Here is a 57,671-nt window from a genome sequence, read left to right on the forward strand (position 1 = left end):
GCGCCCTGTTCCGTGCCTACGGTGCGAACGTCGTGTTGACGCCCGCCGCGGAGGGCATGCGAGGAGCGATCGAGCGGGCGATCGAACTCGAGGAACGCAACGGCTGGTTCCGGTTGCGCCAGTTCGAGAATCCCGCCAATCCCGAGATCCACCGCCGCACGACCGCGCAGGAGATCCTGCAGGCTACCGGCGGGCAGGTCGACGTGTTCGTGTCCGGCGTCGGCACCGGCGGGACGGTCACCGGGACGGGCCAGATCCTCAAGGAGAAGAACCCCGAGGTCACCGTCGTCGCCGTGGAGCCGACGGACTCCCCGGTCCTGTCCGGCGGCTCACCCGGTCCGCACGGCATCCAGGGCATCGGCGCGGGCTTCGTCCCGGAGGTGCTCGACACCCAGGTCTACGACCACGTCCAGCAGGTCTCCCTCGACGACGCCCGTGCCGCCGCCCGGCGGCTGGCCCGCACCGAGGGAATCCTCGTCGGCGTGTCCGCGGGCGCCGCACTCCACGCCGCCGCCACCGTGGCACACCGACCGGAACACAAGGACGCGATTATCGTCGTGCTCCTCCCGGACACCGGCGAGCGGTACCTCAGCACCCCGCTGTTCGAGGACCAGTGACCGCGCTGCCAATCATGAGTTGCACGGTGGGCGCGATCCAGATGGGCCCGTCGGTGGGCGAGCCGCAGCAGAGCAGGCCCGCCAGGGCCTGGTGTGACCGCGCCGTCACGGTTAGCATCCATGACATGCGCACGGCGTGGGTCGTCAAGGACCTCGCCCCGAGCACCCTCGGGGCGTCTCGCCGCTGTCGTGCGCGTCGAGTGCCCGGTCGGGGCACCTCACCCGCGCAGGGCTGGACACCTGTGGATGACGCGGTCCGGTAACCGGACCCGTCCATTCAGTCGCACCGACATCCACGCTCGCCATCACGGGCGGCCTTCGGCGCGACCACCACACAGGGAGAACCCACGTGCTAGACAGTGCGGCAATCGACGTTCGCGCCGTCCAACGGCGCACCATCCGGGTGCTGCTGGGCACTCAGATCATCTTCGCGGTCGTGATGGCCATGGCCTCGCCGGTCACGGCCCTGCTCGTCCAGGACTTCACCCACTCCCCCACGCTCGCGGGACTGGCCCAGGCCGCCACCATCGCAGGCGGCGTCCTGGCCGCCGTGCCACTGGCCGAACTGACCGTCCGCCGCGGCAGGCGCGTCGGCGTCACCTCCGGCTACCTGGTCGCGGGCATCGGCGCCGCCACCGTGGTCATCGGCGGCGTGGTGGAGACCTTCCTCCTGGTCCTCCTCGGGACGACCCTGGTCGGCGCGGCCGTGGCCGCCGGGCTCCAGGCCCGGTTCGCCGCCACCGACCTCGCCGAGCCCGACCAGCGCGGTCGGGCCATCGGCATCGTCGTGTGGGCGTCGACCTTCGGCGGCGTCGCCGGGCCGCTGCTCGCCGGGCCGTCGGACAGCTTGGCCCGAGCGATCGGGCTGCCGGAGTTCACCGGCCCGTTCCTCGTGATCGGCCTCGGACTCGCCCTCTCCGCCACGGCCGCGCACCTTTGGCTCCGTCCCGACCCGCTCCTGCTCTCCCGCTCACTCGCCGACAGCGCCAACCACCCCATCAAGACCAGCAAACTCCGCCCCACCCTCCGCATCCTCGCCCGAACCCCTGAGGCCCGCCGCGCCGTAATCGCCGTCGCCGTCGTCCACGCCGTGATGGTGTCGGGGATGAACATGGCCTCGCTGCACCTGCACCACGGCGGCGAGTCCCTGGAAGTCGTCGGCGCCGCCATCAGCGTTCACCTCGCGGGCATGTTCCTCCTCTCACCGCTGTTCGGCTGGCTCGTCGACCGCTTCGGCGCCCGCGGCATCCTCGGTCTGGGACTGGCACTCCTCATGCTCGCCTGCGGGATCCTGCAGACCACGCACGGCAACTCGGTCACCGGCATCATGGTCGGCCTCGTCGTCCTCGGGCTCGGCTGGTCCGCAGGCTTCGTCGCAGGCTCCGCACTGCTCACCGGCTCCGTCGAGGAATCCGCCCGACCCCATGCCCAGGGCGTCTCCGACCTGCTGATGCAACTGGCCGCAGCAGCCGCCGCGTTCCCCGCGGGCGCCGTCCTCGACGCTTGGGGCTATCCCTGGCTCGCGCGGCTGATAGCGATACCGGTACTACTCGTCGCAATCCACCTCGCCGTCTCCGCACGCCGGATCCGACCCGCGAACAACCAGAACTGATTAGTTAGGAACCACGAGCGCAGAAGGCCCAGGACCGATCCCTCCGGTCTGGTTTGGACCGCATCCCGCTCCAGCCAGGCCCGGAGGGGCCGCTCACAGATATCAGCCAGGCCGCCGTAGCTGATAGAGCGCCCACGGGCGTGAAGCCAGAGGCACCCAACAGTAGTGCCTTCTAGAGGTTGGGCCCGGACCGTGCGCGGGTTCAACACGCGCTCCTACGCGCCAGCCCCGAAGCAAACCTGCTGGTAGAGCGGTGGGGCGTAAGATCATGTCGGGCGGACACTCCATTATCCCACGGGTTCAGTCGAGTCCGTGGGATGTTCCTTGTACGGGCGCTCGCTGTCGGTGCCCCAACCTGCCGCTTTCGTGCTCGATGGTCTCGGTTCGGTCGGCATGGCACTTGGTTGGGCATTCATTCCCAGTTCGTCACCAGGATCGCCCCACGCAAGTGGTAGGCAGGTTTGCTCGACCGGATGGGACCTCGGTCTCGTGCCCACCTGGTCCGGTGTGAGGGCAAGCAAGCAGGACGAGGACTCCGCATCCCCGCGACTTAGCGGGGTGAGCCACGCCAACGGCGCCCATCGGGAGGCCACCGCGCTGCGCGGCGCCAGCCCAGACTGGCTGGCCGCACTCGACGAGCACGGGCCTCCGTTGGAACAGGCAATCGACACCTCGACACGATTCTGCGCATATCCCGTGGCCATGGACCTTCACAACAACGAGGTCGGCCGCGAGATCGCCGCAACAACCCCCGACGCCAGCCCACAGGAGCTCGCGGCCCTGGTCGAGCAGGCGGTTAAGGACGGCAGAATGGTGGTCATCGACCAGAACGACACCCTGGTGCCGTCCAACGAGGTGAACCCCGGCGAGACCCACGACACCCCCAACAAGCAGTGGCCGACGGACAACCCCGATCGCGGCGACGACCACGACCCCGGCGAACCGTCGGCGACTCCGGAGCAGTACTGAGATGCGCTCGATAGTGCCCCTACTCGCATTGCTAGCCCTGGTGACGGGATGCGGCGGCAACAACTCGGGAGTGGAAGTGGAGTTCGACGTCGAGCTGGAGAACGCGATCAGCGAGCTGGCCCGAGCCCGTGCCTCCCGACCGCTTAAAGAGCTGGTACCCGGTGACTGGACCTCGGTGCACGTCATCCTCGGGCCAGACACCGGCGCGTCCATCCAAGAACAGCTGGGCCAACCCGTCGAGATCACCGGCGACGGCACCTACGGCGGCGACTACATCCAGGACGGCGATCTCCTCGTCTTCAAACGCGACGGCGAGATCGTTCGGCGTTGAGTGACGGTGCCAGCGCATGGTCCAGGGTTCTGCTCCAGGCAGACGTTGCATGGCCACGGCTCATCGACTCGGCCCGCCCGCCCACCGGAATTGTTTCCAATCCCGCGGCTGGATGCGACCGATTCTGCCTGGTCAGCTCTCCAGCGTCGGCACCCATACGTGGCATGCACTCGGAATCCGCCCCAACTGTCATGCCTGATTGCTACCTTACGCACACGTCTGGTCACATCAGGCGGGGAGAGCTGAGGAGGTAGGTTGCCGGACTTCATCACGAAGAATGGGCGAGTCATCCCGATCGGCGGCAAGAGGGGCAAGGGCGGCAAGAGCGCCGTCATCGGCGGTGTGTTGGCGCTGGGGGTGTTCGCCTCCGGCGGCGGACTCAGTTCGTTGGGAGCCAGCGGCGGTGCCGTCGGAGGCCAAGTGGCGGCTCAGGGCGCGGTCGGGTCGGTACGGCTGGGTGGGTCACAGCTGGGAGCGCGCAAAAGCGCCGGGCAGAAGGCCGCGCCCCACGGCGCCGCACGGGCGTGGCAGCGGATGGGACTACGCCAGGTTAAACGCACAGCGAAGCAGCAAGCCTCCTGCGTAGCAGTCTCGTTCGGGCAGGTGCAACAGTTTTTCACCAGGCATCGGTGCACGCATCTGGATCGTGTGCTGTTCACCGTCGCCGACAACGCGGGCAACACCGCAGTGGTCTCCGTCGCGTGGGTCGGGCTGGCCAACCGGGGAAGCGCACGGCAGTTCCGGGACCTCATGGAGGTGCACGGCAGCGGCGACATCAGCCCGCTGGGCGGGCCACTGCTCGACCTCGGCGAGATCACCTTCACCGGGCACCGATACGGCAGCGTCCTCAACCGCGCAGCCGTCACCATCGCCGAAGCCGAAAACATCCCGGGAAGCCAGTTCGACCACGACTCACTCGACGCGATCGCCGAGGTCGCCGCCTACCTGCCACGGCCATGCGCCGTCGCCCTCCCGTATCAGCGCACCTTACGAAACACCCCGGGTATCTGGCGTCCTGGGTCGATTGCTGCCGAGCCCGTGCTGGCAGCGGTATCAACGACTAGGCCGCGTTGTCTTGATCCGCTGCAACGCCACAACCGTCCGCTCGTTCGCCAGCGGCTGACGCGCGGCCGCCCTGAAGATCACTCATTCGTCGCTGTTGAACGTCGGTCTGCGGCCGGGTACCGGCAGTGCGGGCCAAGGCGGTTGTACGACACAACCCAGAAGTGCAGGGCTAACGGCAACCTGATAGCAGTGCATCTCAATGACTGATACTGGAATTGAGCGGGCAGGGGTTCTCGAACCATCCACAACGGCAATAGAGCGGTCAGGTCAGCGGCAAAGCCCCTGTTCTCAAAGCCTCGGCAGCGGCGGTTATCGCGCCGGGCACGTCGAGCATCCGCGCGGCGTACTGGTGTGTCAGCAGGCCGTCGCTGATCCAGTCGTCGTACTTGCCCAGACAGTTGTCGAGAGCCTTCTCCGCCAACGTGGTCGCCTCTGGCGTGGGGCCGGAGACGATTTCGGCCAGGCAGTCGCGGACGTGTGGCGGGGTGGTACCCGCGACCACCAGGACGATGCCGTCCGCCATGGCGTCGAGGCGGTGGTCGCGCAGGAGCGCGGCGAGGGTGTCTGCCTGTTTGTCCCCGCACCAGTGGAAGACGAAAGTGTCGGGCCCATCACCGATGATGCTCCCGGTGTCGAGGCCGGAGTCGCGGTAGACGGCGCGGGCCGCAGTGAGCAGGTCTTGGGCGCGGGTATCCAGGTAACGGAGCATGGTTGCGGTTGACAGGAGTTGTCTCATACGGGTGCGTACCCGCGTGTGCACGCGGTGTGAAGCTGTGCCGGGAAGGTAGGCCCTCCCTGCCGGGGCGGGAGCGAGCTCCACGACCTTCTGCTCGGGGTCTACCGACGGCACACGCCATCGACGACCGGCGAAGACCATCGGCATGCCTTCGAACAGCGGGACTTCGATGGGCATCGCGCCGAGGGTGCGGCCTGCGGCGACCAGGCGGTACTCGTCGGCGCTGTGGAATGCCGCGTAGAAGCTGTGGTGGTTGACAGTCTGTTCGCCGCGGACGCCGAGCACGAGGGTGCCGTCGTTCATCTGGGTCAACACGTCGTGGTCGCCCAGATCGCGCAGCAGAGTGGCGAAGTCGGCCTGCGGCATCCCGTGGAACGGCCCGCCTGGCCCGCACAGCACGGAGAACGCCTGTCGCGCGGAGGCGCCGCCGTGCTGGGCGATGGTGGACAGCAGTTGCTGCACGAGGGTGCTCAGGTGGGTCGCCGCGGGCTCTGGAGGCTCGAACCACGACTCCAACAGCAGGTCGATCACCGCGACGGTCTGCACCAGCCGCGGGTGGAGCCGGTCCGGCAGCGTCGTGCGCGGGTCGGGCTCGAACTCCTCGACGTAGGCGCGCAGCACCGCGGGCTTGCCCGGCCTGCGGCCCGAGCGGCCCAGGCGCTGGCGCAGCGAGGAGACCGCCGACGGCGGCCCGATCTGGGCGACCTGGGCGATGTCCCCGATGTCGATGCCCATCTCCAGGGTCGTGGTGCACACCGCCGTGGCCGGGCGCGTGGTGTCGCGCAGCATGTCCTCGACCTCTTCGCGCAGTTCCTTGGCGAGGTAGCCGTGGTGCGGGTGGAACTCGTTGGCTCGTCCTGCCTCCTCGCTGAGCCTGGCAAGCTCGACGGCATATTCCTCGACGGCGGCGCGAGAGTTGGCGAAGGCGAGGTTGGTCGTGCCCCGCAGCTTGGCGTGCAGGTGCTCGGCGATGCGCCGGGAGGCGGGCGGCACGGCCGGGCCCGACGGGTCCGGTCGAGGATCGGTGTAGGCGCGGACCTGCACCAGGATCTCCTGACCGCCGTCGCCCGGCGATTCGATCAGGGACAGCGGGTACACCCGGCCGGGTCGCAGTTGCTCGGCGGCCAGCGACATCTCGCCGAAGGTCGCCGATAGGCCGATCCTGGGCACCCTGCGGCGCAGCGCTGTCTCCAGGCGGTGCAGCAGGGACACCAACTGCACGCCTCGCTCGACACCGAGGAAGGCGTGGAGCTCGTCAACGACCACGTACCGCAGTCCGGCGAACAGCGACGGCACGCGGCTGCCGCGCAGGACGTACATCGCCTCCAACGACTCCGGTGTCGTCAGCAGGATGCCCGAGGGGGCTTTGAGGACCTTGGCCTTGCTCGACGCGGCGACGTCCCCGTGCCAGCGGTGGGTGGCGATGTGCAGGTCCTCGCACAGTTCCTGCACTCGCCGGAACTGGTCGTTGATCAGCGCCTTGAGCGGGCTGACGTACAGCACCTGGACGCCTGCCCCGCCCGGCTCCCCGGCGAGTGCCGAACAGATCGGCAGGAACGCGGCCTCGGTCTTGCCGGAGGCCGTGGAGGCGCCGATGAGCACATCGGCGTCACCGCGGAGCACCACGGGGATGGCGGCGTCCTGCACCGGGTGCAGGTCGCGCCAGCCCTTGCGGTAGACCCAGCGCTGCACGTCGGGGTGCAGCAGGGGGAAATTGGACTCGCCCACCGCTACATCCGGAACGAGGCCAGCTCGTCGTCGCTGTCCGCTTCGGCCGCCGCCTCGGCTTCCGGGGCGAGCGGCTCCAGGTCGGGGTTCTCCTCGACGCGCACGTCGACCGAGCCGATCAGGTCCCGCCAGTCGGCCCCGGGGTTCTGCTCCAGGACCGAGAGCAGGTTGACGAACTCCTTGATGGTGTTGCGCGGCGTGCGGAAGTAGGCGTCCCCGATGCGCTGTGAGCAGTGCTCCATGAACGCGACCAGCGCCTCGTCGGGCACCAGGTACGCCTGCGGGTCACCGGCGGCGAAGACTGTGCGCAGCCGCTCCAGCAGCACGTACATGTCCTCCGGTGTGAGCCCCGCCAGCCGCAGCACGGGACCGGAGAAGTCGACGAGTCCGCCGACGGCGAAGGAGTTCTCGGCAAGCCTGCTGCGCAGCGCCTCGTAGCTGTAGAGGCCGCGGCGGGTGTCCATCAGCAGTTCGGGCGTCCCGCCGAAGCACACGCCGAGACCGGCCACCGAACCCTGGAGGCAGTCGTTGACGATGCGCAGGACCTGCTCGTAGTTGGAGTTGCGAGCGCCGGTGTGGGCGAGCTTGTAGAGGTTGACCATCTCGTCCAGGCACACCAGCAGCCCGGTGTACCCCGCGAGCCGCACGAACCCGGCCATCAGCTTGAGCTGGTCGTAGAAGTTGGCGTCATCAACGATTGTGCGTACGCCGAGTGCGGCGCGGGCGTCGGTGCGCGTGGCGTACTCGCCGCGCAGCCAGCGCACGGCGGCGTTCTTGAGCACGTCGTCACCGGTGTCGTGACCGCGCCAGTAGGCGGTGACGACCTGGGCGAAGTCGTAGCCGCCGACGCCTTCGGAGAGGACGTCGAGCTTTCCGGAGATCACCGCGGCTGGGGTGCTGCCCGTAGCCGCGGCCTCTTTGACCGCCGAGGTGATGAAGCGTTCGACTATGCCCGCCAGCGCGCCGCCCTCCGGGCTCGACCGGGTCGACATATTGCGCATCAGCTCGGCGTAAAGCGAGCGGGCCTGTCCGCCGCTGGCGTGCAGGCGCCGGTCCGGGGTGAGGTCGGCGGAGGTGGTGACCAGCTTGCGCTCCGCGGCGATGGAGCGGACGAGGTTCAGGAAGAACGTCTTGCCCGCGCCGTACTCACCGATCACGAAGCGGACGGACGAGCCGCCGTCGGCGATCCGGTCGACGTCCGCGCTCATGGCGGTGATCTCCGCGGCCCGACCCACCTGGATGTGCTGGAAGCCCGCGCGCGGCACCACACCGGTGCGCAGGGCGGAGAGGATGGCGTCCCGGTCGCGGGGCCGCAGTCGGGTGGTCGAGCCGGTCATGGGCGCATGTCCTCCGCCACGTCGTGGTTGATCAGGATCGGGTCCGAGCCCTCCCAGAAGGGGGCGTCGACGCTGTCGAAAGCGGCTTCGTTGATGGTGTCCAGGGCGCCGTCGAGCAGCAGGCCCAGCTCGTCCGCGCGGGCCTCCAGCTCGGCCCTGTCCCACTCGTCCCGGGTGTCGAGCAGGGCCAGGAAAGCCGAATGGGCTGCGTCCAGTCCGGCTACCGCCGTCGCGGCAGGCGGCGGTGGCGGGGCCTGCTCCTCCTCCGCGAAGATCTCCGCGAGGTGGGCGGCGACCCGCTGCGACTCGGCCCGCTTGCGGGCCAGCACCGCCAAGTCCAGACCGACACCCGTCGGTGCTTGCGCCCGGGAGACCGCCTTCGGGATGGGAACGCGCGCCACCGGTTCGCCAGCCACCCGCACCGCGACGGGTTCCGAGGCCGCGGTCGCTTTGCCGTGGACACGGGAGTAGACCTCGCCGGGGTCGGCGCCCAGGGCCGTGTAGAGGCGTTCGAGGGTGCGGATCTCGTGCACGCTCACCTCCCCGTCGGAGGCGGCGATGTCGGCGAGCAGGTCGGCGATGGCGCCGCGGTCCTCGGCAGGCACGGCGGCCAGCTTCCGCTTGAGAGCGGCGGGCGTCGGCGGGTTGGCCATGATCAGCGACGCGTGGGCGTCAAGCCTCAGCACCTCGTCGTGGGACAGGTCGAAGGCCGAGGTGACGTGGTCGCGCAGGCGCCTGCGCTCGGGCGCCGACACCGTGCCGTCGGCCAGCGCGACGGCGGCCCCGAGGGTGATGACGGCCTGGGCGGGCAGGTACTCCGCACTGGGCGCCGCGGCGGCATCGTCACCGCGGCGGAAGAGCACCACCTGTCCGCCCGCAGCCGGAGTGGAGCCGCCGAAGCGGACGTCGGGCTCGATGCCGAAGCCCCGCTTGTCGAGCAACCGTGCGATGAGCGCGACGTCGGCTTTGCCGAGCTTCCCGCTCGCCGTGGGCCAGCGGGCCACGAGGTCGGCGGTGGAAACAACGGCGTTGGGGGCCTCGGCCAGCCGGGCTTGCGCCCAGGCCCACAGCGCCTCGGCGTCGGCGCTCGTCGGGCCCACGCCGTCGGGCAGCAGCGCCAGCGCCGCGGCCGTCCCTCGCGCAGCGGGATTGCGGCCGAGGTACCTGCTGTAGGCGTCGAGGGCGTCGGTCGCTTCTTCGACCAGGGCTTCCAGTCTGGTCAGCGGGGCTTTGAGCCCGCTGACGTCGGGAAGGTCACCCACGCCCACGACGACCTCACCGATCCCGGCGCTGGCGGGCCGGTAGGTGGTCGTGATGGTGCGCTTGGGTCTCTTGAGGACCATGCCCTCACCGTGATCGCGCCGATACAGGCGGGCGAACAGCGCGGTGAACTCCTCCGGGCACCTGGTAGCCGGAGTCCGCAGGCGCCGCGTGTCCGGGTGCGCGATGCACCAGGCCAGCGCCCACTCTGCGGGCAAGGGCACATTCGCTGCGATGTGCTGGCCCAGCCCGACGCGCAGGTCCATCGGGATCTCGAAGGACCACTCGGTGACCGGCTCCGGAGGCGGACGGCCGATCCAGTCCCCGCCCGGTTCGACCACGGCAGCGAGCAGTCTGCCGGTGTACCCCGCGAAGGAACGGTTTCCCGCGTACACCCTGTTTAGGCGCTGGACTTCGGCCAGGAGGGCAGCGCGTTCCTCCCGCCCGCAGTGCTCGGTGTCCACGAAGAGTCTGCGCTCGATGCCGTAGAGGAACAGGAACGGGTAGCCGATGTAGGCGTGCGGGTCGCGGCGACCGCTCGCCAGCCAGTGCAGGTAGGCGCCCCTGGCCCGTGGGCTGATCTCGGTGTACGAGGGCCAGTACCCCATCGTCTCGCCCGCGTGGTCGGGACGGCGGTGGTCGATCTTCAGCGTGGGGTCCACAAGCGCGGGATCGGTCCCACCGCGCGGGGCGGGCAGCGAGCGGCCAATGTAGAGCATGCCGTCGGGAAGCGCCTTGCCACCGATGTTCACCGGCTCGCCCGGCGGAAACCAGCGCGCCGCCTCCGTCGTCACCGCGGCCTGCGCGTATCGGGGTTCCGGTTCACGAGGTGGCTCCGGGACCGGGCGCAGCAACGTGTCGGTCGTTTCGGCGGTGGAAACCGACCGCATGGGCGCGGCGACGCCACCGACAGGCGCGGGCGCACCTCGGTGGACGTACCCGGGAGTGGGCGGCTGGAGGACGTGCCGGGCCCGGGCCGGTTTCCGGATCAGCCTGATCAGGGCGCGGCCGAGTGCAAATAGAGCCCACGCGGCCAACGCCAGGATCACCAAGCCGAGTACAGCGTCCACGCGGTGCGCGCCCTTTCCGTCCCAAGCGGTCATGATCAGCGACCGTCACGCCTACATCGCGGGGAGCGGGCGATCGGTTACATGCGGAAGCGGACATTCCCGTAAGCGGCTGCTACCGGTGGGCGGCGTCGTAGGCCTCCTTGACTTCGCTGGGGAGCTTGCCCCGGTCGGCGACGTCGTAGCCGTTCTGGCGCGCCCAGGCGCGGATGTCGCCGCTGTTCGCCATCCGGGGGGACGCCGGTGCCGGTGCGGCTGCGGTCGTGCGGGCGTGGGCGCGCACCTCCTCGGCCGAGGACATCGAGCGCATCGGCTGGGCGGGCTCCAGCCCGACCACGGTGATCGCCGGGTTCCCCAGCGCCGTGGCGACCCGCCCGAGATCCTCCTGGTGACTGAGAACGATGACCTGGCACTGCTCGGACAGCTCGGCCATGACCTCCAGCGCGGCGCCGACCCGGGTGTTGTCGAAGGTCATGAGCACGTCGTCGAGCACCACAGGGAGAGTGGGCAGGCCCTGTGCCCGGCGTCCGACCTGCAGGGATCGGATCCCTGCGAGGCGCAACGCCAGGTAGACCTGGTCCGCGGTTCCCTCCGACAGCGTCTCGGGACCGCGCGACGACCCTTCGGCGTCCACGATCCGCAGGTAGCGGTCGCTGCCGGCGACGTGGGTCTGCAGGGCCACATACCGGCCGGAGGTCAGCCGTTCCAGGAGCCTGCCCGCCTCTTCCAGCAGCGGTGAGACGTGCTTGGCCTCGTAGCGGCGCAGTTCCCGGGCCAGGACATCTCGCTGGACGACCGTGGTCAGGTACTCCTCAACCTGTTCGGCCAGCACGGCCGCGTGCTGCTCCGCTTGGAGCTGGAGTTCGGCGACCTCGGGGCGGTCGAGGAGCTCCCGGTGCTCCTGCTGGGCCTGGCCCAGTCGCCGCTGGGCGTCGCTCCGGGCGCCGTCGACCTCGGCGACGGCATCCTCGGCTTGCGCCACTTCAAGGTCCAGCGTGTCATCGTCAAGTGCGGCCAGTTCGGCGACCAGGGCCTCGACGTCCGCGCCCGGGATCGCCGAGCGGACGCGGTCCTCGGCGGTGCGCAGTTCCTTCTCCAGCTCGATGACCTGGGCACCGCGCTGCGCCGCGGCGTGCAGGTCGTCAACCGCGAGCCTGCTCACCAGGGCGTCCAGCGCCTCGCGGAGGGTGCCGAGCTCGCGGTCGGCACTGTCGCGCTTGCGCTGTAGGTCGGCGATCAACCGATCGAGCGTGCTCGCGGCGGCCGCTGCGGTCTCAGCCTCGTCCAGCCGCCGTTGGAGTTCGTCGCACCGCTGCCGAACATCGGTTAGGTCCACGCGGTGCCGAGCGGCGAGGGTGTCGACCTCGCGGCTGAACTCGACGAAGCGCTGCTGCGCCTGCTCCGCCTCGGCAAAGTGCGCGGTCGCCCGAGAGTGCGCGGCACGAGCCTGGTCGACGAGCTCGAGTCTGCGGGCCCATCCAACCGGAGTGAGCTCGCCCGCGGGCACCAGCTTCTGCCAGCGCGTCTTCAGCCGGTCGCGCTGCATCTCGGCTTCGTCGCGCTGGGCCCGGAGCTTGCGCAGCCGCTCCGACTGCTGCGCTTGCACAGCACGCGCTTCGCGGGCCGCATCGTCGTGCTCTACCAGCTCCTCGGCGGCACGCAGGAGGCTGGACAGGTCCGCGCCTTGCCGGTTCCGACCAGCCTCAGCCAGGCACGCGGTGAGGTGGTCGAGCTGCCGGTCGACCTCATGACGCACCTGCGCCAGGCGCTCCTGCTCGGTGAGGATGCGACTGTCGAGGACCAGGACGCCGGCCAGGACTGCTCTGTACTGCGCCGCCGCGTCCGGAGGCGGGGCGGGCACGCCTGTCCCGCTCCACAGGCCGTCCCATCGGCACTGAGCTTCGTCTTTGTCCCTCCGCACCTCAGCGAGGACGTCTCGGGCCTGATCAGCGGCGACAATCGCCCGCTCGAGGTGCTCTCGGAACCGCTGGTGCTCTGTGGCCTCGGCTTGGTCGTCCGCCAGCCGATCGGCGAGTTCGTCGGCACGGGCGACGGCGCGCTCCACCTCCACCGGAAGGTGCGGTGCCGAGGTTATCGAGTGCCCGCCCAGCCAGGACCGCATCGCCTCGGCGACCAACTCGTCACGAACCTGTCGCGCGCTCTCCAGTGCCGCCGGGTCCGCCAGGTCTCGGGGACCGAGGTTTCTCAACGCGGTTTCCGCGTCGAGCATGGCATTGTCCGCCTCGGTGACCGCCTGCTCGGCTCTGTCGAGTTCACCCGTCAGGTTTCCGAGCAACTGCCGGGCCTGGTGCAGCTCGATCTCGTTCGGCAGCGGGCCGAGGCGGGTGGACGCGGGGAGGTCGAGGGAACGGAGCTCGGTCGCCCTCTCCTCCATGAGCGACACGATCTTGTCGCGGGCTGCGGAACTGATCGAGCAGGCGGACGAACTGTCGCGAACGGCATGCAGCGCCTCGCGGACGGCAGCCACCGCGCTCTGCGGAGCCGTGTCGGGCGCGGCGAAGCTGGCCGCCTCTCCCTCGGCCTCGGCGACCAGGTTGCTGCGCTGGGCCAGATCGTCGTTCGCGGTAGCCAGCTGGGCGGCGAGATTGTTGAGTTCGGCGACCCGGTCCTCCCCCAGCCACACCTGGCCCAGCAGTTCCGCCGTGGAACAGCCGTCGGGAACGGCGATGATGCCCGCGAGCGCCTGCCTGGCCTCGTCGTCGGCGGCGGCGGCCGAACGCCGCAGTTCCTCGGCGGTGTGGCGCTCACGCAGCACCTGGCCCGCGTCGCGGGTTAGCCGGGCGATCACCTCGCGGTCCGCGCGGATGGCGTCGTCGACCACGACGGCGGTACGTTCGAGTCTCTTCGCCGCGAGGTCCTCGGCCTTCTCCTTGACCTCCGCCTCACCGCTGTGGAGCTGATGGTTGAGCGTGTGCCACTGGTCGAGATCGACGGCGGACAAGCAGGGCCCCGCGCCGCGCACCTCGGCCAGGACTTCCTGATGCACTGCGATGGCGCGGATCGACTCGGCCACGCTCCGCTTCGACTGCCACCGTCTCAGGTCGGCCTGCCGTTCCTGCAAAGCCGCCTTGTGCTCCTTGATCGCTTCGGTCAGCTCGGCGATGGCCTTCTGGACGCGGTCCACCTCGTCGGCTGCCGCTACCCGGGCGTTGACCGCCCGCGTGGCGTCCTCATAGGTCCGGAGCGTTGTCCGGATCTTGCTCTTCTTGGCGTTCCCGTGCGCCTTGAACAGCTCGTCGGCCTGCCTGGTGAGCGTGTCGAGCACCTGTCCGACCTCGTAGCCGCTGCGGGCGCGGAAGACGAGTTCGGCGAGGTCACCCGCGCCTTCGATGAGGGCCTTCCCGCCGGATCGCAGCTCGGCGTGGGACAGCCCGAAGGACCGCACCCACTTCTCGCGGCTGTCCCCGTCGCCGCGCCAGAACTCCGCGACGGACTCCCCGGTCTCGCTGTCGACGAGGTGCGCCGCCTTGCGGACCACTCGCAGCTCGTCGCCGTCGGGCAGCTCCAGCACCGCCCGCAGCGCCAACGCCTGCCTGACGTGCCGGAACGCCCTAGACGACCGGTTCGGGATCGCCCACAGCACATCGGCGAACGCGTCGAGAGTGGTGGACTTTCCGGCTTCGTTGTCCCCGAGCACGAGGGTCAGGCCGGAGCCGAAGTCGACCGACCGGTCCTCGAACGCGCCGTAGCGCTCCAAGCAGAGGTTCCGTACGCGCATCAGGCACCGCCCGACAGGTGTGCGACCAGCGCCCGGATCGCGTTGTCCCTCACCTGGGAGTGATGGTCTGGTGAGGCGAGATCCACTCCACGCCTGCGCAGGACGGCGCGAACCTCGCTGGCGAGCACCTTGATGTCCGCGCTGAGGTCGTCGAGGCCAGCGGCAGGCTCCTCCCTCGCCCGGTGGATGGCCGTGAGGAGTTCTGGGTCGATCCGGTCGCCCGCGCTCGCCGCGGACACCTGCGACCTGACCTTCTCGATCGTCACCCACGCAGGCGCTTCGGCGTCAACGGCGTCCCGCAGGCGCTCGGCGTCGGTCAGCTCGCTCGCGGCGGGTGTGGCACCGACGAGCGTCACACGAGCGACCAGCCGCTTCCCGCCAGCCGCCTCGTTCGCCGCGTCCAGGTCCACGCGCACGCACTCCATCGCGTCATCGAAGGTCCGCGCACCGGTCACGTCGACCTTCAGCGCGGCCCAGCGGGCGACGTCCAGCTCGACAAACTCCGGTTGGGCACCGCCTTCCGGCAGGACATCGACGACAAGGGCACCTTTGGGGCCGGTCTCGCGTGCGTGCCTTCCCTGCAGATTGCCGGAGAACGCCGCCACCCACTGCCCACTGTTGACGATCCGACGGGAGTGGACGTGGCCGAGCGCGAAGTAGTCGTAGCGAACCGCGCTCAGGTCACGCGGCGAACAGGGCGCGTAGTTGGCGTGTCCCGTCGCGTCATCGGCGGCGGTATGCAGAACCCCGACGTTGGCGTAGCCGTTGACCCTGTCCGGATAGGCTCGGACGAGGTTGTGGGTCACCGCACGCGTCGCGAAGCTCTGACCGTGCACGGCCAGCCCCAAATGGTCGTCGATCACCGTTTGCGGCTCGTCGGCGTTGAAGATCGTGACGTTGTCGGGCAGCTTCACGGCCCGGGTCACGACGCTCTCGGCGTCGTGGTTGCCCGCCGTCATGAAGACCCGGATGCCCGCGTCGTGCAGGTGGCTCATCTGCTGCTGGAAGAACCTGCCGGTCTTGTAGTCCCGCCAGTCCCCGTCGTAGATGTCACCCGCCAGCACCACCGCATCGGCCTCATGCTCGATGGCGCAGGTAACCAGGTTCGCCAAGGCCCCGCGGGACGCTGCCCACAGCGCCCCGACGGTCTCGGCATCGGCGAAGCGAGCGAGCCCCACGAGCGGGCTGTCGAGGTGGATATCAGCCGCATGGACAACACGGACGCCGCTCACTTCACCCCGCCCGCGAGTGGACGATCATGAACATCATGACGTCCTAGTCGCCGCACAGACGCCGAGTGATACATCCCTGCCCTGTCACAATCGGATAACCAGGGTGGGACGGCCTTCCGGACGTGAACACACGGTCAGGAATGAGCGACCCTCATCTCGGACAACTGATCTCATCGACGTCGGACCTCCCGCAATCGGCATCGCATTGCCGAACCCAAGCCGCGGCTCGACACGAAGCACTCGTGAAGATCCAATGGAAGGTTACTCACACTCCGCGCGATCAAACGGGAATGATGTGAACCTAGCCAAACCTCACCTCCAATACCGCCAGATGGAGCCTTTTGCAGGTTGGACCCGCACGACGTGCGGGTCCAACAAACGCTCTTAAGCGCCAGCCTTGAAGCAAACCTCCTGGTAGAGGGGCTGGGCGGAAAGTTCAACTCGGGCTCGGACACATAATTACCCCACGGCATTGGTTCTCCGTGCCGTGGGGTCTGTGATCTCCATGGGCAGTGTCAGCTGCCTTGATGGGCCAAGGGGCACGTTGAGCGCGTGAGTGTCAGCCACGACAGTCAGCTGCGAGTGATCGCAGCTGATCGCCAGGTCGTGGAGTCTGAGGAACGCGGTCAAGGCTTCTGGTTGCGGCGGAGGTGACTCCGGCGGATCGCTGATCATGTGCTGGACCGAGGCGATTACCTCGGGTAAGCGTTCCAGCAGTCTGTCTTCTCGCAGGTACAGATTCTTGGGGTGCCGTGCGGGTCTGGATCGGGTGCTGCTGTGTCCGTGGCGGCAGCGGTACCCGGCCCGTTCGTGCACCCAGTGGCAGTCCATCCGGCGCCCGCAGACCCGACACCGAAGCAGGCCAGCCAGCAAGTATGTGCGGGTCTCGCCATCGCGTGTGGGCCGCATGGCCCTGATCCGCTGCACCGCCACAAACGTCCGTTCGTCCACCAGCGGCGGATGCACGATCGCCTTGGATATCACCCAGTCGTCGCGGTCGTTCCACCGCTGCACCCGTCGTCTCACACCGGCCTGGCCGGTGGGATCCCGATCCGTGCGCTGGCGGTTCCACACCTGCCTGCCCGTGTACCGCGGGTTCCCCAGGATCGCCGCCACCGTCAGCAACGCCCAGCCCTGCCCGCTCCGATGCCGGTTCCGCTGCGGATCGACACCCGACGGACACGGCACACCCTGCTCGTTCAGCGCCCGCGCAATGCTCGCCAGACTGTGTCCGGACAACCGCCGGGCGAACATCCACTCCACCCACGGCGCCGTCGCCGGATCCCGGTCCAACCTCCGTATGCGCCGCCCCCACCGCGCGTGCACCCGATTCGGATGTGCACCCCCATCCACCACCTGATACCCATACGGCGGCCGACCGCCCTGGAACCGCCCCTGCTCACGCACCTGCGCCTCCATCGCGGCCAACACCCGAACCCGCGTCCGCAACACCTCCCGCCGCGACTGCGCACCCAACAACCGCATCAACGCCTGGACCACCGGATCGCCCGGATCCACCGGCCCGCCCAACTCCGGCAGCCACAACCGCACTCCACACTCGAACAACTCCGCCATCACCTGATCGAACTGGTCCCCGAAGAACGCCCGCTCATACTCCCCCACCACCACCGCGTCAAACCGCCGCCCCACAGTGCGCGCCTCCACCAACAACTCCGCAGCCTCAGGCCGCTGCTCCCACGACAACCTGCGCGAGAACCCGACATCCACGAACTCCGCCACGATCACGCCATGACCTGCCACCACATCCTCAGCCACATCCCGCTGCCACCGCACCGACATCACCGGATCCTGGAACCCCACCGTCGACGTCCGTCCGTAGAACGCGAACCTCACTCCCCCGCTCAGAACATCCAGAACACCTCCCCGCCGCCTGCGCCCAGCCGTGCGCACATCCACCGGTCCTATCCCTTCACCCGCTTCAACTCGACTCGCCGTCCAACGAGCACACGTGATCGCGGGTACTGGTGGTCTGTCCATCCCTAAAAGGTTCAACCGATTGAGTGATGTAGCCAGGGAACGTGCACGACCTAATCACTCGCCAAGGCAAGCGCCACGAGGCTTCGTTCCAGCAGTACGAGGCCACGCGCTGCTGCAAGGGGCCCGGTTGTTGTCCCGGGGCGAAGCCTGCTCTGGTCGTGGTTTCCGAGATGAGGTGCGGGTCCGACTACGCCTGATCATCGGGACGAGCCAATGTTGGCCGCCTTCTCGACGGCTGCTCGCCCGGGTCCGCCAGCACAGCCGCGGCACGGTTTGGGCCTCCCCCCGAGAGCGTCCTTCATCGAAGAACTCCACTGTGATCCGACCGAACCCGTCGATCAGCTCATCAGCCACCGCAGGCTGCCACCCGCGCGAAATGTGCGGGTCCTGAAAACCCGAACGTCGACATCCGATCGTAGAACGCGAAACGCGACCCCTCCACCGACTCTGCATGACCGTCGCGGACTGCGCCGCTCGATCAACGCCGCCACGAAGTCAGGGCCAGCCATCCTGCCTGCCTCCTCCGAGCGGGGCCCTCGGCGCACGAGACGGTTAGATCGTCAGGCCCATGACGGCGCACCTGGCGAGACCACCCGAATAGACCAACACCGGCAGCGGAATCGACTGGGCGTGCCCGCGTCCGTCGGTGGCAACGTAGTCCGGCAGGGCCGCAGCGATGACTGATTGCCCCGGACAACGGCCAGCGGCGAGCCGCTCCCCTAGTCGAGTGGGCTCAGTGGCGTGCCACGGCGGTTCCGAGGATGTAGAACGACGTCGGCGTGCGGGCGTCGGGGAAGCGGAATCGGTCGAGGTGCTCGATGGCGAAGCCGGACCGCTCGATCGGAGCGATGCCACCGGGTCCGCTCTGCTGGACCGGGCCATCGCCGGTGTATTCCGGCCTGGCCTGCTCTACCAACTCCGCTACCACCATTTCGCCCGGGAACCAGACCCCGCGTGGGAACGCCGGGGGCCCAAGCGCTCCTCGCCACGTCCCCGGCGGCCAGCAGACGCGGTCGCGCGGCGTCGGGCGAGGCCTTGGCCGAGCAGGTCCGCACCAGCAGGCAACTGCTCGACCAGGCAGTTCCCAGCACCTGGGCCCACCAGGTAGCGGCCCGTTTGGAGGAAAACGCCGTGCCCGCGTTCACCGGGCAGAAGCGCCGCTCAGCGAGGCCAAGGCCAACGCCATCCGGCTCGCGGCCCTGTGCCTGGCCGGTGAACCTGCGGCCCGACGCACCACAGGTCTTCGCAACGCGCTGTGCAACGTCGGCGGAGTCACCGCGCGCCGGTTTACGCGGGCCGGATCCGGCTCGCGGTCAGATCTGAGCCGGATCCGGCCGCTGCAGATGCAGGGCGCGGTGCTCGCGACGGTGTGGACCACGTCCACCGGCTACGCCCCATCGCCTGATTGCGAGGCCCCCACCGAGGTGTTCTTGTCGACCGGGCCCACCGACGGTCAAACCATAAGCTGCGCACGCGCACGACGATCGTCCACAATGCGCCACAAATCCTGTCCCAACTGTTCGGACTGCTCTCGAATCAAGTCGACCCATCCCGGAGGCCACACTGTTTTCGAGGACCACAGCAGGCCGACCAAAGGCGCATCGCCCAGATCAGCGTCGGACAAATCCACCCCGATCATATCGTTCAACACCTCCACCAGCTTCCCCAGATGATCGCCGTAGCGAGTCGGAGGCGTTGACACCAAAGCCGTACTGAATGATTTGTCGCGCGAGGTCTCGGCGATCATATCCCTCATCTCTCTGACGCAGATATTCACAGCCTCTGTCAGTGCGCGAACCGAATCTGCAAACCCGTACTTCTGCTTTGCGATCCGGTCAATAGTGTTGGCGAATTCACGTGCGTCGGGTTGACGGTCTGCGCGGAGCAGCATCCGTGCCGACAGGTTGACAAGCGCTACCTGGAGGGCTTCCGAAGGTTGCGGATAGCGCACAGGAGGAATGGGGAGCGTCTTAGGCTTCAAGAGAGAATCCAAGACAGCATTGGCTAGGTCTGACGTGAGGATCAGAAACTCGAGGACGTCGCGCCCTCGGAGTTCACGCAGTGACAGGGCCGTTGGATCGATGATATCGGTCACCGCCGAACTGTAGGTCGCTGCTCGCCGCAGGAAATCTATCAACTCCAGATCCACCGAGAGATCAACGTCCGCGTTGGTCGACTCGTCAAAATCGATGCTCTCCGGTCCGATCAAGGCGGCCAATTTGCTTAAAACTTCAAGGCTTCGCATCGGTATTTGGTTACGCGCGGAAAACCGCTCAACCGGTCGCCGCCCAGACAGGCGGGAAACGTACAAAGCTAATGGACTGCCGGAAGCCACCGACTGTTCGGGTAGCGAGTGATTTCCCAGTTTTTCGCGCGACTTCCGATATTCCTGCCTGGGATCATTCTCCGCCTGGCCGCGCTTAGGGCCCCGTCGAACATCCCGGCTTGCAGGAACGTTAACAGGGCTCCTGAACGATGTATGAGTCGGCTTCTCGGAGGAAGTCAGAGCGCTAAAGCGTCCGGCAAAAGTTTGAGGTTCTCCCATTATTGGGGCGAAGGCCGGTGTGCGGCGAGACACGACGGCGATCACTTGAGCCAGCAGGGAACGCCGGTGCTTCTTCACGTGGCACCTCCCTCGGCCCGGTGTTCATGAGACGAGGCGCGCATCGGCCACGATGAGACTGGGTCGGATGTCGCTGGTGGCTGGAGAGCGGGACCTTGGGCCGCGGCGGACGCCGGGGCTGGGGGCGAGGTCGATGGCAAGACCGAGTCGGCGGCCGAAGGAAGGCTGGGGGTGGTAGCGGGCAGCGGAACGTACGCGACCAAGTGGCCAGCGATCACTGGCGCCACCGCTCCGACGGCCAGGGCGGGTAACGGGCCATTTACCTGGTCAGCCAGCGCAGCTCCGAGCGCACCTCCCACAGCCAGCCGCACCGCCTCGCCCACGAAGTAGCCAAGTGGGCCAGCGGCGAGGCTGTCCGGGTCGGTCACGGTCTCGGCACCGACTTGCCAGGGCCATTTGCGATGCCTGCGGATCAAGGCGGTGAACTCCAGCCCTTCCACGACAAAGCCGCCCAGCAGCGCCCAGAGCGTCGCTTCCCACCATGCCATCGGAGGACCTTAACCGAGGTAGCACGCGGCGCGCATGGTTCCGTGCAAGTAGTCACCTGGCCTGACCAGTTCTGTGACTCTTCTCGCCAAGCGAAGGTCGTAACTGGCCGGGCACGGCTGGCCACAACGGGCCCAGGGACGACGCCGATGTAGCCTTCGCACTCCTGGCAGACGTCACCGGTGCCGTCGGCGCGGCGGAGGGCCTGTTGAGGTCACCCTGCTCAGCGCCGCGGGCGCTCCCGCCCTAGGCAGGTCGCTACAGCGGCTAGCCGTTACCAAAGGTGATGCCGGGGGCGTTGATCACGGGCTTCCAGCGCATCGCCGGTCGGGCGCACCTGGCCCCGGTCGGGTCGTAAGATGCAGAACACTCATCGCGGCCTGCTCAGTCGAGAATTGCCCCTTGCGCGGTAGAATATCCGGCGAATCTCGAAATCGTAATGTCACGCTATTGAGTGAGCCGCATGCGAATGCTCTCTGCTGTGGCTGTGTCATCCAGGTCTTCGCAGATGGTGAGCGCCTGACGCCAGTAACCTTCAGCCGCTTCGGTCGAGCCTGTGGCGTGGAGGGCGGCACCGAGCCCGATCATGCTTCGCGCCGCGCTCCACCGGTCGCCGATCTCGTCGTGGACGACCAATGCCTGATGGAACAGCTCCGTCGCAGCCTCGAACCGCTTCTCGCTGAGGTGGATGTGGCCGAGGTTGCCCAATGCGAAGCCTTCGCCTTGGCGGTGCCCGATGGCCTGGAACAGGTTCAGTGCTTCACGCAGTGCCGGTGTCGCCTCGTTCGACCGGCGGAGGTCCAAGTAGGTCTCGCCGAGGCTGTGCAGCGTCCATGCCTGTCCCCACCGGTCATCGGTCTGCCGCCAGAGGCCCAGAGCGTCGACCAGGTGGGTGAGCGCCTCGTCTGGGCGCCCTCGCAGTCGATGGGCGTACCCCACGTTGCTCAGCGCTTCGCGGACGCCCCACTGGTCATCGATTTCGCGGAAGATCTCGAGTGCGCGCTCCACGTATTCGGCGCCCTTCCCTACCCGGTGCATGCTGAACTGGGCCTCTCGGAGCGAGTGCAGCGTCCATGCTTCGCCGCGGCGGTCGCCTATCGACCTCGCCGCCTCCAACCCGATGGTCAGCACTCGAGTCCAGTCCTGCCATGGCTTGCTTAGAAAGAAGTACCCCCACAACGCGACGGGAAGGCGCCAGGCGATCGAATGCTCGCCCCATTCTACGGCTTGTTGGACCGAGGCCAGCAAGTTGGCACGTTCGAGTTCGCACCACCGCGCGGCCGCCCGTTGATCAACGAAGATAGCCTGTGGAGGGTTGGTCGAGGTGTGACCGAGCGTCACACAGTACGAGCGACGGGTGAGAAGGTGATCCGCAGCATCGGCGGTCTCCAGGTAACAATCCAGCAGGCGACGCACGGCGGTCTGTCGCGCGGATGCGTCTTCCTCGGCGTTCACCCGCTCTACCGCGTACAGGCGCACTAGGTCGTGGAACCTGTAGCGTTCGCGCGCGACCTCGATGAGCAGGTTGGCGTCCACGAGGACTTCCAGTGCCTGTAGCGCATCGCGTGGTGTCATGTCGGCCGCCGCCGCGGCTGCGCGGACACCGAACTCAGGGCCCGCGTGCACGCCCAGCCAGCGGAACATGCTGGACGCTGCGGTCGGCAGTTTCCGGTAGGACCAGGAGAACGCGAGCCGGACAGGGCTGGCTCCCTCACGACTGGCAAGAAGGTCGAGGCGGTGCTGTTCGGCAGTGAACTGCTCGACCAAGTCGGCGATCGTCCAGTAAGGGCTACCCGAGACCCGCTCGCCCGCGATTCGCAGGGCCAAAGGCAGGCACGCGCACAACCTCGCGAGTTCGCCGGTGGCCTCGGGTTCCGCCGCCAACCGCTCAGATCCCGCAGCCGCCCCCAACAGTTCCACCGCGTCGGCCGGAGACAACGCGCTGAGCGTGATCCGCCGCGCTCCCACACCTGCGGCCAGTTCGCCTAGCAGCCTGCGGCTTGTGACCAGAACCCCGCACGCGGACGTACCCGGCAGCAGCGGGCTGATCTGATCGATGTCGCCAGCGTTGTCCAGCACAACCAGGACGCGGCGGTCAGCCAGCAGAGTGCGGTACAGGGACGCCAGCTCATCCGTCCGCTCAGGCACCCGGTCGGGCGCCACTCCGAGTGCTCGGACGAAACCGTCCAGCGCTTGGCGTGCGGACACTGGCGCGGTCATGTCAAACCCGCGCAGATTCATGTACAGCTGCCCGTCCGGAAAGCGCAGGCTTTCGCGATGAGCCCAGCGCACCACCAGTGCAGTCTTCCCCGCACCCGGTGGTCCCGACACCAGCGCGGTCCTGCCCGCAGCCACAATCTCACCGAGTTGCCGCAGTTCATCGTCCCGCCCGATGAAGTCAGGGGTGTCGAAGGGAAGCTGGCGGGGAATCGACGACCGAGGTTCACCCATTTGACGGATATGCACGCTGCCGTACATGTTCTTGGCCTGAACTACCGCGTGGGCCGAACCAACGACGGAGTTCCGAGTCAGGTCGCCATCGCTCACCCGGCAATCCTCGGGGTTGGCGTCGCCGCAGGGAAGGGTGACATCGCCAAGATCCCGCCATGGCACCGGGCTCGGTGACCGTGCCAGGCGTTCGGTCATGCGCATCGGTCGAAGTCCCGGGCGGACGACCGTTTCGCTGTCGGTGGCGCTGAGCCGCGCCACCTTGGCCTGCCGGGGGCGGTGGCCCTAGGCGGGCATGACCTCGGGCTGCTTGGTCAGAAACCGCAGCAGCTTTCTCGGCCCGGCGACTAAGTACACCGACGACGTCGACGGCGCGAGAAGTTCCAAGCCTCCTCGTCCCGGCCGGTCCGGCTTTCGACGGGATTTCCTCCACAGAACTCGTCCTACCGCTGCTGCGCGGCGAGTCCGTCACCCCACGGATGGATACACCTTCATCCGCAGCACCCCAGACGAGAGGGGATCTCAGGAAGGAGCGGGGCTGACGGCACGACGACTGGTTCATTACAAGGCTCTCACCCTGCGCGGCATCACGGAGCTGACCACCGCGGGCGCAACCGCCAGCATGGACTTCACCTTCGCCGAAGCGGGCCAGGTCAGCGCCGACGAGATGGTCGCCGTCGCCCCCGGCCTACGACCTCCGAGTACGCCTACGGCGTCCAACCGGCCGCTACTCAAAGTATTCGGCCAGTCAGCCGCACACACCCGCGCCCGTCCAGCGGACGACGACGGATGCCGCGACTTCCAGGATGGACGCAGGACGACCGCGTAGCGGACCCGGACAGCGAGTCAGGTCGCGGCGCGGCCGCGGATCGCTGGTCAGCCCTACGGGGGTGGCACCGCCGCTGGAGGTTGGACCGTGCCAGACCGGCCAGTACCGCTGGTACAGCTCGGTCGACGTCTTCCGGCTCGCCAGGATGGGTGGGCTCATCCAGGCCCGCAGATGCCGCGGCCGTCCTCTCGAACGCCAGTACTCGCTGCCTCCCTCGCCGCTGACAGGCATCCCACCCACGTGCTCGGCGCACCGATCCCCACCATCGGCCGCGTGCACACCCTCGCCCTTCTGCCCAGCACTGCGACACCGCGCAAGCGAGTCCATCCGGCCCCTGACCCAACTGGAGCGGGATGCCGACAGAACGGCACGCCCGGGGGCCCTTGCGCACGTAAGCGGACAACCCTAGGTTCGCGCAGTGACTCTGACGATCATGCTCAACCTCGCCGCGTTGGCGATCTCTCTCACAGCACTCGTCATCTCTCTGCTTCTCACCCTCCGTCAGATCCGATTGGCCAGTGGCAAGATCCACCTTCCGGTAATCCTGGAATCGTTCAAGGAAACACGTGATGCACGGTGGTTCGAGGCGCAGGAGTACGTACTGACCGAGTTGACCAAGGAGCATGAGCCCACCTGCGGTCATCGCGGTCTACCGGAGCAGGCACGCGCTCACGTTGACACGATCGGCCTCTTCTTCGACGATCTCGGAAAGCTCATCGCGCATGGCATGATCGATCAGAGCTTGGTCATCGGCGGGTACGGTCTGAACATCGTTCGTCTGTGGGACGCCATATCTCCGTACGTGTACACGGAGCGGCGCGCGCACGGCCTGCACTTCTGGGTCTACTTCGAGGATCTTGCCGCACGAACGGCAGCCACACACCCCGAAGTGGTGTACACCAAACTGGGTATGCGCTCACGCCCGCCACGCCGGAAACCGGACGCGGCCGAGCCTGCCGTCTAGAACTTGGCTTCAACGGCGTTCGGCTGGGTCTGGGGGTTCGTTCTCCCGCAGAGATCGGGCCACGTCCGCGGTCAACTCCTCGCGTTAGCCTTCGTTGAGCGGACCATCGTCCTGCGCTCGTGGGAGAACAGGCGGATCGTCGCGACGCACCTGCCGATCATCGCCAGGCTGCAGGGTGTCGCGATCGCGATCGTGACACCCTGCAGGGTGCTCAGCCCCCACCAGCACCAAGCCGACGGCGACCGCGCCTTCGGCTGACGACCAGAAGATCCGGCTCCACACCCAACGAGGTCTCGTCACCGCCGGAGGCTGGCATGTCCACGACGAGCGACCCGGAGTCCCAGGAGGTGACGAAGAACAGCACCACGAGCACGCCCGCCACCCCGACAACCGCCGAACAGCTGGCGGACAGGCCAGCCCCGAAGACGGAGAACCACAGAAACCTCACCACCGTCGGCATCAGCAGCACCGTCGCGACGAACTCGGGCACTCTGCGCCCGTTGAAGATCCGGGAGATGAACACGCCGACGAACGGCACCACGAGATCCACCAACCCCAGTAGAACGCCGTCCAACAGCCCTGCTACGCCTCGCTCTCGGCGCTCTGGAACGCCGTCGTGCTGAAGCTCATCCGCAGGAAGCCCTGCAGGTACAGCACCTCGGGCTGGATGGGCACGAGCCTGCTCGGGTGCACCTCGGTTATATGCGATGGGTGAACAACGATGATCTGTGGTTCGCTGGAATTCGCTGGCACCAGATCCAGACGTCAACCCTCGCTATCGCGCGAGGCGACGTCGAACATGTGATCGCCGTCGCCGCCGCCGGCAAGATGAGGTACTGCCGCCGCAACGCCGACGGCAGTACCTGCTGGCACCTGGTCTGACCGAACCGGCGCGGGGACAAGCACGCCTTGTCTCCCCGCCGGAACGTCACGAGCGAACCTGCTGGTAGAGGGACTGGACGTAACGATCGCGCCGGGGTCGGACGTGGTGGGCGCCAGTCTGGAGGAGATCCCTGGGTTTGAGACTGAGGTGATGGCGGGGTTCACGCCTGGCGGACGGCGCGATCAGTTCCGACGTTGGTCAGCTGGAACAGGTGTGGACGTGGGATGACGCCGTCGTCGTGCCCCCAGCTCGGACCGTCTGCGGGTGGCCGGGCTCAGGCCGGGGCGAGGAGCAGGGGGCGCAACGCCTTGTCGAGTGCGTCCCCGGTGAGGCTGCGGGCGACGACGGTGCCTGGGTCGTCGGTGGCGAAACCGGGGCAGCTCTCCTCCGGGGACTCCGTCCCGCGCAGGGTGACGACCTTGACCTCCCGGCCGGTCCGGGCCTCGCGGACCGTGACCCGGTACGTCGCCTCGTACAGTGGCCATGTGCGGCTCTTGGCCACCCCCCGGTCGAACCGGCAGGTGACCTTGCCGGAGCGTTTGCCCAGCACCGGGACGACACACGCGAACAGCTGTATCAGGTTGTGGTCGAAGTCGAGCGTGCTCCCGGGAGGCAGCAGCTTGGTCTCGCCCGCCACGATCGGCGAGTGCTGCATCCGCCGGTTGGTCAGGGACACCTCGTACACGTCGATGTAGTGCGGGCCCGGTCCGGCATATGGGGCGCTCGTGGGGTTGTAGACCCGGGACTTCGGCTGTTCACAAGCCGCCCTCCTGGCCTCGTGCGCTTCCTCGGACGACAACTTCTTCGGCGGAGCAGTGGGAGTTGTGGTCCTCGCGGTGGTGGTCGTCGTTGTGACGGCCGATGTGGTGGTTGTGCTCGTCCGGGCCACCTCGGGCGTCGCCGCCAGTGGTTCGTGGCTGGTCCCACAAGCGGACAGCATGACCAGCACGACAGCGACCGGGGTGACCCGGGCGCACATCGCCGTTCCCCTTGTGCGTATACCGGTTGACACAACATCGACGGTAATCAGGCATCCCGGGCGCCGGCCCCCCTTGGCCTGAAGCTGTCACACCGGCCGGGCAGGCGGACGGCAGCAACGGTTGGCCGTCGCGCCGCGGAAGCCACCGAGCCCGCCACCGGGCCGAGCCCGACCGGGCCACGTTCGTCACCGGGCACGCGGACACTCCCAGCAGCCTCGGGGCGGTCGGCGACGGCGGGCCCGAGTCCGACCTCGACGACTACTAACCCGCATGCGGCCCTACTTCGCCGAGCTGGTCCGGGCTGATCCCCAAGTCACTCGAACAGGGGACGCGGCGATTCCCGGCCCCGGCACCGGGTACTTCTGCGCTTGCTGTCGCCTCAGGACGGTGCCCGCCGTGCCGGGGCGTGCCATCGAGAGGAGCCCAGAGGATGTTCCGCACCGCTGCCCTGGCCGCAGCCACCTTCGCCGCCGCCGGTCTGTCCCTGCTGGTCGCCGCCCCAGCGCAGGCGACGGCCGCCGACTGCCTGAAGGTTCTCCAGTGGGTCGGGCACAACGTCACCGAGCAGACCGTTTCCGCCTGCCGGGCCGGGGAGAGCGACTTCGCCGCGTGCATCGTCGGGCTGTCCGAGGACGGGGTGCAGGACGGCCGCATCATCGTCGCCGCGTGCGCGTCGGCCAGCCTGAACACCGAAGGCTGAGCGGGCGTAGTTCAACTGTAGACAGCCTCCGCAGTGGAGGGTGCTGGTTCCCCGGCAACGTGTGCCGAGCGAACCCCGTCGAAGCTGCCAACCAGGTTCGTACACCTTATTGACGGAACGCGGCTCGACGGCTTGGTCCTCCGGCGGACAGGGCAGGGGTGCCGTGACGGCTTGGGCACGGGGCTTAGGCACGGTTTGTCGGCTGGCCCGCACCGGCGGCGGTGCGGCCGTGGCTGCTACCGCGGATACACGGCCACCCAGCACGCGTCTTCCCGCAGGGCTAGTCCTGTGGACTAGGCGGGCGCTCGCCGCTTGGCCGGTCCGCGCCCGCCCACCACGGACGTCACCCGCTAGGGCCCTTCCGGGGCTACTTCTTGGCCGACAGGGACATCTCGATGGTGTTCTCCTTGCCGACGACGAGGGCGTTGATGATCTCGGTGTCGAACATGCAGTCGGCGAACGGCGGGAGCTGGTATTTCCCGGTGACCGTCCCTCCGGTGGACGGGTTGAAGGTGCCGCTGGAGGTGAGGTCGATGCGCACCGAGGCGGTCGTCTTGCAATTGGGCAGCGGAATGCCGATGTTGAAATGCCCGACCTCGGTGATCTGCACGTCGAATTGACCGGACGCGGTTACCGCGTTGTTCCGGAACGTGCCGCTCAGCGGACCGGCCTGGGTGACCTTGACCTTGGCGTGGGTGGAGAGGAACCCGAAGAGGTTGAAGTCCGTGCGGGTCTCCGGCAGCGTGATCACCCCGGTGAACCCACCGCTCTGCAGGTCGATGTCGATGTCGGTCTGCCCCGGTCCCAGCGGCAGGTCGGCCCCGAGGCCGGTCAGCCGGGTCGAGCCCTCGGTGCCGTAGGCGATCTTCGTCGTGGCCGCCTCGCTCACGGGCGCCAGGACCGCGAGGGTGCCGCTCAACGCGACCACGCCCATCGCCGAGCCGAGGACCTTGCCGATTTTCCCGCGCATGGTGGTAATCCAATCCGTGTCCAGAAACTGTCTAGTACCCGAGGTACTGTAGAGTTTCCAGATCCACCGCGGCAAGGCTGGACGGAAAAGTGGCGACGACTTGTGCGAATGTTCGGAAATCACCCGGAGCGATTTGTGCCGAGACGCCAGGTATCCTGTGCCGATGAGTGCCTCGCGTCCGGCTGCGGACGGCGCGCCGCCCCGTCGGGCCGATCAGCGGCTCCCCAGCGGCAGACACGGCCTGAGCCGGGCGGACGTCGCCTCGTCCCAACGCGCGCGCATCGTCCTGGCGCTGTTCGACGCCGTCGCCGAGAAGGGCTACCCCGCCACCACGATCGGCGACGTGGTCGACCGGGCGGAGGTCTCCCGCCGGACCTTCTACGAGCACTTCACCAGCAAGGAGGCCTGCTTCCTGGCCGCCTTCGACGAGGCGGTCGCCGATGTCGGGGTCCAGCTGGCCGCCGTGCTCGACCCCCTGCCCAAAGACGACTGGCGCACCCGCATCCGGCAGTCCTGGCGGGCCTTCCTCACCGCCCTGGCCGCGAGCCCCACCATCACCTGGTCGCTCTACGTCGAGACGTTCTCCGCCGGTCCCGCGCTCATCGAGCGCACCAGCGCCGTCAACGCGGGCTTCGCCGAGGTCTTCCGCAAGCTGCACCGCCTGGCCCGCAAGCAGGAACCCGCCGTCACCGAGCTGGCGCCGGAGGTGTTCGACCTCTATATCGGCGGCACCGCCGAACGCATCCGCCACTGCCTGCGCACCGACGGCGCCGCCGCGCTCCCCGCCCTCGAAGACCTCTTCGTCGACACGCTTCTGGCCCTCTTCGGCACCCCATCAGCCTGAGCGCTACCCGGGTCGGGCACCGACGCGTGGTCTCCAGTGCCCTGCCCTAGGGGGCGCCGTCCCGCTCGGTGCGGGGACGGCGCCGGGGTCGGGTCAGCCGAAGTCGATGTCACTGCACAGGAAGTACTTCTGGTCCATGTGCGAGGCCTTCCAGATCGTGACGAGGACGTGGTGGCCGCTGTAGCCGGAGGTGGACACGTCGGTCTTGTACTCGAACTGGGAGGGGTAGCGGCCGGTCTGCTTGATGAAGTCCAGGTCGTCCCAGGCGATCATGGAGTTGGCGGGGTCGAAGCCCTGCTTGGTGATGTAGATCTTCAGGTAGTCGGCGCCGTGCCGGGCCACGTCCTGCACCGTGATGGGGAAGCTGCTGCCGACCCTCGTGGTCTTCCAGTGGCCGGGGTTGTCCATCGGCGCGTAGCGGCCGCCTTCGGAGCGTCCGGCGCTGCAGATCTGACCGTCGGGGATGGCGCTTTCGAGGTTCTCGCCCAGGTTGTTGGCGTACAGGGCGTTCCAGTTCCACATGGCGTCGGGGCTCTGGTTCCAGGCCAGGTAGCACATGAAGTCCTGCTCCTGCATGCCGGGCGCGTCGGGACCGTTCCAGCGGGTGGCGCAGCCGTAGTTGCGGGTCGGCGGGTCGACGACAGTGCCGTGGGCCGAGGCGGTGGTCGGGTGGAAGACCAGCGCCGAGGCGATGAGGGACGTCAGGAGCCCGATCTGCACGGCAATTCGGCGTCGGGTTGTGGATGCGGTGTGCATGCGATGTCCTCCGTGCGTGACGTGGTGCCGTCGGCAGGGGCGCCGGTCGGCGACGTTCGTCCGGGTTGGCGTTGTGGGAGCGGTGGCGTCGTCAGGGACCGACGACGCCACCGCTTTCTGCACGAGCGGGATCAGCCGGCCGCCACCGGGCGGTCCCGCTCACCCCCACGTGGTGGGCCACACGGGGGCGTCGAGGGAAATGGCGCGTCTTCTCGGCGTCGCGATCGAAAGCGCAGCTCACAGCGAACTGGTGCGCGCAGCGTCGGCCGCGCGCTCTATCAACGGCCGCGGCGAAGCCGGGGAGCGTCAATCGGTCGATGGGCTGCCGATCGCGCTTCGCGCCTGGTCGGGGCTGTTGCCGATGTCGAGCAGCTGTCGTGGCCGCTCGGTGGACATGAGCACCAGGCACGCGGTGATCAGGACGAGGTTCTTGACGACGAACTCGCCCTCGGTGGTCAGCAGCAACGGGTTGCCCGCCTGGAACGCCGCGTGCGGCTGGACCACCAGCACGAGGAAGGTCCCCAGCAGGTGGGCCACGGCGGCGGCCGCGACCCAGCGCAGCCAGCGGCCGAGCCACAGTGCCGCACCGAGCGCGATCTCCGCCGATCCGAGCGCGACCAGCAGCAGGTCGCGGTCCAGCCAGGGCACGGTGTCCGCGACCAGGTCGGCGACCGGTGTCACGTCGGCGACCTTGAGAGCGCCGAACCACACGAAGACCAGGCCGAGGGAGCCGCGCAGCAGGGTCGTGGCGCGGGCGTTCATGGTGCACCGCAGGCAATGGTGTCGGAGGTGTCGACGCGCCAGTGGCCCTCGTGCAAGCGCAGCCGGAGTTCCCCGGTGTGCTCGCCGTGCCGCCAGGAGACCCGGGCGAGGTCCGGCCCGTCGGAGACGACGCCGAGGACCTCGTACGGGACTCCGGGCGCGCAGTCGGCGATCCGGTCGGCGAACACTTCCCGCGGTTGGCGCTGCTGCGCCTCGGGAGTCCACATGCCCCAAGCCGTGGTCGGGTCGCCGCCCGAGAGCAGGCCGAGGTAGGTGGTGGCGGTCCCGCGCAGCTGGGCGGTGTCGTCCGCGGTCGTCGAGTGGTGCTGGTGGTGCTCGTGCCCAGAGCCCGCGCAGCCAGCGGAGACCGCGGCGACCAGGGCAAGGCAGACGAGGGTTTTCATGGGATCCTCCCGAGGTCGGCTCCGGTGGCGGCCCCGCGTCGCTGCGGGGCCGCCACCTCACCTGGCGTCAGTTGCCCAGGCGCTTGGTGCCGTACTGGGAGATCCAGGCGTTTCCGCCGACGTTCATGTCCGCCAGGACCTCGACGGAGTCACGCGTGGCCTCCAGGCTCATCGAGCTCTGGTTGGAGCCTGCCAGCTCATAGGTCCACGTCTGCCCGACCGGGATGGTGCGGTCGGCCAGGGGCACGTCGTGGAATCCGAGCCGGATGATGTAGTGCGACTCGCCGTTGCCGCGGGGAACCTCGACGTAGTCCTGCTGCGGGTGCCCGTACTGGAGCGACGCTCGGTAGTGGTGGTCGACCGAGCCCGACGGCGCGCGGAACTTCAGCACCAGGCAGTCGGTGTGCACCGGGGCGTTGCTCGTGTTGGTGAAGATGAGCTTGCGGTTGCCGTAGAACGTGCCACCCTCGAGCTGCACCTTGACCGACAGGCCGACGTTGCTCTCGAAGCCGGTGTTCAGCGGCTCGTCGAGGACGGGGTTGCGGCTGGGCACGGGGTAGTCGGTGCCGCGGCGGCACCGCTCCAGCGGCGAACCGTCCACCGAGGAGGGACCGTCCGGGTACTGCTGGCCGTGGTCCGCCGGTCCCGCGCTCACCGGTGAGGTGACCGCGATGACGTTCGCGGTGGCGGGCAGCGAGGACAGGACGAACATGGCCGACAGCGCGACGCCGACGGCGCCAGCCGCGGACCAGGCCGTTTTGGCCGTCTTCTGCATGGGTGTGCCTCCGTCAAGATCGGAAGGAAGCACCGGGGGAATAGATGTCCCGCCGGGGCTTGGGACACCGTGGCGGCGGCGTTATCAGATTAAGGGCCCTGCGTTTTCTGTGTCAACGAGGGAAGATCGGCATTACTCGATCGGACTAGCACCACTGTCTATTGCGGATCGCGCACAGGAATTACTGTGCCCACTACAGCACTCCCAGACAAACTGTCCACTTCAGCGACCCGGTCAGCTGGTGAGGGTCCACTTCTGGCTGTTCCACGTGCCGCAGTCCCACAGGTGCAGGCGCGCGCCGTCGGCCGTGCTTTGGCCTTCGATGTCGAGGCAGCGCCCGGACTTGATGTTCTTGAGGGTGCCGCTCGGCTGGAATGCCCACTTCTGGCTGTCCCAGGTGCCGCAGTCCCAGAGGTGGGCCTTGGCGCCGTTGGCGGTGGCGCCGCCTTCGACGTCCAGGCACTTGCCGCCGGACTTCAGCTGCTGCCCCTCGAGCGCCCAGGTCATGGCGGGGGCGTTAGCGCAGGCCCACTGCTGGACGGGCGTGCCGTTCGCCGTGCCGCCGCCCGCGCGGTCGACGCACTTGCCGGTGGCTCCGTTGACGATCGTGCCGCCGGTGACCGGGTCGGGGGTGGTTCCGCCTGGGCCCCAGGCGTTCCAGTTGTCCCAGGTCTCGGCGTCGAAGCCGAGCCTGCCGAGTCGGTCAGCGGCCCAGTTGGTGCCGGACTTGGTGATGACGGTGCCGCCGACGGTGTAGTTCTCCAGCTTCAGGCCCCGGCTGTCGCGGGTCTCGTTGCCCAGGGTCACCTTCTGGCCTGCGCTGTTGCTGTACCGCTTGAGGAGGCTGACCTGGGATGAGGCGTCCAGGTGGCTCCACGCGTCGATCTTGAGGTTCTTGACGTGGATGTTCTCGGTGCTGGACAGGGCGAAGACGCGGATCGCGCAGTTGGCCATGCCTTCGACGGTGATGTTCTCGAAGGTCATGTTCCTGACCCACGTGTTGGGGTTGGCCGTGGTGGTCGAGCCCATGTTCTCCCAGTGCGAGGAGGAGTTGAGGATGCAGGTGTTGTACTTGACGTCCTTCCAGTACATCCGGTTGTGGATGACGTGGGTGTTGGTGACCCGCACGTTGTCGATGTTGCGCGGAGTCCATCCCCACTGGATGACAGGGCCGTTCTCGTTCTTCCAGACGACGGTGTTATCGATGGTGACGTCGCTGTGGTACATCTTCAGCACGTCGTCGTTGGCGTTGAAGAACGTGTTCTTCATGGTGCTGCCGCGGTAGAGCTCGATGCCGTCGGTCTGCCAGTACCAGGAGCCGACCTGCTTGTAGTTCTCGACCCGCATGCTGAAGGTCTGCTCGTCGCCGTAGACGACGAACGAGTGGTATGGGGGCTCGTTGATGGTCACACCCTGCAGGTCCAGGTGCTGCTGCCGACCGTTGGCGGACTGGAACTGCAGCATCTTCACGCAGGTGGCGTGGCAGTTCGACGCCCCGGAGAGGTGGTCGTAGTTGTTGGCGGTATCCGCCTCGTAGACGTACTGCTCACCGGAGAGCACGCCGTAGCCGGTCACCTTGTACAAGCCCTGGCTGTCGTCGGGGAAGCGGACGGCGCCCTTCACGTACGCTCCCGGCGCCAGGTACACCCACTTGACCTGCCTGGGCACCAGCGCGTGGTACTTGGAGGTCATGTAGTAGGTGCCGGGCCGGAAGTACACGATCTCCTCGCTGATCGTGTTGAGGTTGGTGACCTGCCCCTGGGGCGGGTAGTAGATGCTCCCCGATGCCGAAGTGGGGATCAGCCGGTCGCGCTCGGCGCCGGTGGGCGCAGGCTCGGCGAAGATCATCATCGAGTTGCGCGGCTCGGTGTGGATGGCGCGGTTGCCACCGCCGGAAGCTGTGGTGAGCTTGCCCGCGTCGTTGGCCGGGCCCGACATGTCGTTGTACGCCGTGTACAGCTGCGGGTCGAACTCGACGGAGAAGCGGTGGCCCGCCGCGCTGTAGGGAACCCTGATGCGGATGGTGTCGCCGTCGACGAGCTGCTTGGTGAAGTTGAGGCTGCTGGGCTTGATCTTGACCTGGTCGGCCGAGGAGACGGTCTGGCCTGTGCGCAGGGTGACATCGACCCACACGTCGCTGGCGTACTGGAAGGACGACCAACTCATCGTCAGGTTCGCCGACGAGGAGAACTCGGCGCCGTCCTCCTTGGTGTAGCCGATCTTGCCCTTTCCGCTGCGCGGGATGCTCATGTACGTGAAGGAGTCGTACCGGCTCCCGGGCGTGGCGGCGGTGGCGACCTGGACGTCGTAGAACGACGAGCGCCTGACCTTGTCGTTGGCGACCGGACCCGTGGTGTTGAACTCGTGGTTGTCGTGCCACCACGTCTTGAGCTGGTCGCTGTCGATGGTGGCGGCCTGGGCCTGCGGCGCGCCCGCGCCCACCACGGCAGGCGCGATGGCGCCGACCAGGGCGAGCGCCAGACCGGCGGCGAGCACCGCCGATCGTCTCACTCTTGCTATGGACATGCGGATTCCTCTTCTCATCGTTGGGAAGGGTTTACGTCATCCTGTGGTCACGGTGGACACAGGAAGTCCAAGGAGTGCTGCCCGAACGAGAACTCAGCGAACGAAGACGTGCGCGGACCACGGTTCTAGTGCGATCCGGCCGCTCACAAAGGACACCTCGTCCGTATTGGACAGAACCAGGTCCCCCGCGGTCCACTCCCCGTCAAGGGCGGCGGTCCGCGGTGTGTCGCCGAGGTTGGCCACGACGACCATCCGAGTGTCATCCAGGGTCCGTTCGTAGGCGAAGACGAACGGGTCGTCGGGCAGGAGCATGCGGAAGTCGCCCAGGGCGACCACCGGGAGCCGGTGGCGCAGTGCGATCAGCCGCCGGTAGTGGTTGAACACCGAGCGCGGGTCGTCGTATTGCGCCTGGGCGTTGAGCCAGGTGTGGTTGGGGTTGACGGCGATCCACGGCTCGCCGTCGGTGAACCCCGCGTTCGGAGCGGCGTCCCACTGCACCGGGGTGCGGCCGTTGTCGCGTCCCATGGCGCGCAGACCGCGCAGCACCGACTCCGGGTCGGCGCCTGCCGCGACGGACTGGTGGTAGTGGTTGAGCGATTCGACGTCACGCAGGTCGTGCACGCCCGCGAACGGGGCGTTGGTCATCCCCAGCTCTTCCCCCTGGTAGACGAACGGCGTGCCCCGTTGCAGGTGCAGCACGGTGGCCAGCGCGGTCGCCGATTCCCGCCAGTACCGGTCGTCGTCGCCGAACCGGGAGACCACGCGCGGCTGGTCGTGGTTGTTCCAGTACAGGCTGTTCCAGCCGACCTCGGCCAACCCGGCCTGCCACCGGGCCAACGAGGCCTTGAGCTCGCGCAGGTCGACCGGCTTGGGGTCGAACTTCCCGCCGGGGCCGTGGTCGAGGGACACGTGCTCGAACTGGAAGACCATGTCCAGCTCACGCCGGGCCGGGTCGGTGAACAGCCGGGCCTGCTCCCACGTCACGCCCAGCGTCTCGCCGACGGTCAGCAGATCACCGGCCCGACCCTCGAACACCTCGCGGTGCATCTCCTGGAGGAACTCGTGGATGCGCGGGCCCATGCTGTAGTGCGGGAAGCCGTCACCGAGGCCGCCGACACCGATGGTGGCGCCGTCGGGCAGCGCGGGGTTCTTGGAGATCAGGTTGATGACGTCCATCCGGAAGCCGTCGACGCCTCGGTCGAGCCACCAGCGCATCATCGCGTACACGGCCTGCCGGACCTCGGGGTTCTCCCAGTTCAGGTCGGGCTGCTTGCGGTCGAACAGGTGCAGGTAGTACTCCCCCGTGGCCTCGTCCAGCGTCCAGGTCGGGCCGGAGAAGAACGACTGCCAGTTCGTCGGCTCCGCACCCGGCTGCCCTGCCTCGAATCCGTCCCTGGGCGGGCGCCACCAGTACCAGTCCCGTTTGGGGTTGTCCTTGGAGGACCGCGACTCCACGAACCACGGGTGCTCGTCGGAGGTGTGGTTGACCACCAGGTCCATCACCAGCTTCATGCCCCGCGCGTGCACCTGGGCCAGCAGCTCATCGAAGTCGTCGAACGTGCCGTACACCGGGTCGATCGCCTGGTAGTCGGAGATGTCGTAGCCGTTGTCGGCGTGCGGGGAGGCGTAGACCGGCGACAGCCAGATCACGTCGACGCCGAGCCGTTCCAGGTGGTCCAGCCGCGACGTCAGGCCCGCCAGGTCGCCGACGCCGTCGCCGTTGGAGTCGGCGAAGCTGCGCGGATACACCTGGTACACCACGGCCGAGGTCCACCACGGCGCCGGGGTGACGGCGATGGCGATCGGCTGTTCGAGAGTCATGGATGTCCTTTGCGAAGAGTTACTTGACCGCGCCGAGATTCACGCCGCGCATGAGCGTGCGCTGGAAGAGCAGGAAGAACACCAGAGCGGGCAGGATGCCCGCCAGTGAGGCCGCGGCCAGCGCGGTGGGGTCGCTGGTGTACTGGCCGCTCAACGCGCCGAGGGCGACCGACAAGGTCTGGTTGTCGGCCGAGGGCAGCAACACCAAGGGCAGGAAGAAGTCGTTCCAGGTCCAGATGAAGAAGAAGGTCACCAGCACCGCCATCGTCGGCCTGGTCAGCGGCAGGACGACGAGCCGGAGCACCTGGAAGCGGGAGGCGCCGTCCAGCCGCGCGGCTTCCAGCACCTCCGGCGGGAAGGCGCCGAGCACCGAGGACAGCATGTAGGTGCCGAACGCGCTCTGGAGCACGGCCAGGATGATGATGACGCCGGTCATCGTGTCGTAGAGCCCGAGGTCCCGGGTGAGCACGAACAGCGGATAGACCAGGGCTTCCTGCGGGATGGTGAACGCGAGCATGAACAGCGCCAGGATCCACACCCGGCCCCGGATGCGGCCGATGCCGATGGCGAACGCCGACAGCAGGCTCAGCGTGACCGCGATGAGGGCCACGCTGCCGCTGATCACAGCGCTGTTGAGCAGCTTGCGATTGAAGTCCACCCCGCTCCAGAAGTCGGCCAGGGCGGAGAAGTCCAGTTCGGCGGGCAGGGAGACCGGGCCGTTGGCGATGTAATCCTGCGCGGGCTTGAACGCGTTGATCACCGCGATCCAGAACGGGAACAGCATCAGCAGCCCCACCCCGGCGACCAGGGCGAGCACCGCCCAGCCGCCCGCGCCGCGCTTGCCACGCCTGCCCCGGTGCGGCGCGGGGGCAGGCCGGGTCGTCACGACCCGCCCCCTGCCCATGATCTCAACGCCCATCGTCGAACCCTTCGGAACTGCGGGTCTGGTAGCGCAGGAGCGCGACCGCGACGACCGCGATCATCAGGGCCAGCACGGACGCCACCGCCGCGCCGTAGCCGACCTTGGTTGTGGTGAAGAAGTTGGAGAACGAGAAGTAGGCGGGCACCATCGTGCTGGTGCCCGGCCCGCCTCGGGTGAGCACGAAGATCGGCGCGAACACCTTCAGCGCCGCCACCGATGTGGTGATCAGCACCACCGCGATCTCCGGCCGGAGCTGGTTGAGCGTGATCGCGCGGAACTGCTGCCACCAGTTGGCTCCGTCGATCTCGGCGGCCTCGTACAGCGTCGGGTCGACGCGGGAGAGCCCGGCCATGAACACCACCACGGTGTAGCCGATCTGGAGCCAGACCAGCACGTTCATCACCGCGTAGATGGCCAGGTCGGAGTCGCCGAGCCAGTTCCGCGCCAGGCCGTCGAGCCCGATGTCGCGCAGGGTGGTGTTGATGATCCCGTACTGGGGCTGGTACATCCACTTCCACAGCACGCCCGCCACCGCGATGGGCAGGATCTGCGGCAGGTAATAGGTGGCACGCAGGAAGCTGGCGACCTTCGACCCGAACCTCGGCGAGATGTGGTTGAACAGCACGGCCGCGACCACCACGCCGATGGCGGTCGGGAGGATCGCCATGGCCACGATGAACGCCACGCTGTGCCGGAACGATGCCCAGAACAGCGGGTCGGCGAACAGCCGCTGGTAGTTCTCCAACCCGATGAACACCGGGTCGCCGACGCCTCGGTATGAGGTGAGGCTGTACCAGAGGTTCATCCCGAACGGCACGACGACGACGGCGAGGAACCCGATCGCGCCCGGAACGATGTACCACCAGTAGCCGCCGCGGCGTTCGGACTTGCTCCTGCGCCGCACGGCGGTGAGCGAGGACATGGCGATCCCTTCCCGGATGGCTACGCGGTCGGCTTGCCTGCGTCGTAGGCGGCCCGGATCGCCTCGACCACCTGCTGCGGGGTCGCGTCGCCGCCGACGAGGTTCGTCGTGTTGGCCAGCAGCACGTCGTTCAGCCCGGCCACCGGCCAGTCCGGGTACCAGGCCAGTCCCCCACCGCCGTCGGACAGCAGGCCGGAGAAGCGGTCGCCGACCAGCTGGCCCATCTCGGAGCTCGCCGCGCCGGGCTCGGCCGCGACCGGCACCCCGCCCTTCTGGGCCAGGAGGTTCTGCACCTCGGGTCGCTGGGTGATCTCGATGAAGTCGTAGGCGAGGTCCTTGTTCTTCGCCTTCGCGGGCACGACCCACAGGTTGCCGCCCGAACCGGGGTGCAGCCTGTTGCCGGGGAACAGGAACTGGCCTGCCTTGAAGGTCGTCTGCTCGGCGAGCTGACCGGCCCACCAGGTGCCGGAGACGAACATCGGGTACTGACCCGCGATGAACGCGTTGCCCGCGTCCTGTGCCGGGATGCCGGTGGAGTCGGTGCTGATGTACTTGCGCTCCACCCACTGCCGCATGGTGGTGGCGGCCTTCTCCCACGCCGCCCAGTCCACCTCGCCCTCGAACCGCTGGTAGGCGGCCAGCGAACTGTCGTCCATGTGCGCCAGGGCCAGCGAGTAGAGCAGGTGCGGGCCGGGGTAGTCGGCCGAGCCGAGCGCGAGCGGGGTGACGCCCTTGTCGGCGAAGGCGGCCAGCGCGTTCTCGAGCTCGGTCAAGCTGGTCGGCACCTGCACGTTGTGCTGGGCGAACAGATCCTGGTTGTACCAGACACCGACGTACTCGCCGTAGTTCGTGACGCCGTAGCGCTTGCCGGAGCCCATGAGCCCGTTGTCGTCGTAGAGCCCCACGTCCTGGGCGGTGTCGTCCAGCTTCCAGCCGCGGGTCTGGGCGACCTCGGTGAGATCGGTGAGCAGACCCGCCTTGGCCACGACGCCCGCGGTGGCGTTGCCCTTGAGGTACTCCAGCACGTCGGGGGGATCGTTGGAGTCGAGGATGAGCTGGCCTGACTGCTGCATCTGCTCGTAGGTCTTGAGCTCCTGCTCGACCCGGACGCCGGGATGCTCCCGCTCGAAGATCGAGATGGCCTGCTTCCACGCGGCCGACAGCGCGCTGTCGTCGCTCTCCCACCACCAGACCTTGAGCGTCTGGGCCGCCCCGGGATCACCTCCACCCGAGCACCCGGTCGCTAACAGGGCCAAGGCGGCGGCCACCGCGGTGAGCAGCCGTAGGGGACGTTTGCGCATACCGAACCTCCAGAGTCGCGACACGGCGTCGCCAACCGTGGTTTTCTTCGTCGCAACATTAAGAGCGATGTCACTGTAACGCGTCAACCCGCTGCTAGTCACGGTTTAGTCACACAGGAAGCCTTGCTAGGTAGTTTTGTCGCGGTACTATTGCCCTCCGGTTACCCCCGACCTTGACGAGGAGCACCCGTGCTCGACGCCGCATCGCCCTGGGCGCCCTTGCTGCCCTCCGCCCGCCGCGTGACGCTGGAGGTGCTGCTGCACGGCCCGCTGGCCCGCTCGGAGCTGGCGGACCGCCTGGGCCTGTCGACGGCGAGCCTGACCCGGCTGACCAAGCCGTTGATGGACGCGGGCCTGCTGCGCGAGGCGGACACGCCGTCACTGCGCGGGGGCGGGCGACCGCTGCAGCCGTTGGACGTCGACCCGGACGTGCAGCGGTTCATCGGCATCAAGCTCGCGGGCTTCCGCGCCTACGGCGTGCTGACGAACCTGCGCGCGGACATCCTCGGCAGCGCCGCTGTCGAGATCACCGACCAGAGCCCGGACGCGGTCGTGGCCAGGATCGCCGAGCTGGTCGCCGAGCTGGACGACCGGGCGCGTCCGGTCGCCGCCATCGGCATCGGCATCGGCGGTGTGGTGCGCGACTTCTCCCGTGTCCAGCGGGCGGTGTTCCTGCACTGGGGCGAGATCGACCTGGGCGCCGCGGTCACCGCGGCCACCGACAGGCCGACCGTGGTGTCCAACGACGTGGACGCGCTGTTGGAGGCCGAGCACTGGTTCGGCGACGGGCGTGACGTGGAGAGCTTCGCCGTGCTCACCATCGGCGCCGGTGTCGGCGGCGGACTGGTGGTCCACGACCGCCTCGTCAGCGGTCCGGACTCCGGCCTGGGCCTGCTCGGCCACTTCCCCGTCGACCCGCTCGGCCCGGCCTGTCCCGAGGGACACCGCGGGTGCGTGAAGGCCCTGCTCACCACCGACGCCATCCAGTCCCAGGCCGCCCTGACCCTGGACCGGCCGGTCACCTACGACGAGGTTCTCGACCTCGCCGAAGCGGGCAACGCCGTCGCCGACCAGATCGTCGGCCGGGCCGCGCACGCGTTCGGCACGCTGATCGCGGCCGTCGCCAACATCGCCCAACCCGAACGGATCATCCTCACCGGCGAAGGCATCCGCCTCGCCCAGGTCGCCGAGGCACGCGTGCGGGCCGCCATAGCCCAGTCCCGTCACGCCGAGGCGTCCCCGATCGACCTGCGCTTCATCAACGACGACCCGACGCTCTGGGCCCGAGGCGCCGCCGCCGTGGCAATCCAGCGCACCGTGCTCGTCGCCCTTCCCTCGCGCGCCAACTGAACCCATCGCACAGACCTCTTCCACGGCGATCGCAGCCGTGGCGAGGACGCACGCCCATCACATGCCTGCCGAATGGCGGCCACGCCGCCACTTCATTGGGTGTACCGGTCATGCCGTATGGCTGAGCTGCGGCGGCACGCGCGCAGCGCGACGAGGAACCGGTCGGAGATGACAGGCTCGCCGTCCCGACCGGTCTCTCGATGAGGACGGCTCCGCCGAGCACCCTGCTCACCCGGCGGCTGACCCGCTCCGCCGCTCCAATCCGATCGATGCCCGCACGGTGGATGTCCGTGGACGGCGCTGCCCGAAACACGTGTCCGAGTCCCGCTTATCGCCGTGGCCGAACGTCCGGCCGCCGTCCGTGCTGTGGTCTCCTGAAGCGGCCGTCCCGACCTCGCGGCCGACGCCCCGCCCGGAGGTGGTCGCCCCCTGACCTGCTCATCGTCGGCGGCCTCGACCACCCGGTCATCGACCTCAACCCTCGCCGGGTTCGAGCCACCACCTATACCCATCCTCTGCCCCGGGCCAGCACTCCGGCCTGGAACCGACTGGTGGCGTCCAATGTGGTCAGCAACAGGGAGATGCGCCTGCGAACCGTCCGCACGGACATGCCCAGCGCACGGGCGACTTGGGCGCCGGGCCGCGTTTTCGGTTGTACTCACCTTCAATCCGCGAGCGGAGTCGCTCGAAGAATAATTCCGTTCAAGGTCCACCAAAACGGGTACCCCGGCATCTTTCCTGTCCGGCAGGTCGGTCACTACCCGCCCGTTCACGGTCGGTGGCCGACGCGCAAACCGACGCGGTGACAACGAGCGCGACGGCGACCGTCTGGGACAGACTCAACCGCTCCGTCAGCAGCACGGCGGCCGCGAGCGCCCCGATAGCGGGTTCCAGGCTGCCGAGCACGCCGAAGAGCCGGGCTGAGATCCGGCGCAAGGCGAGCCAGTCGAGCAGGTACGGAATCACCGCGGAGATGACCGCGATCGCCAGGCCGATGAGGACGATCCGACCGCTGCCGACCAGCGCCGCCCCATCGGTCACGAGGCCGACGGGTACCGTCACTGCCGCGGCGCAGGCCACGGCGAGCGCCAGGGCCGCGGGCGTGCCCGTCTTGTTGCCCGCGTGCTTGTTCACGACGATGTAAGCCGCCCACGAGGCCCCCGATAGCAGCGCGAACACTATCCCGAGCCAGGACAGCGGCGAGGTCGGCGTGTCGGGCACGACGAACAGCACCACGCCCGCGCACGCCAGCACCGCCCACACCGCGTCCAGCCACTTCCTGCTGCCCACCAGGGCCACGGCGAACGGACCGAGGAACTGGAACGTGACCGCGACGCCCACCGGAAGCCGGTCCAGTGCCGGATAGATGAACAGGTTCATGCCCGCGATCGCCATGCCGAGGCCGATCACCACGAGCCACTCCCCCCGGTCAGCGGGCGCCCGAGGACGGATGACAGCGAGCATGACGATCGCGGCGAACCCGAGCCGGAGCGCGACCACGCCCAACGGGGTGAGCTCCCCGAACAGGCTCTTGCCCCAGGCCTGCCCGAACTGGATGCCGACGATGCTGGCCACCACCAGCAAGGGAGCGAGTCGGGCCGCGGCCTGCGGCGCGAGAGTCGGGTGGATGACGGTCCTGCGAGGAGCCATGGGTCCAGTGTCGAACATAAAGCTGCACCGCCTGTACTCGGGCTACGACACCAGAAACGACATCAAGGCGTCCCGCAGACGGGTACCGAAGACCTGCCGCCTCTACTGGGGGCCGAAGTACACCGTCAACGGCACCAAGCAATGCGACGAGTACCCGTTCGCCACTACCTACGAGAACGCCGCGCGAGTCGACACCGACACCGTCTACGACTACGCGGTCCGCCCGATCAAGAAGGAGCACAACGAGACGGCCGGGCGCATCTACGGCGCATGGCTCGACACCGACCGCATCCTCGATGGTGACCCGTTCTTCGTCCGTATAGACCCAGGACACGCTGGCGGGGTCCCGCGACCGCGGGGCCCCGCACCCAACGATTATGGGAACACGATGCCGCGCCTGCTGCACGCACTCGACGAAATCATCGAGGTCGAGTACGGCCAGTTCCTTGTGCAGGAGACCAGCATGCTCCGCAGCCCCCTGACCCTGCCGTTCCGACCGGCGCGTGGGTGGCCGTCGGGGCCCAGGGGGGCTGCTGCCAAGGCGCCCGTTTCCGAAACGATCCAAGCGTTCGCTTCCGGAGAACGAACGCCATACCATCCGGCTGTCGAACTAGCCGAATATCGGCGCCTCAGCGTCAACGGCCGAGGCTTTTCTCCGGAACCCGGAGAGATCTGGTCAGCTGTCGCAGGCGATGCCGTCGTTGTCGCGGTCGAGGGCGGGCCGGTAGCCGGGCTGTCCTGCGTACAAGGGCGCGGCGCCCGCGGCTCTGGCGGCCGCGCAGTTGGCGTAGTAGACACCCGGGTCCGGCTCAGGTTCGGGCTCGGGCACGGGTTCCGGCTCGGGCTGCGGGTTGGGCTTTGGTTTGGGCGAAGGTTCCGGAGAGGGGGACGGAGAGGGAACAGGGTCCGTGGTGGTCGGCGTCGGCTGGTTCGTGGTGGTGTGCTGGATCTTGTCCACTCGCAGGACGATCGGGTCGCCCTCGACGACGGCGATCACCGTCCAGTTCGATTTCACGATGACGTTGCGCCCGTCCACCGACTCGATTTCGACGTCGAAGCCTGCGGCGGTCAGGGCGTCTTGGGCTTGGTCGGCTGTCATGCCCACGAGCCCGGGAGGCAACACCGCCGTCGCGGTGGTCGTCGGCGCGGACACGGCAGGGTTCGGGGACCGGTCGTCGACGATTGCGCCCAGCACGGACAGCGCCAACAGCACGGCGAGGGCGATCCACGGCCACCTGCGCTTCCGGTTGCGCCACCACGTCCGCAGGTCCACAGCGCCTCCTTCACCACTTGAAGAGTCCATGAGCGGATCGCGCCTTCACCACATGGTGTTACCCCTCCGAGGGTTTCCACCTCATGTGCCGTTGAGAACCGAGAAAGAGAGAAAGGGCCGGGTCGCTGCGGCCACCTTGGGCCTAGTGGTGCTGCGATGGGCAGCCATCAGCGCCTTGGAGGGCGCGAAACTGGACACCGCTCGCTCCGACGCCCTAAGCACCGAAGGACGGCAAGCAAGTCCCTGTTCCTCTCCTCTGGGATGGCGCATCGAGAAGCAAGCGACCTGGTCAGGTCACGTGCTCCTGAACAGCCGGTCCAGGTGCACGTCGATCGCGGCGAGGGCGTCCTGGGGCTCGATCACGTTGAGTTCGATCAGGGGCGTGAAGCCGGTGAGGGCGAGGAGCAGGTTGGTCTCGGTCGCCGGGTCGCGGTCGGAGTCGATGTGGCCGTCGGTGATCGCCTGGCGGATCAGTTGCTCGACGAGGGCTCGCCCTTGGGTGAGGCCGCGGCGCGCCTGCTCGTGGACGGTCTTGTCGTGCAGGGCCTCCAGGACGTAGGCGGCGCTCATCCGGCTGGTCGCGCGGGCGTCGGCGTGCAGGGGGAGCATTTCCGCGAGCGTCAGTCGCAGCACGTCGCGGGGGTGCGGACGGTCACCGAGCTTTTCGAGCCCCTGCTGGACGCGCACCGAGGTCTGCTCGGACGCGAAGTCCATGGCGAAGGAGAGCATGGCGGTCCGGGAGGCGAAGTAGTGCTGCAGCTGCCCGAGTGACATGCCCGCCTCCTGCGCCACCACGCGCATCGTCAGCTGGGTGACGCCGCGCTGCTCCACCACCCGCCACAGTGCGCGGGCGATCGCTTCGCGGCGTCCGCGGTGATCCACCTGTTTCGGCATCGCCCGCCCCTCCTCTTACCCGGGATCGTTCCAATACAGTTGACATAATACACCTGACCCATAATCCTGGGGTCCACTCAAGGGGAGGGAGTTCTCATGTCCGAGCCGCCGAAGGTACGGACCACGGAAGGCGTGGTGCAGGGACTCCAGCGGCAGGGGCACGCGGTGTTCCGCGGCATCCCCTACGCCCGACCCCCGGTCGGAGCGCTCCGCTTCGCCGCGCCCGCGCCGCCGCATCGCTGGGAGGGGACGAGGCAGGCGGTCGAGTTCGGCCCCATGGCGCCGCTGTCCCTGCCGATCGACGTGTCCCCGCAGGGCACCGACTGGCTGACACTCAACGTCGGCACTCCGGATCCCGGCGCGGCGGGACTGCCGGTGCTGGTGTGGATCCCCGTGGGCGGCTACCTCTCGGCGACGTCGAGCGATCCGATGTACGACCCGGCAGCGCTAACCGGGGCGGGAGTCGTCGTGGTGACCATCAACTGCCGCGTGGGCGCGGAGGGGTTCGCGTTCCTCGACGACGCGCCGCCCAACCGCGGTTTCCTCGACCAGATCGCGGCGCTGGAGTGGGTGCAGCGCAACATCGCCGCCTTCGGCGGCGACCCCGGCCGGGTCACCGTGGGCGGGGTGTCCGCCGGAGCGGGCTCGGTCGCCGCCCTGCTGACGATGAAGTCCGCGCGCGGCCTGTTCCGGCGGGCCATCGCCCATTCGGTGCCGGGGCTGTTCAGCACCCCCGCGCTGGCCCGGCAGGTCACCGCCGCGTTCGTGGACCGGGTCGGCGCGGCGGCCCCCACCGCCGAGGCTCTGCGCGACATCGACCCATGGCACCTGGCCGCCGAGCTCACCTCCTTCAACGCTGGCCTCCACGCGCACCGGGCGAGCTGGGGACGCCTCACGGAGACCGGCACCGCGCTCTGCCCCGTCGTCGACGGCGAGGTCCTCCCGGAGACGCCGTGGCCCGCGCTGGCCAGCGCGCGAGCGAGCGGGACCGAACTGCTCGTCGGCCACGCCCGAGACGAGTTCCGGTACTTCAGCGTCGTGAGTGGACGGTATGGCACCTTCACCGAGAAGGACGCCCACGCGGCCCTGGAACTGCTTGCCCCGCAGCCGGACGGCGCGCGGGCCTACCGTGCCGCGTTCCCGCAGGCAGGCCCGGAGGAACTGGTGGAGGCGGTGTACTCCGACGCCCTCTTCCGCATGCCGTCACAGAAGCTGGCCGAGGCGAACGCCGCAGCAGGCGGCACCTCGTACCTGTTCGAACTGTGCTGGGTCGCCCCGCCCCTCGGCGGAATCCTGGGCGCCTGCCACAGCCTCGACCTGCCCCTGGCGTTCGGCACGCTGGACAGCCCCGTCGGCACCCAGCTCATCGGCGAGGAGCCCACTCCCGAGGCCGTCGCGCTCTCCCGCGAACTCCAGGAGACCTGGGCCCGCTTCATCACCACCGGCGACGCGGGCTGGCCCGCTCACCGGCCCGGCGAGTACCTCACCCGCACCCTGGACACCGAGTCGAAGACCCTGCCCTACCCCGAAGAGGCATCCCGCCGGATCTGGGAAGGCCACTCCCCCGCTCCTTTCGATCTGTCGTAATGTGGTCCCTTCCCTTCGTCGGATATGCGTAGCTCGCATTGGGATTGTGGGTTGTTCGCCCCTCACGGCCCCCGTGCAGCACACCTAGGTTGAAGGTGTCAGTTGATGAGGTGGTCCACCACCTCGACAAGGGGGAAGGGAATCTCATGCGTGGAGGCAGAGTTCTTGCCGTCATCGCCATGATCGTGGCGATGCTGGGCGCCGGGTTCGGTGTGGCGGCGGCGGAGAGTGGGGGAGTCGCCGCCGCGAACGGGGTCGTGGCGGCGGGGAAGACGGGGCGCGTGGACGCGTGCTTCGCCGGGGCCTGTGGCAGCGCGACGTTCACGCGGGTCAACAGCCAGTACTACAAGCCGGTGAAGATGTCGGTCAAGGACAACAAGTGCGACGGGCACCCGGTCTACATCCAGGCGGGCGTCTGGGACATCACGAGCATGACCGCTCCCACCTGGCTGCCCGCGCGGTACAACAAGTCGGGCTGCAAGGGCGGGTACGCGGTGTTCAACTCCTACATCAAGTGGAAGTACCCGATCAAGGGCCTGGTGTTCCGCGTGTGCGTCGACGACGCCGGGCCGAACACCTGCCGCACGGCGCACTGAGTGACCTCGGCCCGGGGCCGCCCGCCCCGGGCCGAGCGGCAGGTCAGGACGGGGCGATGCGGTAGCGGAAGGTGCGGGTCATGGCAGGTGGACGGAGTGTGCCGCGGAGTCTGGTTGACCGTTGTGCCTACGCGGGTCATCACCCCACCGGGGCCGAGTGACCACGAGATCGGCGATCTGGATGCCTTACAGCCGAGTGCGGAACGCCGTCTGATGAGATTGGTATGCACGAACACCACCACGAACAACCCCATCGCGAGCACGGCGGTCCCGCCGTGAACAGCGGCACCCACAGCAGCCCAGCGGGCCTCCGCCACATCTCGGTGCAGGCTGGGTCTCCTCGGGCCGCCGCACTGGCGACGCATCGCTTCACGGGGGTCCGGCTGACACGTCATCAGGATCATCACCATCTCGTGCTTGGCCCAGCGGCCGAATCCGCGTACCCGTAGCGCTGGTTCTCCAGAACCGATCGGACCGTGCTGGGTTCTCAGCCGTCCGCCGCGACCTGTGGCGGTTCTGGTCTGGCCGCCGTGCCGGTGGGCAGGCGATGCCGTACTGGTGGTTCGGGCTGCGTCGGGCCGCAGCCGAGGAGGCCCGGCAGGCACCGCCCATGCTGCCGGGCCGTTCGAGTCCGTTGTGCGCGTTCTTCTGTGGCGGCTGTTGGTTAAGCCGCTAACGGTCGGCGGGCACGGATGCGGTTTCGGGCGGTGAGGTGCCAGGTTGCCGAGGTGCCGCGGCGCGCTGGGTGCCGATCAGGCACAGCACCGCGCCTAGTGCGATCCAAGCGGCCAGCACGGTGATGGCCTGGTCGGCGCCGCGGCCGTCGAAGAAGGCCGTTGAGCGGAGTAGGTGGCCGCCTGCCCCGGGCGGCAGCAGTTGGCCGAGTGTGCCGGTCCAGCCGGGCAGCATCTCGGGTGCGGTGGCTGTGCCCGAGAGGGGGTTGGCGATGAGCACCAGGCCGACGGCGCCGATCCCGATGCCCGCGTACCCGAGCAGGGATTCCAGCCCGAGGACGGTGAGGGAGGTGGCAGCGACGGCCAAAGCGATCGCGCCGGCGTTGGCCGGATACGACCCGCTCAGCGAGCCGAGCCAGAACTGCAGGATCGCGGCCACTGCCAGGCCGCCGGTCACCGCGAAGGCGAGTGCGCCGGTGATCCGGCGGCCGGTGCCGCGCACGAGCCTCGTCAGCAGCACCGCGGCCAGCAGGCCGCCCATGACCAGCGGGAAGGCGCCCGCGGCCAGGCCCGCGCCGCGCGGGTCGTCGGCGGGCAGGGCGGCGAGGTCGCGGACGGCGGTCGGTGCGCCGGGCTCCCCCGGCCGGCCGAGACCGGTCGCCATGGTCCGCAGGGTCTGGGCGATCGCGGTGCTGCCGCCGGAGGCGACGAGGACCTGCGGGCTGCCGGAAGTGAGGTCGATCGCCCCGTACACCTGCCGGTCGCGGATGAGTTCTTCCGCCGTCGCGGTGTCGGCGACCTCGGTGACGTCGAAGCCGCCCGGCAGCCGCTGGTCGAGCGCGGCGCGGACCGGCGCGACGGCGGCGGCGGGTCCGGCGACGGCGATCGGGACATCGTGCGGCGACGACCGCACCGACGGCCAGGCGAAGGCGACGAGCAGCACGCTGATGATCGCCGTGAGAACGCCGACCACTCCGGCCACTATCGGCCATGGTGACGGCTGGGCGCCTGCGGCGAGCGGTGCTCGCGTGGTCATGCCTACTCCTCGGACAGTGGGGCCGTGAGCGCTGCTCATCGCAGGCTGAGCGGGGTCTCGGACTCGATGTGGGTCAGCTTGCGCGGGTTGCGGACGAAGTACAGGCCGGTGATGCGGTCGTCCTCGACCCGCATCGCGATGACGCCGTCGAGTTCGCCGTTGACGTGCAGGGTCAGCGCTGGGCCGCCGTTGACCGCGGTCAGCTCGACGGTGAGTTCGACGTCGTGCTTGGTGAGGCCGCCGACGATGAAGCGGGCCACCTTGTCGGCGCCGATGACCGGCCGCGGGGTGGCCTGCTTGACGCCGCCGCCGTCGCTGATCGCCACGACGTCGGGGGCGAGCACGTCGAGCAGGCCCTGCAGGTCCCGGGTGGCCAGCGCGCGCCGGAACGCCCGGGCGGCGGCCTCGGCCTGGTCCGCGGTGACGGAGCGGCGCGGGCGGCGGGCCTCGACGTGGCGGCGGGCGCGGTGGGCGATCTGGTGCACGGCCGCCGGGGTCTTGTCGACCGCGGCCGCGATCTCGTCGTAGCCGAACCCGAACGCCTCGCGCAGCACGAACACCGCCCTCTCGGTCGGGCTCAGCGTCTCGAGCACGAGCATCAGCGCCATCGACACGCTCTCGGCGAGTTCGACGTCGGCCGCGACGTCCGGGGTGGTGCGCAGCGGCTCGGGCAGCCAGGAACCGACATACGACTCCCTGCGGCGTTTCAGCGACCGCAGCCGGTTGAGCGCCTGCCGGGTGGTGATCCGGACCAGGTACGCGCGGGGGTCGGCGACAGCGGTCGCGTCGACCGCGACCCAGCGCAGCCAAGTCTCCTGCAGGACGTCGTCGGCGTCGGCTCCCGAGCCGACCATCTCGTAGGCGACGGTGAACAGCAGCCTGCGGTGGGCGAGGAACGTCTCCGTCGCCTCGATGACGGCGCGGTCGCCCGGTTCCTTCGTGGTCATCTGGGTCTCCCGTCCTGGCGCGGCGACCGCGCTCGTGTCCTATGTGAGCGGTGCCGCGACGTTCTCACGCCGCGCCTGCAGCAGCTGCGGCCGGTGCTTGCCGTCCTTCGGCCAGTGGTGCGAGCCGGGCTTGCGCGCCTCGGTCACCAGGTGCTTGACGCTGGCCTCGCAGGAGAACTCCTTCAGCTTCTTCCCCGCGCCCCCGCTGAAGTAGACCGGCACCGCGGTCTCGTCCTTGCGCGCGAGCTGGAAGATCCCCGCCTGCCTGCCGAAGCTGATGCACATTGCCGGGAACGCCAAATCGATCGGCTTCGGCTGCTCGCCCGCGATCCGGCTCAGCACCGTGTCGGCGGCGTGGGCGCCCAGGCACCCCGCGGCGTAGGCGCTCATCCGGAACGGCAGGCCGGACGGCGCGGACGAGTCCCCCGCCGCGACGATGCGCTCATCGTCGACACTGGTCAGGGTCTCGTCGGTGAGCAGGCGCCCGACGGCGTCGGTGCGCAACCCGCTGCGGGCGGCCAGGTCGGGCACCTCGAAGCCCGCTGCCCAGAGCGTGACCCGGCTCGGCAGGGTCCGGCCGTCACCGAGTTCCACGGCGTCCGGCGTCACCGCGGTGACCGCCGTCTCCTGGCCTTCGACGAGCGTGACCCCGAGCCTGGCGAGGTACTTGCGGGCCTTGCGCCGAGCCCGGGGGTGCAGGTACGGGCCGACGACACCGCCGCAGACCAGGGTGACGGCGCGCCCCTGCTCGGCCAGCTCCGCCGCCGTCTCGATGCCGGTCGGACCGCCGCCGACGACCGTCACCGCTGCCGCCATGGGCGTGTCGTCGAGCACGGACCGCACCCGCTGCGCCGCCTCCAGGGTCGCCACCGGGTAGGCGAACTCGGCCGCGCCCGGGACCCGCGGGCCCGCACTGCCGCTGCCGACCGCGTAGACCAGGTGGTCGTAGCCGATGTCGTCGCCGTCGGCCACCACCAGGCTGCGCCCGGCAGCGTCGATCCGGGTCGCGCTGTCGACGACCAGCCGGACCCGGTCGGCCAGGACGTCCTCGTAGGCGACGACCGCGTCGTGGGTGCCCGCCACCAGCTGGTGCAGCCGCAGCCGCGGGACGAAGACGGGACGTGGATTGACCACCGTCACCGTCACGTCGTCGCGCCGGGTCAGGCGGTTGGCCGCCATCACCCCGGCGTACCCGCCGCCGACCACGACCACCTCGATGTTCTTGCCCATGCTGTCCCCTTTGCTCGGAGGTTCGGCCACAAGACACCGGGCGCGCCCCGATCCTGACAGCGTGTGAAGCAGATCACCCGCCGCCGGGTTCCTCCAGGCGGTGGACGGCGGCGGTAGCGGGGGGACAGCAACTCGGAGGGGAGTGGTCGAGCACGAACACGTGTCGGCTCCGTTGAACACCGGCGGCCCGGCGGCCGACGCGGGCGGCAGCTGCTGACCCTCGCTGTGCTCTGCTCCACCGACCGCCCGGTGGACGGGCGGATACCCGAAGCCGGGGTGGGTGTCCGGTGGTGGAGTCGTGGGGTGAGACTGGCTCTGTGAAGGCGACTGTGTGGGTCGACGGCTGGCAGATGCAGTGTTGCGGGGAGCCGTTCGTGGTGGGTTCCCGGGTGGTGTGGTCGGTCACCGAGCCCGACTCGGAGTGGCTGGCGGTGGTCGCGGGTCCGGCGCTGGCGGCCGGGGTGACCCACGCCGAGGAGCACCACAGTGACGGCCAGCGGGACCTGGATTCCCTGGAGGGAGTCGTCGTGGCGATCCGCGCGGTGCACTATCGGGCGGCGCCGGATCCGTACGGTGATCCGCGGCAGCTCCACCCCGTCGCAGGGTCGGCGAAGATCGTCACTGTCGAAGAAGCGACCGGGTGGGACGAGGTCGAGGACTTGAGCTTCGCGGGCTATCTCGTCGACCTCGGCGAGCGTTGATGGTCGTGGGCACGCGAATCTCGTGGGATCACTGGTCGCGCGGGGCTGCTAGTCAATCTCAGTCGGCTTGGAGGACGAAGAACAGGAAGCCCAGGAAGCTTGTGCCCGCGAGTTCCTGGAACACCTCGGGGAACACGTCGCGGGCCGTGGGCGCAGGTGGTGGCTCGCTGATGACGGTGATGCGGAAGCCTGCCGCGGTGAAGGCGTCGGTCATCGCGTGGAGCGGGCGGTCCCAGAAGGTCAAACTGACGGTCTGCCCGCCCAGGGTCCACTCCTCGGTTCGGTTGCGGGTCTGGAAGTAGTCGGGCTTCTCCCCGGCCATGCGCTGCATCAGGGTGATGACGAACGGGTGCTCGACCGAGACGATCAGCCGCCCGCCCGGCCTCAGCACGCGGCGCAGTTCGGCCAGTGTCGGGCCCCAGTCCCGCAGGTAGTGCAGCACCAGGGAGGCGATGACGTCGTCGAACGCATCGTCGGGGAAGGGCAGCGGGTCGGCCAGGTCGGCGACCCGCAGGTCCGCGGCGGCGCCCAACCGCCGCCGGGCCAGCTCCAGCATCCCGGCGCTCGCGTCGACGCCGGTCACGGCCGCGCCTCGGTCGCGCAGCGCGGCGAACAGGGGGCCCGAGCCGCAGCCCGCGTCGAGGATTCGCCGTCCGGTCACGTCTCCGGCGAGCTCCAGCATCGCGGGCCGCTCGTAGTAGGCGTTCATGAGGCTGTTCTCGTTCTCGGCCGTGTACGCCTCGGCGATGCTGTCGTAGCCGTTCGCCTGGGCCGGACCAGCGGGAAGCGCGAGGCCTTCCGGAGTCGACGTCATGCTCAGAGGACGTCCGGGCAGTGCAGGCGTTGCCCACACCCCCGCGCCGCGAGTCGTTCCTGGAGGCGGGCGTGGCGGAACTGGTACACGGCGCCGACCTGGCGGAGCACTCCCCGGCGGTGAGCGTCGTCGAGGAAGGTCATGAAGTCCAAGGGGATGTGGCCATGCGCGGCCAACCAGAGCCGCGTGAACGCGAACGTGCCCCAGGCGCGCGCCACGCACACGGTGAGTCCGACCCCGAGCCCGAAGATCGTGCCTGTGGCCAGCGCCGCCGTCGGGGTGCCACCGGGCACCGTCTGCCCGCTGACGACCGCGCCTGCGAGCCCGTAGGCCCAGGTCCCCGGGCTGCGCAGGATATAGCGGCCGAGCAATGCCGAGGCGACCCCGCCGCCCAGCGCCAGCTTGTAGTCGAAACCGGGGACGAACGTGCCGATAGCGGGCGCCTGGACAATGGCGAGCCCGTAGAACAGGCCCACCGCCACCATGAAGGACACGGTGAACGACAGCGTCGCCGTCCGATCGTTGCTCAGGACAGTCGCCGGGCTGGACACCCGGTTCGCGTCCAGCGGTGTGCCCAGCCAGACGTGGACGCCGACGGCCAGGCCGAACACCACCATCAGGAGCCCGACCACCCAGGCCGACAGCGACCAGCCCACGCCGAAGCTGATCCCGATCACCACCCCGACGGCGGACCGGCGCGCGAAGCTCGCCCCGGTGCCGCGGAACCGGCCCTGCACCCGCACCGGCCCCGGGCGCCTGCCCGCGCTGTGGGTGACGCAGCCCGCCGCCGCGAACGCCCCGCCGTAGATCACCCCGATCCACAGGCCCGCGACGAGCCAGCCGGTGGACAGGAACAACAAGGCGGGCGGCAGCCCGAGGTACAGCCCGACGACGACCCTCGGCACGGCGCGGTCGAGCTGCCACCAGGCGAGGTCGCGGGTGCGGCCGCGCTCCAGGTGGCGGGCGAGGAAGCCCAACCACCGCTCCGCGTGGTCCAGATCGTAGTCGCGCACAGCACGTCGGCGGTCGGTTGGTGCAGGTGGGGGCGGGTTTCGGGTGTAGACCGCGGGGAGGTAGGCGTCGAGCAGGTGGCCCTCAACGGCGGCGCGATCGGGAAACCGCGCCGTGTCGCACAGCTCGCCGGGCTCCGTGGCGGGATGCGCGTAGGCGGTCCTGGCCAGATCGACCATCAACGGGGTGCGCAGAGCCTGTGCGAGCACTCCGTCCGGCTCCGCGCGCAGCCGCTGGACCACCGGCCGCCAGCGGTCGTCGCCGAGCCGCTGGCGCGCGGTGAGGAACCCGATGGCGTTCTCGAGTTCGACCGGCTCGATCTCCACGACCGCCGCCCTGGCCAGGAAGGAACCCGCCTGGTTCACCGCCAGCTCGTATTCCGCGCTGCGACAGGTCACCACGAGCGGACGGCCGCCCGCGACGGCCTGGTCCAGGGCCTCGATCGCGGCCGCGTGCAGCGCGGGCGGGGTCTCGTCGAGGCCGTCGAGCACCGGGATGACCCGGCCTTCCAGCACCAGGCGCAGCGCGGCGTCCTTGCCGTACGCTGCGGTGTTGGCCAGGCCGGGGTACTCCTCGACGAGCCTGCGGGCGAGCCAACCGTGCAGATGTTCCTGCCGCGGGTTCCACGAGGCGAGGGACAGGAGCACCGGCACCGGCTCGTCCGGCGGCGGATCGGCGAGCAGTCCGAGGGTGAGCAGGATGGCCAGCACCGTCTTCCCGGCCCCGGGGTCGCCGAGCACGACCAGCTGCCGGGACGGAACCTGCCGGAACTTCGCGACCACGTCCGCGAGGTCCCCGTTCAGGACCAATCGGTCCCGGCGCCCGGCCCGCCGCTCGCCCAGCACCGCCGAGGCGACCGCCGCCACCTGCCGCTCGGTGCTGGACCACGTCAACGGCACCGGCTCGGGCCGGTTGAGGCAGCGCATCTCGGCTTCGGCCCTCCACTGCCGAGCGATCGCCGCCGCGAGCTCACGAGCCGCGGGAGCCAAGTCGTCCCGGGGGTCCGACGCGGCCGTTTCGTGGTCACCGGGATTCTCGACGCGGGGCTCGCCGCGAAGGATCCGCTCGTGCAGTGCCCGCACCTCGGCGCCGGGATCGATCCCGAGTTCCTCGGCGAGGTTGGTCCGCAGCCGCTGGAACACCGCCAACGCGTCCACCTGCCGCCCGGCGCGGTCCAGCGCGACCATCAACTGCGCGTGCGGCCGTTCGCGCAGCGGATGCTCGGCGACGACCTCCGCGAGCTCGTCGGCGACCTCGCGGTACTCCCCGAGCGCCAGCCGCCAGTCTGCGCACAGTTCGATCGCGTCGAGTCGCTGCTCGTCCCATCGGGCCGCGCGCCCGGCCACCATGACGCTGCCGATCCCGTCCAGCGCGGGACCGCGCCACAGGCTCAACGCCGACCGGATCGCCCGCGCCCCCTCGGCGAGGTCTCCCTCCGCGGCGGTCCGCCGGGCTTCCGCGACGAGCCTTGTGAATCGCAGCGCGTCGAGTTGGTCCTCGTGGACGAAGATCCGGTAGCCGGGTCCGTCGGTGCGGATCAGGCCCGTGCAGCCCAGGCGTTCGCGTAACGCCGAAATACAGTTCTGGATCTGCTTGGTGGCGGTCGCGGGGGGTTCGTCATCCCATGTCGCCTCGATGAGTTTCGTTATCGGGACAACCGAATTCGGCGCCGACAGCAGCGCCGCCAGCACCCGCTGATGACGCGCGCTGGGCAGTGCGAGCCGCCCCCGCTCCGTCCACACCTCCAACGGGCCGAGCACACGAAAATCCACGTTCCCCGGTCCTCCCCCAGCCGGTGACGGTGCCGATCGAGCATAACTGACCAGGGATAACCAGGGGAATGACGACGTGGTGACACCGCGAGGACAGGCAACGGCAGGGTGGCGCCCGGGTCATGCGCCGGAATGCTCGCCGATAGGCGAGGATTTTTCGCTGGCCGCGAGCACCGTGCCGAATTCCACGCCGGGAGGCGCTCTCACAGACGTTTCCCCCGCTGCGCCTGCAGGCGAGCTGCTCGATTCGATCAGGAAATACCTCTGGGGAAGGAAACTGCTAGTTATGATCATCCGAAGATTGCGCCGGTTGCCTGCCGGTTCGCGCATGGCCGCCGCCGTGCTCGCCGTCGCTATCGCAGGCGGCGCGCTCACCGCCCCGCAGGCGGCAGCCGCCGGGCCCGTCGAGGGCGCGCCCATCGCCAAGGCGGAGATCACGGACGCGCTGCGGTCGGCCTATGAGTACGGCAAGCGTTCCGGCGAGCTGCGGGCGGAGCACCCGTCCGCGGCCGCGCCGCCGGAGAACTGCCTGGAGGTCAACTACGTCGCACGGCACCGCGTCCAGTACCGGTATGCCGGGTCTGACCGTTATGAGACCGCCGTCTGCACCTCGTACTCGACCTGGGCCGACCACGACGCCACCCACGGGCCGAAGGCGAACGCCGTGGTGCTCGCCCGCGGCGACCTGTACGCCGACGCGCTCGCGGGCGGCCCGCTGGCCGGGTACGAGAACGCTCCGCTGCTGCTCAACCCTCCGCAGTCGCTGCTGCCCGCCGTCAGGACGGAGATCCAGCGCGTGCTGGCCCCCGGCGGCACGGTCTACCTGCTGGGTTCGACCGGCGCGCTGTCCGCCTCGGTCGACTCGGCACTGACCTCGGCCGGTTTCGTGACCAAGCGGCTCGCGGGGTCGGACCGCTTCCGCACCGCGATCCGCGTCGCCGAGGAGATGGCGACGACCAACCGGTTCTTCGTCGCCACCGGCACGGACTTCGCCGACGCGCTGCCCGCAGGCGCGTTCGCGGCCACCTACAACCTCGGCATCACCCAGGACGACGACCCCGCGACGACGATGCCGATCGCCCTGCTGTTCACCGACCACGACGTGATGCCCGCCAGCACGAAGGACTTCATCACCACCCGCTGGTTCGAGCACGGCCGCACGACCCTGTACGCGGCCGGCGCTCCGGCGAACACGGCGGCCTTCCGCGCCTTCGGTGGGGATTCGCTGTACTCCTTCGTCGGCGAGGATCGGTTCGACACCGCCGCCGAGGTCGCCGAATACCTCTACACCGATGTCGACAACAGACTCGTCGCTCCCGGCGTCGGCCTGGCGAACGGGATGAACTTCCCCGACGCGCTGGCGGGCACGACGGTGCTGATGCGTTCGGCGCACCCGCTGCTGCTCACCCCGCCCACCACGCTTGCCTACGCGACCAATTCGTTCCTACGGCGCCACAGGGACGACCACCACGATCCGGAGTCGGGCCAGCAGATGGGACACCTCAGCGTGTTCGGCGGCACCCCGGCGGTCTCCGCGGACGTGGTGCGGGAGGCTGTCTCGGTGTACCTGGGCGGATGACAGGAGTGGGAAGAGTGGATTCGGCGAAGCTGGTCTCGTGCGCGGTGTTCGCGGCGCTGCTCACCGCGTGTTCGAGTGGTGGCGACTCGACCAGCGGCGGTTCGACGGGCGATGGCACGGCGGAGACGACGGACGCGGGCGCAGTCCCGACGAGCGCGCCTCCCGCGTTCGACGACTTCCCCGGCGACGGTGTCGTGTTCATCCAATCGGGTATGCGGGTCGGGGTGAAGACCAAGGCGATCGACTCCACCTGGACCACGGAGGTGATGGGCAGCCCGGCGAACCCCGGCTACCACTACCTCGCCGTGTGGATCGCCGTCACCCCGGAGCTGGCGGACCGAGGGGCCGATGAGGTGAACATCGACAAGGTCTTCCACCTCCGCTACAGACCGGCCGGGGGCACGTGCGGGGGATCGCAGCCCACCACGTCCGGCGGCTACTGCTACCACCAGGGCAACCCGGGCAGCCAACTCGTCGCCTTGGAGGACGGCGGGTGGCGCGACCACCAGTGGGAGAAGGGCGAGTACGTCCGCAGCGCCCTCGACCGCGGCGAGACCCGCTTCGGGCAGATCGGTTTCCAGATCGACGACACCGTCGAGCCGAGCGAGTTCGAGCTGTGCGCGCCGAGCAGGGAGGAGCCGTTCTCCACGGAGAGGTTCCCCTGCACTCCGGTCAAGGCCCCGGACGGTTCGCGCTGATCCGCATTTCAGGAGAGTCCGGCGCCGGACACCAGTGAGAACGACGGTCCCCGGCCGCTCAAGGCGGCCGGGGACCTTGCTTCTGAGGGCCACCGTGCCCGGTGGCCCCGGGGGCGTGCCTGATCCGGTACGTCAGCACGGCGTTCGGCGCGTTGCAGCCCTGTGGCGAGCCGGAGCCCCTCGCTTGGGGCGCGGTCGAGCAGGTCGACCGGCGTGGCGTACCGCGACCTCACCATTGCGATGTGCGAATCG

44 protein-coding genes (1 of these 44 cut by a window edge) are annotated in these 57,671 nt (G+C 68.9%); 15 read left to right on the forward strand and 29 right to left on the reverse strand.

The genetic code is table 11. From position 1 onward, the window contains the following. From cysK to IEY98_RS11270, 5 genes are all read left to right on the forward strand, one after another. Window positions 1–617 carry the 3' portion of a cysteine synthase A gene (cysK, locus tag IEY98_RS11250; RefSeq protein ID WP_308425875.1) on the forward strand. 289 nt of this gene lie to the left of the window's left edge, so the window shows 617 of its 906 coding nt (coding positions 290–906); its start codon lies off the left edge, out of view; it ends in the stop codon at window positions 615–617. A 349-nt stretch (window positions 618–966) separates the two neighbouring features. Next, the gene (locus IEY98_RS11255; protein ID WP_189210379.1) at window positions 967–2,229 is read left to right on the forward strand and encodes an MFS transporter; all 1,263 of its coding nucleotides are present in this window, start codon (window positions 967–969) and stop codon (window positions 2,227–2,229) included. A 558-nt stretch (window positions 2,230–2,787) separates the two neighbouring features. Further along, window positions 2,788–3,198, forward strand: a complete 411-nt coding sequence (locus IEY98_RS11260) for a DUF6973 domain-containing protein (RefSeq protein WP_229786816.1) — start codon at window positions 2,788–2,790, stop codon at window positions 3,196–3,198. A 76-nt stretch (window positions 3,199–3,274) separates the two neighbouring features. Next, entirely contained in the window at window positions 3,275–3,529 is a 255-nt protein-coding gene (locus tag IEY98_RS11265) for a hypothetical protein (protein WP_189210380.1), read from the forward strand. Window positions 3,530–3,784: 255 nt separating this feature from the next. Then, window positions 3,785–4,801, forward strand: a complete 1,017-nt coding sequence (locus IEY98_RS11270) for a hypothetical protein (RefSeq protein WP_189210381.1) — start codon at window positions 3,785–3,787, stop codon at window positions 4,799–4,801. A 55-nt stretch (window positions 4,802–4,856) separates the two neighbouring features. On the opposite strand, the gene IEY98_RS11275 is transcribed toward IEY98_RS11270, so the two are convergent. From IEY98_RS11275 to IEY98_RS11315, 9 genes are all read right to left on the reverse strand, one after another. Next, window positions 4,857–7,058, reverse strand: coding sequence for a DEAD/DEAH box helicase (locus IEY98_RS11275; RefSeq protein ID WP_189210382.1), 2,202 nt, complete (start codon window positions 7,056–7,058; stop codon window positions 4,857–4,859). Window positions 7,059–7,060: 2 nt separating this feature from the next. Then, window positions 7,061–8,395 (reverse strand): ATP-binding protein, encoded by a 1,335-nt coding sequence (locus IEY98_RS11280; protein WP_189210383.1) that lies wholly within the window; start codon window positions 8,393–8,395, stop codon window positions 7,061–7,063. Then, window positions 8,392–10,449 (reverse strand): tellurite resistance TerB family protein, encoded by a 2,058-nt coding sequence (locus IEY98_RS11285; protein WP_229786817.1) that lies wholly within the window; start codon window positions 10,447–10,449, stop codon window positions 8,392–8,394. Before IEY98_RS11285 ends, IEY98_RS11280 begins: the two co-directional genes overlap by 4 nt. A gap of 388 nt (window positions 10,450–10,837) precedes the next feature. Beyond that, window positions 10,838–14,461, reverse strand: coding sequence for an AAA family ATPase (locus tag IEY98_RS11290; protein WP_268244590.1), 3,624 nt, complete (start codon window positions 14,459–14,461; stop codon window positions 10,838–10,840). Further along, window positions 14,461–15,693, reverse strand: a complete 1,233-nt coding sequence (locus IEY98_RS11295) for a metallophosphoesterase family protein (RefSeq protein ID WP_189210386.1) — start codon at window positions 15,691–15,693, stop codon at window positions 14,461–14,463. The genes IEY98_RS11290 and IEY98_RS11295 overlap by 1 nt, the downstream gene beginning before the upstream one ends. Window positions 15,694–16,152: 459 nt before the next feature. After that, the gene (locus tag IEY98_RS11300) at window positions 16,153–17,610 is read right to left on the reverse strand and encodes a recombinase family protein (protein WP_229786818.1); all 1,458 of its coding nucleotides are present in this window, start codon (window positions 17,608–17,610) and stop codon (window positions 16,153–16,155) included. An 814-nt stretch (window positions 17,611–18,424) separates the two neighbouring features. Continuing rightward, entirely contained in the window at window positions 18,425–18,607 is a 183-nt protein-coding gene (locus IEY98_RS11305) for a hypothetical protein (protein WP_189210388.1), read from the reverse strand. A gap of 537 nt (window positions 18,608–19,144) precedes the next feature. Continuing rightward, window positions 19,145–20,314, reverse strand: a complete 1,170-nt coding sequence (locus IEY98_RS11310; RefSeq protein WP_189210389.1) for a hypothetical protein — start codon at window positions 20,312–20,314, stop codon at window positions 19,145–19,147. 933 nt (window positions 20,315–21,247) lie between these two features. Beyond that, window positions 21,248–23,509: an ATP-binding protein gene (locus IEY98_RS11315; RefSeq protein WP_189210390.1), complete on the reverse strand. Its 2,262-nt coding sequence runs from the start codon at window positions 23,507–23,509 to the stop codon at window positions 21,248–21,250. Between the two features lie 986 nt (window positions 23,510–24,495). On the opposite strand from IEY98_RS11315, the gene IEY98_RS11320 reads away from it, so the two are divergent. Next, window positions 24,496–25,041 (forward strand): DUF4760 domain-containing protein, encoded by a 546-nt coding sequence (locus IEY98_RS11320; protein ID WP_189210391.1) that lies wholly within the window; start codon window positions 24,496–24,498, stop codon window positions 25,039–25,041. A 211-nt stretch (window positions 25,042–25,252) separates the two neighbouring features. On the opposite strand, the gene IEY98_RS32515 is transcribed toward IEY98_RS11320, so the two are convergent. Continuing rightward, entirely contained in the window at window positions 25,253–25,591 is a 339-nt protein-coding gene (locus IEY98_RS32515) for a BCCT family transporter (protein ID WP_229786819.1), read from the reverse strand. A 161-nt stretch (window positions 25,592–25,752) separates the two neighbouring features. Here IEY98_RS32515 and IEY98_RS11330 point away from each other — a divergent pair, with 161 nt between their 5' ends. Continuing rightward, window positions 25,753–25,923 carry a hypothetical protein gene (locus IEY98_RS11330; protein WP_189210392.1) on the forward strand — a complete coding sequence of 57 codons (171 nt, stop codon included), beginning with the start codon at window positions 25,753–25,755 and terminating at the stop codon, window positions 25,921–25,923. Between the two features lie 275 nt (window positions 25,924–26,198). On the opposite strand, the gene IEY98_RS11335 is transcribed toward IEY98_RS11330, so the two are convergent. Continuing rightward, window positions 26,199–26,609, reverse strand: a complete 411-nt coding sequence (locus IEY98_RS11335; protein WP_189210393.1) for a hypothetical protein — start codon at window positions 26,607–26,609, stop codon at window positions 26,199–26,201. Window positions 26,610–27,334: 725 nt separating this feature from the next. Between IEY98_RS11335 and IEY98_RS11340 the strand changes: the two genes are divergently transcribed. Beyond that, complete coding sequence (locus IEY98_RS11340) at window positions 27,335–27,604, forward strand: hypothetical protein (RefSeq protein ID WP_189210394.1); 270 nt, start codon at window positions 27,335–27,337, stop codon at window positions 27,602–27,604. A 367-nt stretch (window positions 27,605–27,971) separates the two neighbouring features. Here the strand turns inward: IEY98_RS11340 and IEY98_RS11345 are convergent, their stop codons facing one another. Next, window positions 27,972–28,574, reverse strand: a complete 603-nt coding sequence (locus IEY98_RS11345; protein WP_189210395.1) for a hypothetical protein — start codon at window positions 28,572–28,574, stop codon at window positions 27,972–27,974. A 163-nt stretch (window positions 28,575–28,737) separates the two neighbouring features. Here IEY98_RS11345 and IEY98_RS11350 point away from each other — a divergent pair, with 163 nt between their 5' ends. Next, a complete protein-coding gene (locus IEY98_RS11350; RefSeq protein WP_189210396.1) occupies window positions 28,738–29,418 on the forward strand; it encodes a TetR/AcrR family transcriptional regulator in 681 nt (226 codons plus the stop codon). A 93-nt stretch (window positions 29,419–29,511) separates the two neighbouring features. Here IEY98_RS11350 and IEY98_RS11355 read toward each other — a convergent pair whose 3' ends face one another. From IEY98_RS11355 to IEY98_RS11395, 9 genes are all read right to left on the reverse strand, one after another. Further along, entirely contained in the window at window positions 29,512–30,138 is a 627-nt protein-coding gene (locus IEY98_RS11355) for a lytic polysaccharide monooxygenase (protein ID WP_229786820.1), read from the reverse strand. A gap of 342 nt (window positions 30,139–30,480) precedes the next feature. Beyond that, complete coding sequence (locus IEY98_RS11360) at window positions 30,481–30,936, reverse strand: DoxX family membrane protein (protein ID WP_189210398.1); 456 nt, start codon at window positions 30,934–30,936, stop codon at window positions 30,481–30,483. Continuing rightward, a complete protein-coding gene (locus IEY98_RS11365) occupies window positions 30,933–31,340 on the reverse strand; it encodes a hypothetical protein (protein ID WP_189210399.1) in 408 nt (135 codons plus the stop codon). Before IEY98_RS11365 ends, IEY98_RS11360 begins: the two co-directional genes overlap by 4 nt. A gap of 67 nt (window positions 31,341–31,407) precedes the next feature. Continuing rightward, window positions 31,408–32,115 carry a hypothetical protein gene (locus tag IEY98_RS11370; RefSeq protein WP_189210400.1) on the reverse strand — a complete coding sequence of 236 codons (708 nt, stop codon included), beginning with the start codon at window positions 32,113–32,115 and terminating at the stop codon, window positions 31,408–31,410. A gap of 234 nt (window positions 32,116–32,349) precedes the next feature. Further along, entirely contained in the window at window positions 32,350–34,641 is a 2,292-nt protein-coding gene (locus IEY98_RS11375; protein ID WP_189210401.1) for a family 49 glycosyl hydrolase, read from the reverse strand. 93 nt (window positions 34,642–34,734) lie between these two features. Further along, a complete protein-coding gene (locus IEY98_RS11380; RefSeq protein ID WP_189210402.1) occupies window positions 34,735–36,462 on the reverse strand; it encodes an alpha-glucosidase in 1,728 nt (575 codons plus the stop codon). A 19-nt stretch (window positions 36,463–36,481) separates the two neighbouring features. Further along, a complete protein-coding gene (locus IEY98_RS11385) occupies window positions 36,482–37,381 on the reverse strand; it encodes a carbohydrate ABC transporter permease (RefSeq protein ID WP_229786821.1) in 900 nt (299 codons plus the stop codon). Beyond that, entirely contained in the window at window positions 37,371–38,306 is a 936-nt protein-coding gene (locus IEY98_RS11390) for a carbohydrate ABC transporter permease (RefSeq protein WP_189210403.1), read from the reverse strand. The genes IEY98_RS11385 and IEY98_RS11390 overlap by 11 nt, the downstream gene beginning before the upstream one ends. A 20-nt stretch (window positions 38,307–38,326) precedes the next feature. Further along, complete coding sequence (locus IEY98_RS11395) at window positions 38,327–39,607, reverse strand: ABC transporter substrate-binding protein (protein ID WP_189210404.1); 1,281 nt, start codon at window positions 39,605–39,607, stop codon at window positions 38,327–38,329. 189 nt (window positions 39,608–39,796) lie between these two features. On the opposite strand from IEY98_RS11395, the gene IEY98_RS11400 reads away from it, so the two are divergent. Then, entirely contained in the window at window positions 39,797–40,957 is a 1,161-nt protein-coding gene (locus tag IEY98_RS11400; RefSeq protein ID WP_189210405.1) for an ROK family transcriptional regulator, read from the forward strand. A gap of 702 nt (window positions 40,958–41,659) precedes the next feature. Here the strand turns inward: IEY98_RS11400 and IEY98_RS11405 are convergent. The 3 genes from IEY98_RS11405 to IEY98_RS11415 form a co-directional block, all read right to left on the reverse strand. After that, window positions 41,660–42,532, reverse strand: a complete 873-nt coding sequence (locus IEY98_RS11405; RefSeq protein ID WP_189210406.1) for an EamA family transporter — start codon at window positions 42,530–42,532, stop codon at window positions 41,660–41,662. Window positions 42,533–43,283: 751 nt separating this feature from the next. Next, the gene (locus IEY98_RS11410) at window positions 43,284–43,880 is read right to left on the reverse strand and encodes an excalibur calcium-binding domain-containing protein (protein ID WP_229786822.1); all 597 of its coding nucleotides are present in this window, start codon (window positions 43,878–43,880) and stop codon (window positions 43,284–43,286) included. 294 nt (window positions 43,881–44,174) lie between these two features. Further along, a complete protein-coding gene (locus IEY98_RS11415; protein ID WP_189210408.1) occupies window positions 44,175–44,774 on the reverse strand; it encodes a TetR/AcrR family transcriptional regulator in 600 nt (199 codons plus the stop codon). 96 nt (window positions 44,775–44,870) lie between these two features. On the opposite strand from IEY98_RS11415, the gene IEY98_RS11420 reads away from it, so the two are divergent. Both IEY98_RS11420 and IEY98_RS32520 read left to right on the forward strand, forming a co-directional pair. After that, window positions 44,871–46,361 carry a carboxylesterase/lipase family protein gene (locus IEY98_RS11420; RefSeq protein ID WP_189210409.1) on the forward strand — a complete coding sequence of 497 codons (1,491 nt, stop codon included), beginning with the start codon at window positions 44,871–44,873 and terminating at the stop codon, window positions 46,359–46,361. 146 nt (window positions 46,362–46,507) lie between these two features. Further along, on the forward strand, window positions 46,508–46,957 hold the full coding sequence (locus IEY98_RS32520) for a hypothetical protein (protein WP_229786823.1): 450 nt from the start codon (window positions 46,508–46,510) through the stop codon (window positions 46,955–46,957). 672 nt (window positions 46,958–47,629) lie between these two features. Here the strand turns inward: IEY98_RS32520 and IEY98_RS11430 are convergent. Genes IEY98_RS11430 through IEY98_RS11440 form a run of 3 tightly spaced genes read right to left on the reverse strand, consistent with a single transcriptional unit; the run spans window position 47,630 to window position 50,844 of the window. Continuing rightward, window positions 47,630–48,667 (reverse strand): hypothetical protein, encoded by a 1,038-nt coding sequence (locus IEY98_RS11430; RefSeq protein ID WP_189210411.1) that lies wholly within the window; start codon window positions 48,665–48,667, stop codon window positions 47,630–47,632. Window positions 48,668–48,702: 35 nt separating this feature from the next. Beyond that, the gene (locus IEY98_RS11435; protein ID WP_189210412.1) at window positions 48,703–49,614 is read right to left on the reverse strand and encodes an RNA polymerase sigma-70 factor; all 912 of its coding nucleotides are present in this window, start codon (window positions 49,612–49,614) and stop codon (window positions 48,703–48,705) included. A 39-nt stretch (window positions 49,615–49,653) separates the two neighbouring features. Beyond that, a complete protein-coding gene (locus tag IEY98_RS11440) occupies window positions 49,654–50,844 on the reverse strand; it encodes an NAD(P)/FAD-dependent oxidoreductase (protein WP_189210413.1) in 1,191 nt (396 codons plus the stop codon). Between the two features lie 287 nt (window positions 50,845–51,131). On the opposite strand from IEY98_RS11440, the gene IEY98_RS11445 reads away from it, so the two are divergent. Continuing rightward, window positions 51,132–51,545, forward strand: a complete 414-nt coding sequence (locus tag IEY98_RS11445; protein ID WP_189210414.1) for a DUF6578 domain-containing protein — start codon at window positions 51,132–51,134, stop codon at window positions 51,543–51,545. Between the two features lie 58 nt (window positions 51,546–51,603). Here the strand turns inward: IEY98_RS11445 and IEY98_RS11450 are convergent, their stop codons facing one another. Both IEY98_RS11450 and IEY98_RS11455 read right to left on the reverse strand, forming a co-directional pair. Next, window positions 51,604–52,359 carry a class I SAM-dependent methyltransferase gene (locus IEY98_RS11450; protein ID WP_189210415.1) on the reverse strand — a complete coding sequence of 252 codons (756 nt, stop codon included), beginning with the start codon at window positions 52,357–52,359 and terminating at the stop codon, window positions 51,604–51,606. A 2-nt stretch (window positions 52,360–52,361) separates the two neighbouring features. After that, window positions 52,362–55,142 (reverse strand): BTAD domain-containing putative transcriptional regulator, encoded by a 2,781-nt coding sequence (locus IEY98_RS11455; RefSeq protein ID WP_189210416.1) that lies wholly within the window; start codon window positions 55,140–55,142, stop codon window positions 52,362–52,364. Window positions 55,143–55,428: 286 nt separating this feature from the next. On the opposite strand from IEY98_RS11455, the gene IEY98_RS11460 reads away from it, so the two are divergent. Both IEY98_RS11460 and IEY98_RS11465 read left to right on the forward strand, forming a co-directional pair. Then, entirely contained in the window at window positions 55,429–56,721 is a 1,293-nt protein-coding gene (locus IEY98_RS11460) for a cell wall-binding repeat-containing protein (RefSeq protein WP_189210417.1), read from the forward strand. A gap of 14 nt (window positions 56,722–56,735) precedes the next feature. Then, window positions 56,736–57,419: a hypothetical protein gene (locus IEY98_RS11465; RefSeq protein WP_189210418.1), complete on the forward strand. Its 684-nt coding sequence runs from the start codon at window positions 56,736–56,738 to the stop codon at window positions 57,417–57,419. The last annotated feature ends 252 nt before the right edge of the window (window positions 57,420–57,671 follow it).

It is taken from the genome of Actinokineospora fastidiosa, assembly GCF_014648415.1.
Classification (GTDB): Bacteria; Actinomycetota; Actinomycetes; order Mycobacteriales; family Pseudonocardiaceae; genus Actinokineospora; species Actinokineospora fastidiosa.

Bases quoted from the DNA above. Each gene is read 5' to 3' on its own strand.
- IEY98_RS11280 (WP_189210383.1), bottom strand. From the start codon at position 8,395: ATGACCGGCTCGACCACCCGACTGCGGCCCCGCGACCGGGACGCCATC.
- IEY98_RS11290 (WP_268244590.1), bottom strand. From the start codon at position 14,461: ATGCGCGTACGGAACCTCTGCTTGGAGCGCTACGGCGCGTTCGAGGAC.
- IEY98_RS11340 (WP_189210394.1), top strand. From the start codon at position 27,335: ATGTTCCGCACCGCTGCCCTGGCCGCAGCCACCTTCGCCGCCGCCGGT.
- IEY98_RS11345 (WP_189210395.1), bottom strand. From the start codon at position 28,574: ATGCGCGGGAAAATCGGCAAGGTCCTCGGCTCGGCGATGGGCGTGGTC.
- IEY98_RS11350 (WP_189210396.1), top strand. From the start codon at position 28,738: ATGAGTGCCTCGCGTCCGGCTGCGGACGGCGCGCCGCCCCGTCGGGCC.
- IEY98_RS11360 (WP_189210398.1), bottom strand. From the start codon at position 30,936: ATGAACGCCCGCGCCACGACCCTGCTGCGCGGCTCCCTCGGCCTGGTC.
- IEY98_RS11365 (WP_189210399.1), bottom strand. From the start codon at position 31,340: ATGAAAACCCTCGTCTGCCTTGCCCTGGTCGCCGCGGTCTCCGCTGGC.
- IEY98_RS11370 (WP_189210400.1), bottom strand. From the start codon at position 32,115: ATGCAGAAGACGGCCAAAACGGCCTGGTCCGCGGCTGGCGCCGTCGGC.
- IEY98_RS11375 (WP_189210401.1), bottom strand. From the start codon at position 34,641: ATGTCCATAGCAAGAGTGAGACGATCGGCGGTGCTCGCCGCCGGTCTG.
- IEY98_RS11380 (WP_189210402.1), bottom strand. From the start codon at position 36,462: ATGACTCTCGAACAGCCGATCGCCATCGCCGTCACCCCGGCGCCGTGG.
- IEY98_RS11385 (WP_229786821.1), bottom strand. From the start codon at position 37,381: ATGGGCGTTGAGATCATGGGCAGGGGGCGGGTCGTGACGACCCGGCCT.
- IEY98_RS11390 (WP_189210403.1), bottom strand. From the start codon at position 38,306: ATGTCCTCGCTCACCGCCGTGCGGCGCAGGAGCAAGTCCGAACGCCGC.
- IEY98_RS11395 (WP_189210404.1), bottom strand. From the start codon at position 39,607: ATGCGCAAACGTCCCCTACGGCTGCTCACCGCGGTGGCCGCCGCCTTG.
- IEY98_RS11415 (WP_189210408.1), bottom strand. From the start codon at position 44,774: ATGCCGAAACAGGTGGATCACCGCGGACGCCGCGAAGCGATCGCCCGC.
- IEY98_RS11420 (WP_189210409.1), top strand. From the start codon at position 44,871: ATGTCCGAGCCGCCGAAGGTACGGACCACGGAAGGCGTGGTGCAGGGA.
- IEY98_RS32520 (WP_229786823.1), top strand. From the start codon at position 46,508: ATGCGTGGAGGCAGAGTTCTTGCCGTCATCGCCATGATCGTGGCGATG.
- IEY98_RS11430 (WP_189210411.1), bottom strand. From the start codon at position 48,667: ATGACCACGCGAGCACCGCTCGCCGCAGGCGCCCAGCCGTCACCATGG.
- IEY98_RS11435 (WP_189210412.1), bottom strand. From the start codon at position 49,614: ATGACCACGAAGGAACCGGGCGACCGCGCCGTCATCGAGGCGACGGAG.
- IEY98_RS11440 (WP_189210413.1), bottom strand. From the start codon at position 50,844: ATGGGCAAGAACATCGAGGTGGTCGTGGTCGGCGGCGGGTACGCCGGG.
- IEY98_RS11450 (WP_189210415.1), bottom strand. From the start codon at position 52,359: ATGACGTCGACTCCGGAAGGCCTCGCGCTTCCCGCTGGTCCGGCCCAG.
- IEY98_RS11460 (WP_189210417.1), top strand. From the start codon at position 55,429: ATGATCATCCGAAGATTGCGCCGGTTGCCTGCCGGTTCGCGCATGGCC.